The organism is Polynucleobacter parvulilacunae, from assembly GCF_018881715.1.
Lineage (GTDB): Bacteria > Pseudomonadota > Gammaproteobacteria > Burkholderiales > Burkholderiaceae > Polynucleobacter > Polynucleobacter parvulilacunae.
In genome coordinates, this window is record NZ_JACVPW010000004.1 from 1 (window position 1) to 41,653 (window position 41,653).

18 protein-coding genes and 1 tRNA gene are annotated in these 41,653 nt (G+C 44.1%); 16 read left to right on the top strand and 3 right to left on the bottom strand.

All coding sequences use genetic code 11. The annotated features are described in order from the left end of the window. The 14 genes from ICN18_RS08285 to ICN18_RS08350 all read left to right on the top strand — a co-directional run. Positions 1-5,346: beta strand repeat-containing protein (locus tag ICN18_RS08285; RefSeq protein ID WP_216190044.1), on the top strand; the 5,346-nt coding region annotated here is incomplete at its 5' end. A 31-nt stretch (positions 5,347-5,377) separates the two neighbouring features. Further along, on the top strand, positions 5,378-7,222 hold the full coding sequence (locus tag ICN18_RS08290) for a peptide transporter (protein ID WP_216190045.1): 1,845 nt from the start codon (positions 5,378-5,380) through the stop codon (positions 7,220-7,222). Continuing rightward, complete coding sequence (locus ICN18_RS08295; RefSeq protein ID WP_216190046.1) at positions 7,219-8,028, top strand: peptidylprolyl isomerase; 810 nt, start codon at positions 7,219-7,221, stop codon at positions 8,026-8,028. Before ICN18_RS08290 ends, ICN18_RS08295 begins: the two co-directional genes overlap by 4 nt. Before the next feature lie 104 nt (positions 8,029-8,132). Then, positions 8,133-8,633, top strand: a complete 501-nt coding sequence (locus ICN18_RS08300) for a hypothetical protein (protein ID WP_216190047.1) — start codon at positions 8,133-8,135, stop codon at positions 8,631-8,633. A gap of 45 nt (positions 8,634-8,678) precedes the next feature. Continuing rightward, a complete protein-coding gene (locus tag ICN18_RS08305) occupies positions 8,679-13,856 on the top strand; it encodes a sulfotransferase (protein WP_216190048.1) in 5,178 nt (1,725 codons plus the stop codon). Positions 13,857-13,864: 8 nt separating this feature from the next. Further along, positions 13,865-14,722, top strand: coding sequence for an alpha/beta fold hydrolase (locus ICN18_RS08310; protein WP_216190049.1), 858 nt, complete (start codon positions 13,865-13,867; stop codon positions 14,720-14,722). A gap of 7 nt (positions 14,723-14,729) precedes the next feature. Beyond that, a complete protein-coding gene (cysC, locus tag ICN18_RS08315) occupies positions 14,730-15,350 on the top strand; it encodes an adenylyl-sulfate kinase (protein WP_216190061.1) in 621 nt (206 codons plus the stop codon). Beyond that, entirely contained in the window at positions 15,343-16,143 is an 801-nt protein-coding gene (locus ICN18_RS08320; RefSeq protein ID WP_216190050.1) for a glycosyltransferase family 2 protein, read from the top strand. Before cysC ends, ICN18_RS08320 begins: the two co-directional genes overlap by 8 nt. After that, positions 16,140-17,186, top strand: coding sequence for a glycosyltransferase family 4 protein (locus ICN18_RS08325; protein WP_216190051.1), 1,047 nt, complete (start codon positions 16,140-16,142; stop codon positions 17,184-17,186). The genes ICN18_RS08320 and ICN18_RS08325 overlap by 4 nt, the downstream gene beginning before the upstream one ends. Continuing rightward, on the top strand, positions 17,183-17,797 hold the full coding sequence (locus tag ICN18_RS08330; protein ID WP_216190052.1) for a glycosyltransferase family 2 protein: 615 nt from the start codon (positions 17,183-17,185) through the stop codon (positions 17,795-17,797). The genes ICN18_RS08325 and ICN18_RS08330 overlap by 4 nt, the downstream gene beginning before the upstream one ends. Positions 17,798-17,966: 169 nt before the next feature. Further along, complete coding sequence (locus ICN18_RS08335) at positions 17,967-34,589, top strand: ESPR-type extended signal peptide-containing protein (protein ID WP_216190053.1); 16,623 nt, start codon at positions 17,967-17,969, stop codon at positions 34,587-34,589. A gap of 16 nt (positions 34,590-34,605) precedes the next feature. Next, positions 34,606-35,058 carry a hypothetical protein gene (locus ICN18_RS08340; protein WP_216190054.1) on the top strand — a complete coding sequence of 151 codons (453 nt, stop codon included), beginning with the start codon at positions 34,606-34,608 and terminating at the stop codon, positions 35,056-35,058. Positions 35,059-35,091: 33 nt separating this feature from the next. After that, the gene (locus ICN18_RS08345; RefSeq protein WP_216190055.1) at positions 35,092-36,258 is read left to right on the top strand and encodes a cytochrome P450; all 1,167 of its coding nucleotides are present in this window, start codon (positions 35,092-35,094) and stop codon (positions 36,256-36,258) included. Between the two features lie 21 nt (positions 36,259-36,279). After that, positions 36,280-36,840: a hypothetical protein gene (locus ICN18_RS08350; RefSeq protein WP_216190056.1), complete on the top strand. Its 561-nt coding sequence runs from the start codon at positions 36,280-36,282 to the stop codon at positions 36,838-36,840. Here ICN18_RS08350 and ICN18_RS08355 read toward each other — a convergent pair whose 3' ends face one another. After that, positions 36,841-38,226 carry a phosphomannomutase/phosphoglucomutase gene (locus ICN18_RS08355; RefSeq protein ID WP_216190057.1) on the bottom strand — a complete coding sequence of 462 codons (1,386 nt, stop codon included), beginning with the start codon at positions 38,224-38,226 and terminating at the stop codon, positions 36,841-36,843. Between the two features lie 64 nt (positions 38,227-38,290). Next, positions 38,291-39,781 carry a glucose-6-phosphate isomerase gene (gene pgi, locus ICN18_RS08360; protein ID WP_216190058.1) on the bottom strand — a complete coding sequence of 497 codons (1,491 nt, stop codon included), beginning with the start codon at positions 39,779-39,781 and terminating at the stop codon, positions 38,291-38,293. Positions 39,782-39,881: 100 nt separating this feature from the next. Here pgi and ICN18_RS08365 point away from each other — a divergent pair, with 100 nt between their 5' ends. After that, complete coding sequence (locus tag ICN18_RS08365; RefSeq protein ID WP_216190059.1) at positions 39,882-41,018, top strand: NAD(P)/FAD-dependent oxidoreductase; 1,137 nt, start codon at positions 39,882-39,884, stop codon at positions 41,016-41,018. Between the two features lie 33 nt (positions 41,019-41,051). Next, positions 41,052-41,141 (top strand) — tRNA-Ser (locus tag ICN18_RS08370). A 129-nt stretch (positions 41,142-41,270) separates the two neighbouring features. Here the strand turns inward: ICN18_RS08370 and ICN18_RS08375 are convergent. Continuing rightward, positions 41,271-41,653 (bottom strand): helix-turn-helix transcriptional regulator (locus ICN18_RS08375; protein ID WP_216190060.1); only part of this gene is annotated, 383 nt, incomplete at its 5' end.

The window sequence follows — 41,653 nt, forward strand, 5'->3', positions numbered from 1 at the left end:
GGTAATAGCGCCAGCGCGACGACTGACTACAACTTGCAAACTACCAACCTCACTTGGGGTAGTGGCGGTCAAGCGGGTACTAACGCCAATATCACCGCAGCAACCGTGACCTTGAGCGCCACCGGCAACATCAGTAAGGTCTATGACGGCAATGCAAACGCCACTGTTGGTTTAGGAAACATCACTATCACCGGACTGGTAGCTGGGGATACGCTCACGCTCAGCAATCTCAGTACTGCCGCCTATAACAATGCTAATGTTGTTAATGCAAGCAGTATTTCTACAACGAATTTGACTATTTCAACTGTTGGTGGAAATCACACTAGCACCTTGAGTGACTATGCACTGCAAACAACCGAACTCAATTGGGGTGCAGGTGGTCAGCCTGGAACATCCGCATCAATTACTCCAGCTAATCTGACGATTACAGCAAACAGCGCGCTAACCCAGTACGGTTTAGGCACAAACTTGACTTCAACAGGATACGTAACATCTGGCTTGGTGAATAACCAGTCAATCGGCGGTGTCACTTTAAGTAGCAATGGAAGTGTGGTAACTACGAACGTAGGTAACTACAGTATTACTGCAAGCAATGTAACTAATAATGCTAGCTTTAGCACTTCAAACTACAACATTAGCTATATAGATGGTAATTTACAGGTCACACCGGCTAACATTACTGTGGTCGCTGACAATCAAAGCCGCACCTATGGTGGGGCAAACCCAACTACGGGCACTGTCACTTTAAATACTGGTAGTACTCTGTATAACGGTGACACCTTGGGCAATGCCACAGTTACTAGCGCAGCGAATGCTAGTAGCAACGTAGGCAGTTACAGTTTGACAGCAAGTAACCAAACCTTGAACACCGGCTCGGTTGGTAACTACAACATTACTTATGCGGCCGGCAACCTCACAATCAATCCAGCCAACCTGACCGTTACTGCTAATAGCGCAAACCTGACTTACAACGGTAGTCAGCAGAGCGTAACAGGCTTTACCGGTAGCGGTTTTGTCAATAACGAAACGATAGCCGTATTAACCAATGTGAGCGCTGGTGGTTCCGGTACAAATGCTGGTACCTATGTGACTCAGGCGAATGGTACTGCTACTAACTACAACCTCAATTTTGTCAATGGCACATTGACCATTGCCAAAGCTGCTCTATCGGTGACTGGTAATGGTGCCAATACTACTTATACCGGAGTAACACAAAATATTTCAGGGTTTAATGTCTCTGGCTTGCAGGGTACTGATACGGTTGCTAATTTAAGCAGTATCAGTGCAACCGGAGCTAATGGCACCAATGCTGGTATCTATATCAATGCCGTTACCGTTGGCACAGAAACTAACTATGTATTGACTGGTACTAATGGCACGCTCAATATCGCCAAGGCATTAGTAACTGTTTCCGCGGACAATCAAACCCGCTTGTATGGTCAGTCCAATCCAACCTTAACGCAATCAATGACCGGTTTTGTGAACGGGGAGACTGCTCTTACCGCCAATGTTGCTGGTTCTAGTGCAGCAAGCACTACAGCAACAAATCTGACAGGGGTAGGTAATTACACGATTGCAAGTAGCGTTGGCAATTTAAGTGCAGCTAACTATAACTTTACTGCTGCCAACGGTACATTGACGATTAATAAAGCGCATCTCACCGTAACCGCAGATGATCAATCTCGTGTATATGGTTCTGCTAACCCTACATTTACCCAAACGATTACTGGTTTTGTAAATGGTGAAAATTCAACAACTGCGGCTATTGCTGGTTCTGCGCTTGGGTCTAATGCAGCAAATGCTACAACCAACGTAGGTAACTACAGCATCGCAGGTAATACAGGTAACTTAGCGGCAGCCAATTATGACTTTTTGGCGGCTAATGGCACATTAACGATTACCAAAGCACAACTTTCTGCCCTGGGTTATAAAGTTTACGATGGCTCAAGCGCTATTGTTGGCTCAAATCTAACCGTTAGCGGCGTCAATGGTGAGACATTTGCAGCTACTGGTGCTGCAACGATGACGACAAAGAACGTACAGGCAAATCAAACCTTGTCCAGTCTGAATGGCTTGAGTCTATCTGGGGTTAATGGCTCTAGCCTTGGAAATTATGAGATATTAAATACAGCCAATACAAGTGTGACTGTGGTGCCATTGAATATCACTATTGTTGCGCCTAATGCAACCAAGGCCTACGATGGCGCCACGATTCAGCTAGCCACAGCCTCTGACTTGACTGCCTTGTCGGCACAGTTGGTTGGTGGCGACCGAGTAAGCTCTGCCGCAATCACCTATAGCGATAAAAATGCAGGCGCAAATAAGACGGTCACCCTAAACTCAGTGGTTATTAGCGATGACAATGCTGGTGCAAACTACCGTGTGAGCGTTGCTGATGCCACAGGTGGTGTGATTACTAAAGCGAATTTAACAGTTGGGGTTGTAAATGACCTTAAATTTGTGACTCAAAGTGATCAAGCTGGGTATGGTGGTGTTATTTACAACGGATTCGTTGCTGGCGAGACTGCCTCTGTATTAACTACCGGCGCCATCACCAGAACTAATGCAGGAGTTAATTTAGCCGGCAATTACACAGGAGTGCTGGTTGCCTCAAACTGGTCTGCAAGCAACTACAACATTAACTACCAGGCCGGTAACTACACGATTGTTCCTGCCGATGTATTGGCTATTAAGGCAACCAATGTCACTGCGACCTATGGAACTACACCTACTTACAATTTGACGGCGCAGTATTTACATAATGGAACTATTGTTACTGGATTGGCATCATCCTTTAATGGCACAGTTTCAGTCATTGATGGTGCAGGGGGAGCAGCTTACTTTAACTTGAGCGCTATAAATGGTTCATTCAGTTCATCAAATAACTTGCAGGTAGGTGGTTACAACCTAAATGCCTCTAACTTAACTATTGTCGGCAATAACTTTAATAATTTGGCTGTAGCCGGTGCGATCACAATTACACCTAAATCTTTAAATAATAATTTAGGTGTTCAATCGATCACCAAGGTGTATGACGGTAGCACCAGTATTACAGCCGCGAATCTATCCTTCAATCAGACTCTCGCTGGCGTGCTGACCAATGATGCTGTAGGTTTGATTGGTTCCGGTAGTTATGCAGACCGAAACGTTGGCGCCAATAAATCAGTGACCTTGAGTATGGGTCTGATTGGTGCTGATGCGCGTAACTATGCATTAACTATTAACACTTTGACAGATAACGTCGGCACTATTACCCAGCTTTCTTGCGTTACCTATATTGGCGGTAATACTAGCGGTAATTGGTCTTCGGCCTCTAACTGGGCTGGTGGAGCCATTCCGGATGGCAATAACGTAGCGCGCGTCATTATTCCGACAAATGCATCGGTTGTATATAACAGTGATCAGGTTGGCATCACTGGAAGCAATATTAGCAATAGCGGTAACATTATTTTTGCTTCAGCCAATCCATTTAACTTGACCAATAACGTGTCAGGTGGAGGTGTTATTACGCAACGTGGTGCTGGAAACTTAACAATTTCTGGCAATAACTCCATTACTGGAGCCGTAGATATTGGCGCTTATAACTTAACCCTTGCAAGTGCCAATGCAATGGGTAATGCAACCTTGGTTTCTGCTGGCGGTAATCTTTCGTTTGCTTCAGGGGTAGCAGTATCAAGCTTGACTACTAGCGGTAATGTGACCTTATCGAATAATGCCAATATTGCCAATACATTTACCGCTAATGGTTATGTAACTGCCTTGGGTAATATTAATGCTGGCGGTAATTTAATTGCTAATAATGGCATCTCAGTAACAGGTAGCGCTAGTGTTGGTGGTAATGTGGTTGTAACAGGTGCTGCTAACTTTGCAAGCAATGTAACAACCGGTGGTGACATGACGGTGAATGGAGCCTCCATATTTGGCGGCATTGTAAATACAACTGGCAACCAAACCTACAACGGCGACTTAACATTCTTAAGTTCTGGAACACCATCAACAGCTAATAATTCCGCTATCTCGAACTTCTATAGTAGTGCCGGCAATATTAGCTTTAACGGCGCCATCAGTGCTGGTCTGGATTCAGCGGCTGCTCAACGCGATTTAGTCATTTCTGCTGCGAACGGTACAGTACTATTTAATAATCAGGTTGGACAAAATATTGCGAGCGTCCAAAATGGCTCAACCCAGTACATTCCATATGCAAACTATAGTCGTGCCAGCTTTAGTCCATATGAAATGGAAGTTAAAGCACAAAATATCCAATTAAATGCTGATGTGAGTACATTTGGTGCCCAGCAATATACTGGCTCCGTTGTGATTGGCGGCAATGGCAGTAACGGAAACATCCGTCTCTTGCTATCGATGGATCCGTCGATCATCGTTAAAGGTGACATTAACGGCGCTACTGCCGGGCAAGATTCTTTGGTATTGGCGGCCGTAAACTTGCCTGGCGAGTCTGTCGCTCCAGTAATTAGCACTGGTAATATCGGCTTGCTCGTTCCATTGGCTAATGTGAAGACTATTCAAGGTCAGCAAAATACCAACACCACGGGTAACAGCAATCCACTGGTTGCTGACATTAGCTTCCCTACGGGTCAGCTCAATTTAAATGGCTCGGTAAATACGATTGGCAATCAAACCTATACGGCTAATAATATTTCCTTAAATGGCGCCAACACATTGACTAGCCAAAATGGCACCATTGAAATGATTACAGGATCCAATGGATCTTTAGGCGGTCTATCGAATACTACTTTTGCTTTGGCCTCAGGGGCAAATTTAGGAAGCAATTTAGCCAATTTACATCCAGCAAATATTTATCATATCCCTGATCCGCCACCACCTGCTCCACCACAAGTTCAGAATATTACCCCTCAAATCACCCAAAGCAACTTGGTTGAGACAAGCCAGACTAAGGTGACTTTGCTTGCACAGAATAATTCGGGTATTGCTCAATACGCCTTGAATATGAACCAGGCACAGCAGGCTATTCAGTATATGAAGACAACGGCCAGTGATGTTGCCATGAGCACTGGCGGGGTTTCTGTATCGATGGGCGATACAGTGACAAGGCCAGGCAGTTCGCCGATGAGTGACTTGGGTGTAAAGGTAGATAGCTCGCCTGTAGGCGGTTTGCCTATGAGTGAATTGCTAACCAAAGCAGGTATTTCAGCAATGGGAGATGGAGCGGCAAAAGTGGATGGACCGTCAGCGAATGAGGGCACATCAAAATCGGGTGGCGCATCATCTAGTCAAGGTACTAAGAAAGGCTCAAACACTTTGGTTAGTGATGCGTCTGATATAAGTTGCACCCCGTCAGATTCTAATTCCTGCTCAAGTAAATAAGATGCGCTTGAGCTGCTTATGAAAGTATTAAATGGTTTTTAAGCTCGAAGATTTTGAACATGCGGCCTATAGTCGTCAGCATGAAGAAGCAGCCAGGATGCTTGTCAACTTACTATCTATTTTGGATAGTAGTTATGGTGTCCCGGGAATGCAGTTTCAGGCTCAACCTTTAGCTGGGATTTCTGAGGCTGAGCGCGAGGCCCACGTCGGCGTACGTTTGGCATCTGCCATCTCTTGCTTATTCTCTGATAAAGATTTCCACTTTGCGCCACAAAGCTTAACCTCACTATTTACTCTGCAGCGTTGGTTTGCAACGATCTTTGGCTCTACCTTATTTCTGAATGCGGATCATGTAGTACGCGCATTGAACTTAGCCGGGAAGGGGAACCTAGGTCACCTAGAAGTCACTGCGCAAGATTTACCCAAGTTTGCTTTGCTCTATCTGCCAGAATCTGAGATTATTTTAGAGATAGATAAATTATGGGATGCCAATAAATACCTGGCAGCCTCATTAGGCATGGCACTCTTATCACCACGCTTTTTGGGTTCCCCGCAGGCACACAACAAGCGCGAAGTACTTCTACCTTGGTTGACAGAAAAGCTTCCTGAGATTGAAACCCTAGAAGCCTTACCATTTGGCATCATGCACGACGTCTATATGCATTGCAGCTATGCGGACAGGCCAGATAAGCATGACATCAAAGGCGCAATTAATACCTTAATTGAACGTTGGCTAGAGACCTACAAGCTTTTGCCTTTAGAAACCCAGGTATTGCCAGTTAAAAAAGATCAAAAGCCAACGATGTTGGTAGTGATGGAATGGTTTAATGCGGGCCACTCTATATATCGTACGCACTCTAGAACTCTTGAAGCCGCAAAGGAGTTATTCCACATCGTCGGTATGGGCCTTGCCAATGCTACAGATGCTGTGGGTCATGCGGTATTTGATGAGTGGATTGAGATTAAGCAAGGATCCTTACAAGAGCAGATTTCTCAAATACGTGGTGCGGCAGAGGAGCGCCAAGCCCAAGTCTTTTATATGCCGAGCGTTGGTATGTTCCCCCTCACTATGATGCTTGCCAATATTCGTTTGGCGCCAGTGATGGCAATGGCCTTAGGTCATCCAGCAACATCACATTCAGCTTCAATGGATTATGTGGTGGTAGAAGAGGATTACGTGGGTGATCCCGATTGCTTTAGCGAAGAGCTCTTAATCTTACCTAATGATGGCATGCCATACCGCCCATCAGGATTAGCAAGTCAAAACCCTGAGCCGCCGATTATTCGCGAAAATCCCGAAGTGGTGGATATTGTGGTGGCAGCTTCTGCTATGAAGATCAATCCAGAGTTTCTCAATGCTTGTAAAGAGATTGCTCTGCGCAGCAAAGTGCCAGTGCGATTCCATTTCGCGGTAGCTTTTGCTCAAGGTATGGTTTACGAACAAGTTAAACGCGTAGTGCGTAATGTTCTTGGCGACTATGCCATTGTGTATGCTCACCGCGGCTATACCGAATACATGGATATTGTGCGCAAATGCGATATGTATATCAATCCATTCCCATTTGGTAATACCAACGGGATTATTGATACTGTAACCGCTGGATTGATTGGTGTTTGCAAGACGGGTAGGGAGGTCAATGAGCATATCGACCAAGGCCTATTTGAGCGCTTTGGTATGCCCAACTGGTTAGTCGCCACCACTACAGAGGATTACATTAAAGCAGTGGTCAAGCTTGCTGAAAATCATGAGTTGCGCAATGAACTCAGACGCAAACATGCTGGACCAGATAAAGTACAGCGTATTTTTGAAGGTCGCCCTGAGATCATGGGGCAAATGTTGATGGACCGTCTTAAAAAGGCCAAGAGTAAGTCATGAAATCTAAATTAATCCCAATCCTATTTGCAGCAACAGCCTTTTTCCTGAACCCCGCTCAGGCGCAGACTTCAAAAACCCTGCTGACCGTTAATGGCACAAAAATTACTAGTGCCCAAGTAGATCAATGGGTTTTGGTGTCTGTATCTGAGGGCGCTAAAGATACGCCGGAGCTGCGTCAATCGATTGTGAATGATCTCGTTTTGCGTGAAGCTGTTGCGCAAGATACTAAGAAGACGGGTCTTCTGACTAAAGGCAACAATGCTTTCAAGATCAAGATGGCAGAACAAAATGCCATGATGGATATTTGGTTTGCACAATACTTTGCCAGTCATCCGGTAACCAATGATGATGTGCGTGCCGTCTACGACAAGCAAGTAGAGCTCAGCAAGGATCCCAAGAACTCAAAAGAGTATTTGGTCTCACAAATCGTAGTGGCTAATGAGGCGGAAGGGGTTGAGCTGATCAAGCAAATCAATAATGGCGCTTCGTTTGCAGACCTAGCCAAAGTGAAGTCCTTAGATCAAAGCTCTGGTCAGCAGGGTGGCATCGTTGGATGGGCACTTCCAACGCAATTAACGCCTCCGATCAGTGATTTGGTTCCAAATCTGACCAAGGGAAAGATCACGCAAACCCCAGTAAGAACATCCAATGGCTGGCACATCATCAAAGTGGATGATGTAAGGCCTTTCGTGATGCCTACCTATGATCAGGCAAAAAATACTATTGCTCAGTCCCTTATTCAGCAAAAGCGTCAAGAAGCGGTAAATGCATTAATGCAAAGCACTAAGATTTCTAAAGGTAATTGATCTATCTAGGACTGGGTAAACCAGGCTTTCTTATCGATGCAGTGTGATTAAAGGCAGTTTTGATAAATTTTTCAAAATCTATTCTATTGGTGCTTCTAGTGGTGATGAGTCCTCAGCTTCTTGCCCAACAAAGTCTCAAATTTGATGATTGGCAAGTCCAGTACACTCCAAACTCTATTGAAGCTTTTACAGTAGGCGGCCCCAACTCTTCGTTCGGAATGTATTGCAGCGGTGAGCAATGCCTGTTTTATTTGCATGATGCGTTGCTTTGTCAGCCTGGATCAAAATCTCCGGTATTGATGAGTGGTATTAACTCGACTGCTGCAATCGGTCTTCAATGTGCTCAAGTCGGTGGAGTACTCTTTCAAATTCTCGAGCCCTTCAATTCAGTTTTAGATGTTTTAAAGGTAGGTGGTTTTGTAGGATTTGCTGTTCCTCTGCAAAATGGCTCCTTTGGGTTTTCAAGGTTTAGCTTAAGAGGCGCTCCTGAGGCTATTAAAAAGACGCTCCAAGAAAGTATTAATAATAAAAAGCCTCCGATGCCGGAAGTTACGCCTCCAAAATCTATTCCAGGCACTCAGAGGTTAAAAGAAATTCTGATTTAATCACTTAATGCTATCCTGAAACTATGTCCTTTAAGCAATTCTTGTATGGCCCAAAACATTAATAATCAAATACTTCAAGCGCAGGAATGTGAGCGCAGGGGGGATGCCGTAGGCGCATCAAGGATCTATCAAGAAGTTTTATCTCATGAGCCCAGAAATGCTGCTGCTCTTCATGCGCTTGGCGTATTGTTGTACCAGGCAAATCAGCTGGAAAAAGCATTTGAATTATTCAGTTCAGCAGTTCAAAGCGAGCCATTAAATCCACTATATCAGCGTAATTTAGGGGAGTTATGTCGACGAATTGGTAGGATTGAGCAGTCTATTCTATGTGGAAAGGCTGCAAGTAAGTTAGATCCAAAAAATGCAGAGCCACAATATAACCTTGGTTTAGCTTATAACGACGCTGGCGATATCCCAAAGGCGATTACTGCATATCGCAAAGCTGTTAAATTAAATCCGCAGCATGGATTTTCCTGGAATAACTTAGGTTCAGCATTAGAGTCACAGGGCAATAAGAAATCCGCCCTGGCAGCATATGAAAAAGCAGTGGCCCTCAATGCGATGCATGCAGAAGCTCAGAATAATCAAGGCGCCATTTACAGTGAAATGGGTAGACTAGACGAGGCGCGCACTAGTTTTAATGCAGCCATTTCCGCGAATCCTGGATTTGTTGAATCCCATTACAACCTATCTTCCTTGAAGACGTATGAAGTCAATGATCCTCATCTGAGTTTTTTAGAGAAGATTTATGCTCGCCGTAATGAATTAGCAATACCCGCTCGAATACGTTATTCATTTGCTATTGGCAAAGCGCTAGATGACGTTGGGCGTTATGACCAAGCGTTTGCTGCTTATGAAGAGGGCAATCGTTTGCAGCGCACTTTACTTCCCGTCAATGAAGAAAGTGCAGATCGTTTACTTGAATCGGTCATGCAGGTTTTTAACTCAAAGTTCTTTGAGGAAAGAAAGAATTGGGTCGGGGAAGTTAACCAGAAGAGAGCCCCCATCTTTATCGTCGGCATGCCTAGATCTGGCACGACCCTATTAGAGCAGATCCTTTCAAGTCATAGCTCGGTGTATGGTGCAGGTGAATTGGTAGATTTAAATAGCGCTATTTATGCTGCTACAGGACAACAAGATGCTGAACCGTACGCTAATAAAATTCTGAGTCTAAGCGAAGAGCAGGTTAGAAAAATTGGAGAGGACTATTTATCCAGGGTATGGAAGCTCTCTCCAAAGAGTAAATTTATTACCGATAAAATGCCTGCTAATTTTTTCTATTTGGGCATAATCCATCTAGCTCTACCGAACGCAAAAGTCATACATGCTATGAGGGATCCTATGGATTCCTGTTTCTCCTGCTATTCCAGATTATTTAATGACACCATGGAATTTGCATATGACTTAGATTCATTAGGAAAGTATTACAGACGTTACATCACTTTGATGAAGCATTGGCATAAAGTCTTACCAAAAAATACTATCCTTGATTTGTCTTATGAAGAGTTAGTTACGGATACCGAAAAACAGGCGCGTCGTATCCTGGAGTTTGTGGGGCTTCCATGGGATGAAAAATGTCTAGATTTCCATAAAAATGAACGGCTAGTTAAAACAGCGAGTGTAGCTCAGGTTCGAAAGCCTATTTATAAGACCTCGGTAGCGCGTTGGAAGCATTTCAAAAGTTATTTACAACCCCTGCTAGAGCAAGTTCGTGAGTTTCGGGTGAATGCTGAAGATGATGAAGTAATTACTTCTATCGCTGGAAGTTTATCTATTGGGGATCCCAATCAATCTCGATCCCTCATAGAGCGGATACTTCATCTTCAGGGACAAGGGCAGCATCAAGCAGTAATTGACCAGCTTTCAATAGATATACTCAATCTGGGTTCTGATCCAAATATTGCGATCATGCTCCACTTACTGGGAATTTCCTTTTACCGCTTAAACCGTTTTTCCGAATCTAGGAAGGCTTATGAGCGCGCACTTCAGATCCAACCTAATTTCCCTTCTGCATTAAACAGCTTGGGCTTTCTATTGCAGGATTTAGGACTTTTAGATCAAGCAAAAGTCGCTTTTGAGAGAGCCTTAGAGCTTGCACCAGAAATGGCGATGGCACGCTTAAATTTAGGAATGGTTCAGTTAAAACTCGGTGATTTTGAGAGCGGGTTAGAGAACTATGAGGCACGCTGGACGGGCTCAGCTGAGAGTGCCCAAGGCACATTCTCAAAACCTGAATGTCCATTGCCTTTGTGGAATGGTGAAGCTAACATAAAAAACAAATCTTTACTTGTTATTACAGAGCAGGGATTTGGAGATACGTTTCAGTTTTCTCGCTATTTAGAGCAAGTTGGCACGCAATTTAAAAAGGTGGGTTTTGTCTGCTCGGCACCTACTTTGCGTTTGATGGAATGGGCCTTTAACCATCAAATCACTTTGTTTACTTTTATGCCTCGAGATTATTCCACCTGGGATTATCAGTGTGCATTAATGTCATTGCCCCGATTGTGCAAAACACGTTTAGATTCAATTCCCAGGCAGACTCCGTACCTAAAAGTTCCGGAACCTGTTCGACTACATTGGCAGGATCGACTTGCAAAGGCCTCTCCTGGTCGATTGCGTATTGGTATTGCTTGGGCTGGCCGCCCCGTTCATCAGTATGACTCTCGTAGAAGTCTGCGATTTGAGCAAATTTTGCCGCTATTACAAATTCCGGCAATTACATGGGTGAGTTTGCAAAAATGGACGCCACAAGATGTGCGTCCGGCTATTCCCGCGAATGTAGATTGGATTGACTGGACGGATGAGTTGCAGGATTTTGGCGATACCGCAGGTTTAGTTGAAAACCTAGACCTCATTGTTTCCATTGATTCGTCAATGATTCATTTGGCTGGCGCTCTTAATAAACCAGTTTGGATGCTCAATCGCTTTGATTCTGAATGGCGATGGTTAAATCAACGTGAGGATAGCCCTTGGTATCCTAGCTTGCGTATTTTTAATCAACCTACCTTTGGTGATTGGCAAAGCGTTATTCAGACGGTTGGAGCACTTTTAATTGGTTTGCCTAGGGCAAATATTCCTGCGACCTTGAGGCCGCCGACCACGCCAATTGAGCAAGTCACTAAGCCTAATGTAGTCCAAACAAAAAATATTTCAACTATTGAGCAAGCCTTACAGTTGGCAAATCAGTTGCAATTATCAGGCCGCCTTACTGAAGCAGAGCAAACTCTAAGGGGAATATTGCAGGCTGATCCGCGTCAGGCTCATGCATTGCATTTGTTGGGTGTTGTTACCTATCAAGCGGGTCAACCATTATTAGCGCTAGATTTAGTAAGGCAAGCCATTGCAGTCATGCCAAATGCTGCGCTATTTGAAAGTAATCTTGCAGAGATGTCTCGTCAACAGGGTCGTATTCAAGATGCGATTACACATGGTAAGAGGGCGGTTGAGGTTGACCCTACGATGGCTTCTGCACATAGTAATTTAGGCATAGCATTATTTGATGCTAAAAATTATGATGCTGCTGAAGTTGCCCACCAAAATGCGCTTTCCTTGGCTCCTAACTTGCTTCAGTCCTTAAATAATATGGGTAGTATTGAGAGGGCTAGACAAAATAAAGCTAAGGCACTTGAGTGGTATAGAAAAGCATTAGCAATCAATCCAGAGTTTCTGGAAGCGCTTACTAATATTGGTGCAGTTCTTGTGGAAGAGGAGCGGCCTGAGGAAGCTGTACAACCTTTGTTAAAGGTGCTGAATAGTTATTCAAACTCGCCTGAGGCGCTATGTAATTTAGGTTTGGCATATTTTAAGTTGGAGGACTATGAAAAAGCAGAGGACTTGCTGAGGCGTTCCTTGGTAAGCCGTCCTGGATATGCAGAAGCTTCTATCGGTTTAGCGCGGGTTTTGAACGAAGTTGAAAAATCGCAAGAGGCTATACAGCTATTAGAGGATACCTTACAAAAAAATCCAGACAAGCTTGATGCCTGGTGTTTATTAGGGGTGATCTATACGGAAGCATTTAATGCAGAAAAAGCCGAGCACGCTTATTTAAAGGCTTTGGAGATGGATACTGGTAATGCCGATGCGCTTACAGGACTTGCGAATTTGCGCTTAGAAGCGGGCCTGATTGACGAATCAGAAGTGCTTCTTAATCAGGCCCTCGAAAAAGACCCCAAAAATTTAGGTGCGCGCTTTCATTTAAGTCAAACCAAAAAAGTGCTCAAGGGGGATACTAATTTAGCCGCATTAGAGGCCATGGCTATTGATATCAATTCCTTGCCTCATGATAAGAAAATTTCTTTGCACTATGCTTTAGGTAAATCATATGACGATCTTGGCGACTTTGATAAAGCATTTACTCAGTTTTCTGCTGGCGCTCAATTAAAGCGTAATAAGCTTTCCTATAGCGCAGAAGCTGATGCGGCTCGCACCGATATGATTATCGAGACTTTTACGCCGGAATACTTTTCTCGGCTACAGGGCTCAGGAAATCTTAGTAAATCACCAATATTTGTTTTGGGCATGCCTCGCTCAGGAACTACATTAACAGAGCAGATTGTTGCAAGTCATTCAAAGGTGCATGGAGCTGGTGAGCTGCATGATTTTTTAGAGATTGCTCACAATATACCCAGCCCAACCAAATCCTTTGGTTATCCGGACAATATAAGTTCTTTAGACGCAGATAGTCTTAATACATGGGGTGATGCATATATAGAACGTACACACAAGCTCGGTGATAAACCCTTCATAACCGATAAGATGCCGGCAAATTACATGGCGCTTGGGTTTATTCCATTGACCTTACCCAATGCCAAAATTATTCATGTGAAGCGCAATCCAGTGGATACCTGCTTATCTTGCTACACCCGTTTATTCAATCGGCATCAAGATCCGACATATGATCTCATCGAGTTAGGTAAGCACTATATGAATTACGTCCGCATCATGGAGCATTGGAAGGCTGTACTTCCGGCGGATAGTTTTATTGAGGTGCAGTATGAAGATATTGTGCGCGATATGGAAGGTGAGGCGAAGCGTTTAATCCATTCTTTAGGTCTAAAGTGGGAAGCGGCGTGTTTGGACTTCTATAAAAATAAAAGAATTATTAGAACTGCGAGCGTGACTCAGGTTCGTCAGCCCATTTACTCAAGTTCGGTAGAAAGATGGCGTCATTATGAGAAGCACTTGGGCCCCTTGCTAAAAGAGCTCGAGTCAATTCTTCCATAAGAAGTTCAATGCATATACTTAAAAACATTACCCGTTTTTGTTCATTCCTATTAATAGCATTTATGCTGGGGTCTTGCTCCTCCTCTGGGGTGAGTAGAGTAACAAACTCTTCCTTATTGCAAGCAAGTAATGAGCGCTGGGTAGAGCAAATTATTCCTGCGCCTCAAAAAGGGGGATTCGAGCTATTTTCTCTTAGAAATACAGCCCCTCCGATTGGCGGAGTGCTATCGGTATACATTGAAGGTGATGGGAATATTTGGAGTGGTGAGTTTCCTTCGCATGATCCGACTCCTCGCAGAGCCATGAGTTTAGATTTAGCCCTACATCAGCCTCATGGTGCTGCCGCATATCTAGCAAGACCTTGTCAATATCTTGGTGTTCTAAATAATCCCCAATGCAAGACTAGAACCTGGACCCATGAGCGATATTCAGAAGAGGTTGTAAAAACACTGGACCATGGAATCGATGTATTAAAAGGATTGGTGGGAGCTCAAAAAATAGTGCTTGTCGGGTACTCCGGTGGCGGTGCTTTGGCTGTACTTATAGCAGGTCGAAGGAATGACATTGTTGAGATAATTACCGTCGCTGGTAATTTGGACACTAATGAGTGGACTGATTATCATCAGTTAAGACCGCTTTCTGGGTCTCTAAATCCAACAGACTTCCTCGTTCAAGCCCAGTTGATTCGTCAGGTTCACTACGTAGGTGGTCAAGATGAAATAGTTCCACCGTTTCTGACCCAGAATTTAGCAAAGTATTATCCTGTCAGCATGCAATTTAAAGTTATTCCTATTCAAGAAAATGGCCATACCTGCTGTTGGGTCGAGCAATGGCCTGAGTTATGGAATCGGGCCATTTCACAATAGTATGCACATGAAGATAGCAGCCGCAAATCTTGTTTGGCAAAAAGGCGATGTTCAGCCCGAGGAGCGCTTTGCAATGATGCGGCAGCGTCCGCTAACCATTTGGCTTACTGGCCTTAGTGCTTCTGGAAAATCTACACTCGCATTCGCATTGGAAAGATCATTATTGGAGGCGGGGCATCCTTGCTATGTTCTTGATGGTGACAATGTGCGCCATGGTCTTTGTCAAGATCTTGGTTTTAAAGCAAGCGATCGATCAGAAAATATTCGTCGAATAGCTGAGGTTGCTAAATTAATGAATGATGCTGGATTGATTGTTATTACTGCATTTATTTCACCGTTTAGAGAAGATCGATTAAAGGCGCGAAACATCATTGGTGAAGGCTTATTTCAGGAGGTCCATATAGCAGCTGATTTAGCTGCTTGTGAAAGCCGTGATCCTAAGGGTTTGTATGCCAAAGCCCGCACCGGCGAACTCAGGGACTTCACGGGAATATCCTCTCCTTATGAGCCGCCCTTAAATCCTGAGTTGAGTATTGATAACTCTAGCGAGATTCTGCAAGCATCTATCGAAAAACTATTGCAATTCGTACAAGAAAAAATCAAAGATATTGGCGCCCCACATGTCTAAGCCGATACCTGTCGTTATTCCATATTTTCGAGCTCCAGATGCTATAAAACTGACGCTGAAGCATCTAGAGTCCCAGCGCGGCATCAAAACGGTGCCATATATTCGGGATAACTCGGAAGATAATGTTTTATTTACTAAGGCAATAAACGAAGGAATACAACAATTTTCCAAAAGTGAAGAATATGATTACATCCTGGTCTTAAACCAAGATGCTCTATTGCATGAAGAGTGTTTGGAGCAGTTAGTGTTGGCCATGGACCACTATCCTCATGCTGGTATCTGCGCTCCTATCGCGTTATCCAGAAATAAGTCAGTTAACTGGGCAGGATCAGCAGCTGCTTTCCCTTGGGGGAGTCATATTTCCTATGATTTAACTAGATTACCAAAAGCACCTTTTGAAACCTATTGGATAAATGGCGCTTGTATGCTTATCCGTGTTTCTATGATTCAGCAAATTGGTTTATTTGATGAGAATATGAAGTTCATTTGCTCGGATGCGGATTATTCATTTACAGCACGCTCAAGAGGATGGACTTGTTTGGTGGTGCCCAGTGCTTTTGTAGAGCATGAACCAAGTGGAAGTGGCAAAGACAGCAATCTTTTTATTACCAAGATAAAGCTTGAGGATCAACTTTATTTTTCCCGTAAATGGGTCAGTAGCGATCTGTATAAGTTCCTTTCTCTTGAGGGTCCGCAATTGAGCCCTGAATTTATCAAAGCTCAAATGGAAAAAACTCAACTGGAGTTGGCCGTTTGCAATCGGCTTATTACAGAGCAGGGTGGCGAGCAATGAAAATCCTAGTGATATCAGATGCACAGGGTATGGACGGAGCCCAAGGCTCTCTGAGGTTTGCAACGGGCTATTGGAAGAAGCAGCTTGGGTGGGAGGTTGATGTTTTCCAACCAAGAGGTCAAAGTGAGCAACGGGATATCCTGATTGAGTCCGGCATGAATCCCATTGCAGAGATCTTGCCTTCGACACCCTATAACGTAGTGCTAGTAAACTCGTTTCTCAATATTGACTACTTAGCTAAAATTTCTAATGTGCCAATAGTTTTTTGGGTGCATGAAGCAGATACCGTCCTATGGGGTAGCCCTTTGCCAGTACAGGCAGTAAAGCAATTATTTGCACGTCCGCAAAAGATTATTTTTTCTACTGTATATCAGCCAAATATTGTTTTTAAAAGTTTCACCTACCAATTGCCCTTAGAACGTTTATCCGTTATTCCTTATGGCATAGAACCGGTTGAAGTTCATATTAAATCCAAAGTCGATAATGGCACACTAAAAGTGTCTTGGCTAGGCAATGTTATTGCCAGAAAGCGACCTACTGATTTGGTAAATGTAGTTATTGGCCTAAGTAAGGAGTTTCCTATTCAGGCGGAATTTATCGGTTCGCTTGGAGATTCCAGCAGTCTTGGTGCAGATTTCCAAAATTTTACCCAGGCATCACCAGACTTTATTTCTTGGAGTGGGGCAATGCCTCGCTCTAAGGCCTTGGGATCTGTAGCAAGCTCTGATATTTATTGCCATACTTCTGGAGACGAGTCTTTTGCCTTGGCTCCACTCGAAGCGGCAGCCATGGGCATTCCGGTAATCTTAGCTAATCTTCCGGTGTACCAGTTTGTAGGCTGGAAACATGGTGAAAATTGCTTGCTTTACCCCGTGGGGGATGTGTCTGCTCTAGCTCAATGTCTTCGGGAGCTTCGCAACAACCCTGGTTTGCGAGCAACCCTTGCTTCAAGAGGGAAAGCTCTTGCAGATTTGTATAGCGGCAATCTCTTCTTGCAACGCATCACTCAGTTAATGAGAACGTTTGAGTCTATTCAGTCATGACTCAAGTCGCAGAAATTACGATCGTCTGTGTTGCCTATAAGCGCTATCAAAATATTCCAGTGCTCATACATAGTTTCTTGGCGCAAACATTGCAAAACTTTAAATTACTGATTTTGCATGATGGCTATGACGAGGCGATGGATATCCTACTTTCAGAATACAAAACAAAGTATCCCAACAAAATCAATTTTGCCTTTACCCCTGAAAGACATAATGACTTCGGGCATTCGTTGCGTGAGATTGGTATAGGGCTAGCAGATACTCCCTTTTTGTTACTAACGAATGATGACAATTACTATTGCCCGATTTTTTTAGAAAATATGTTTCAAGCTCTGCATGCTCATCAAGCAGATATTGTTATGTGTGACATGATTCACAGTCACAATAATCCAGGCGGTCATTTGCAGCCACCGTATTCTTTGCTTAAGACCGCACCTTCCCCCGGGTCGGTAGATATCGGCTGTTTTATTGTCAAAACGGATCTAGCAAAACAGGTCAGTTTCAGAGATAAAAGCCATGATGGCGATGCCACTTTTTTTGGTGATTTACTGCAAAAAAACCCTCAAATACGGATTGCAAAGGTCAATCAAGTCCTTTTTGTCCATAATTAAGTCAAAAGTGTCCTTTTAAGCACTTAAAAAGGGCGTTTTTATTACTTTTTACCCTGTTTTTCCTTAAAATACAGACACTTACTAAAGTTTTGGCTTAAGTCAAATAGCCTGAACCAATTTCGAACGTACTTTTAATGATTTCTGCCTTCTCATAGTAAAAAAATAGAACATGAATAAGGCTTACCGAATCGTCTGGAACAAAGCACGCAAGTGCTTGATGGTCGTCGGTGAAAACGTAAAGTCGCGCGGTAAAGGTAGCGACAGAAAAAAATCTATTCTCAATGCAGTAACTGCTGCATTGCTTGCTCTGAGCGGGGCAAATGTTGCGCTTGGTCAATCTGACGTATATATCGACACTCCCGTATATCAAGCTACACCAATCGGAATTCCCAATGGTGGCGCCCTGATTGTTGATGCTACGGGAACCAATACCGGTGCAATTGTGATGACGGGGCCGACAAGTACTGCCGTTTATGAGTCCGGTGGAATGGTTTCAAGAATTGTCAACAATGGCGGTGTCATAGCAAACATGACTCCTAATTATCTTGGCGGCGGCACCGGTGGCTTCATGATTGGAAGTTCTCATATTGTTTCTGGTATCACCAATAGTGGATCTATTGCGGGTATAGGCTATGGCATTCTCCTCTCGCAAACAAAGCTCGATGGCGGTATTAATAATTTAGCGCAAGGCACTATTTCAAGTAATTTGAATGGCATTGCCATTGAGTATGGAACAACTACCGTTACAGGTGGCATTAATAATGCTGGGTTAATCAGTGGTGCTAATGTTGCCATTGGCATTCAGGGTGGATATTTAGGTAATGTTCTGCTCTCTGGTGGCATTAATAACGCTGGGACGATTTCTAGTAATGCAACTGCAATCGATGTAAATCAAACCTACCTTTTGGATGGAATCAATAATTCTGGTTCTATCAGTGGTAATAAAGCAATTTTGATTGAAAGTGCCTCCACTCTATCTGGCGGCATTTATAACATCGGCTCCATAGTTGGTATTGAGGCTGGCATTAATTTGCTTGGCTCAACACTTACAGGCGGCATCAACAATAGTGGTTTGATTCAGTCGGGTTCGATTGGTAGGTTCTTTGATGGTGCAATTGAAGTTAACGATTCCAGGATTGATAGTGGCATTTTCAATAAAGGCACTATCTATAGCGGTATCGATATTAATAATTGGAGTGCTGGCGGGCCTTTAGCTAGTGGTCAGGGCTTATTGGTAAAAAACTCAACCATTACAGGCGGCATCGGTAATGCGGGGTTGATACAGAGTGACTCTTATAACGGGATTCAGATTTCTCGCTCTAATATTGCAGGTGGGGTTAGTAACAGCGGAACCATCTATGGCTGGACTGCAGGTATTTATGCCGAGCGATCTACTATTTCTGGCGGCATTATTAATTCAGGTTGGATTCAAGGGCGTGGCGTGGCCCCGATTTCCCAGTCTATTGGGTTAGCAGTTAGAACTTCGCAAATTACTGGCGGCCTAATTAATAGTGGAACGATTCAGGGTATAGGGAGTGCTGGTCTCCAAATCTCTGTCAGCAACGTCGATAGTATTACCAATTCTGGCGCCATCATTGGTGGTCCTACTGGTATTTCAGTAAGCAACTCAACCGTCGCTGGTGGTATTCATAACTCAGGCACGATTAGTGGTTCCAACACAATTATCGTCAGTAGAAGTTCTGTTTCTGGCGGTATCAACAATAGTGGTGCGATTATTTCGAGTAATGGAACTAGAGCAATCCTCATCCAAGGATCAACTATTTCTGGCGGCATTAAGAACTCAGGTGAGATCTACGGTGCAATTTATGGTATTCAGATTGGAGCCTCGTCTATCTCCGGTGGTTTAACCAATTCTGGGGTAATTGCCGGCATGATCAACTCTATTAATGTTGATGCTAGCTCCTCATTAAACGGCATCGCTATCGCTGGCCGTAATACCGCAATATTTTCTGGCGATGTCTATGCGCCCAACACGCCTGTAACAGTTACGGGTAATTCGGTTTATACCTTAGGTGCAAACTTTAGCGTAAGTGGATTTAATAACGGTGGCATTTTAAGTATTTCCCCGAGTAATTACATGGGTGCTGTCTTTACTATCTCAGGTAATGGCTCATCTCCAACATATTCACAAAGCACTGATGGTATTTATCGCACAGATATTCATGGAACCACTGCAGGTGAATTCGGTACAGCCAATATTATTGGTAATGCCGCTTTTGCTAACGCATCGGGTATAGATGTTCGTCTAGCTGGTGCCAGCACTGGTGTTGGTATTGGTAGTGTTATCAGTGGAATCTTTAGCACTACCGGTAGCATCACTTCTTCTGTATTTTCGGTGACTGATAACAGTGTACTTTTAGACTTCACTGCATTAAATACCGGCTCGCAGATTGATATAACTGCAACTGCTGCCGCTTCAGTGTGTGCTGGCACAGCATCAGGGCTTGTTGGCGGACCTTGTCTCGTTGGCTTTGATTCGCCATCGATGTATGTTGATCCAACGGGATCAATTAGTGGTGGTTCAGCGGGTATACAGGTGCTGGCAGGTTATAGCGATGGTGCAGGCACATCTGGTTTTGGTATTAATAACCAAGGCTCTGTAATCGGAAATGTCTATGGCATTCAAATGCTTTCGGGATCCACTCTAAGTGGAGGTATTACAAACTCCGGCATGATATCGGGCCAGCAATTTGGTATTAGCCTCAATAGCGCGATGCTTAGTGGAGGTATCACCAATAATCCTGGCGCATCTATTGTAGGTGCTATTGGTCAGGGCATTGTGATTGATGCAGCATCCACTGTGTATGGCGGTATTACAAATAATGGGGGCTATATCAGTGGCATTTCAAACGCCGGTTTGATTGCAGGCGCTTCTGCAGGAATGTATGTCACTACCAGTGGGAACGGCAGCATGATTGATGGCAGCATCTACAACAGTGGCGTTATTGCTGGCGGTAGGACTGGTATCGGTATTAATAACGGATTTATAACGGGTAATATTGTTAACTCTGGTCTTGTAGTGGGTGGAGGCTCACCTGGCGCTTCAGGTGTTGGCATTGGCTTAAATTCATCATTCATATTGGGTGGTGTAATCAATAGTTCAGGAGCAACTATTGCCGGAAATTTTATTGGCTTAAGTGTTGGTCATGGCAAGGTTGGTGGTGGTATTGCCAACCAAGGCATGATTATTGGCAATTCTTTTGCTGGAGTGGGTCTTTCTAATGCTTACATTCAAGGTGGAATTACAAACTCAGGAACAATCTCTTCGCAAGGCTTTGGTTTAGTCTCTTTTGGAAGCACAATCACCGGAGGTATTTATAACAGCGGTTCAATTCAAGGATCTGGAAAATTAGGTAATAGCGGCCCACCCAAGGCTGGATTATCTTTATCTCAAAGCGCTGTCGAGGGCGGCATTACTAATACAGGTCTAATTGCAGGTAACTCGAATGGGGTGGGCATCTTTGCTTCCACTGTTAACGGCGGAATTTTTAACTCTGGAACTATTGTTGCCTTAACGGGCCGAAGTACCGGATACTACGCTGCATTAGGTCTTAATTTCTCCAGCGTATCTGGCGACATTGTCAACACAGGATTAATCGGCTCTCTAAACCAAGGAATCAACCTTCAATCATCCATCCTTTCTGGATCAATCAATAACTCTGGCACGATTATTTCTGGTACGTGGGCCGGCATTAACCTCAACCAAAGTCTTGTCACTGGCAATGTTGTCAATAGTGGTTCGATCTCGGGCTATACCGGAATAGGGGTATTCAATCATTCGGAAATTAGTGGTGCCATAGTAAATACTGGTACTGTGACGGCATTTTCTGCGCCAGGTATTATCATTGGCCAATCCAAGGTTGGAAATGGTATCGTCAACTCTGGGTCGATTGCAGGGCCCTATACTGGCATTGCAATTAATAATTCATCCATTGTGTCTGGAGGTCTAACAAACTCCGGCGTGATTTATGGGGGCACTTACTCTATAAATGTAGATCCAACTAACTCCTACTTAAGTGGTATTGCTATTGCTGGTCGCAATACCGCTCAGTTTATTGGTGATATTTACGCCCCAAATACCCCTGTAACTATTACCGGCAATTCGGTATATACCTTGGGTGCTAACTTTAGTGTCAGCGGTTTTAATAACGGCGGCATCCTGGCAACCACGCCAGGAGCGGTTTACACAATTTCAGGTAATGGCACCTCGCCAACTTATACGCAACCAACCGAAGGTATTTATCGAGTTGGCGTTAATGGCACAACATCGGGTTCCTATGGCACGCTCTTAGTTGCTGGCGATGCAAATTTTGATGCAGGCTCGGGTATAGATGTTCGTCTATCTGGTGCAAATGCAGGAGTAGGGATTGGTAGCGTTATCGGCGGAATCTTTAGTGCTACAGGCGCCATCAGTTCCGTTGGGTATACCAACTTCAATGTTACTGATAATAGTGTGTTGATGGATTTCAGAGCATTTAATACTGGCACACAAATTGATCTCACAGCGACTGGATCGAATGCTTGTTACGGAATCATTTATCAAAATCAACAAGGACCTTGCTTAGTTGGCTTTGATTCACCTTCAATGCAAGTTTATAACGGCATCATTATTAGTGGTGGTACAGCTGGAATACAGGTATTGGCTGGCTATAGCAATGGTTCACTTATTTCTGGCTATGGTATTGATAACCAAGGTTCCGTTATAGGGGATGTCTATGGCATTCAAATGCTTTCTGGGGCAACCTTAGCTGGTGGCATCACAAACTCTGGCTTGATTGTTGGCTTGCAATATGGCGCTAGTCTCAATAGTGCAGTCTTGACCGGCGGTATAAATAACGTGGGTACAATCGGCGGTCAAACGGCTGGCATCAGCTTGGTTCGATCAACGCTGACAGGTGGAATCAATAACTACGGATATATTCAATCGGGCACTATCGAAAACTCGAGCATTGGTGCAATTCAAATAAAAAACTCCAGAGTGGATGGAGGTATATTTAACTCAGGCACCATCTATAGCGGTGTTGATATTAATAATTGGAATGTTGGAGGCACTTTATCTAGTGGTCAGGGCATCATCGTTTCACAATCAACCATTGCTGGGGCAATTGGAAACGCCGGACTAATACAAAGTGATTCCTGGAATGGTATTCAGATTGTTCGCTCTAATATTTCAGGCGGCATTAACAATAGCGGAACTATCTTAGGCTGGACCGCTGGCATTGCGATTAATCAATCAACCATATCTGGGGGTGTGATTAATTCAGGATGGATTGAAGGTCGAGGCCCCAATCCATCGAGTCCTGGAATGGCTGGTTTGATGGTAGGTAGTTCGTATATTACGGGTGGTATTAATAACAACGGCACGATTCGAGGCGCAGGAAAAGTCGGCCTGCAGATTGAATCAAGCAAAGTCGATAACATTACCAATTCAGGCGCCATTATTGGCGGCCAGAATGGCTTGTTAGTCAGCAACTCTACCATTGCAGGTGGAATTTATAACTCCGGTTTAATTGCGGCTACCAATGGAAACGCCGTTACTGTTAGCGGCGGGGCAATTCTGAATATTGCCAATGATGTCACTGGAACTATCATTGGCGCGCTGATTGGCAACTTAAATGTTACCAATACCGGTTTAATTGCCCTACAAAATTATTCTTCAATAAGCGGCGGCACTCTAACGGGTAGCGTTGTTAACTCTGCCATTACTGGAAATTATTATCAGGCTGCTGGTGGTACATTGCAAATCGGCGTTAACGGCAGCAATGGTAGCGGCACTAATCCCGGTAATTACAGCACGCTCTTTGTTGGCGGGAATGCGATCTTTGAAAGTGGTTCCACTATCAGCGTGAATATGAGTAGTGATACCGCCGTTCAAACGGGCGGTATTCTATCTAACGTCATTAGCTCTAATAACTCTATAAGTAGTAATGGTTTTAATGTTATCGATAACAGTGTGCTGGTTAATTTCACAGCCTTTAATAGTGGAAATGCAATTAATTTAGCAGCCATTTCTTCTAATGCCTGTGGTGGAATTGTTTCCGCAAGCACTACTGGACCCTGTCAAGTTGGCTACGACTCCCCATCTCTTCAGGTGAATAGTGGCGTCACTATTGGTGGAGGTTTTGCTGGAATTCAAGTTCTACCAGGTTTTAGTAATGGCGCTGGAGCAGCTGGTTATGGCATCAATAACTTGGGTGATGTCTATGGTAGTAGCTACGGAATACAGATGTTGGCGGGCGCAACTCTCACTGGTGGTATTACCAATACAGGATTTATTTCAGCCGGCACTGGTATCGGCATTCTGTATTCCTCTTTGAGTGGTGGATTGAATAATAGCGGAGCAATATACGGCGCTGCAGCAGCAGTCGCACTTAACGGGGCTGTAGTTGATCAAATATCCAATAAGCCTACTGGTTACATCAATGGTATCAATCAAGGTATATATATTGGCTCTGGATCTACTATTACTAGTGGTATTAATAACACTGGAACTATTGCTGGTGGAAGCGCAGGCATCTACTTAGCTGGTAACTCAAATGTTGTCGGCGGCCTTACTAACGCCGGAATGATTGGAGGTAACATCTACTCAATCTTTGTTGATGGCTCCTCTTCTTTAGACAATATCGCCATCTCCGGTCGCAATACTGCACAGTTTATTGGTAAGGTCGACGCCATTAATACCCCAGTAACCATTACTGGTAACTCTATTTACACCTTAGGCACTAACTTTAGTGTCAGCAGCTTTAATAACTCTGGCATTCTGGTCTCAACCCCAAGCAATGTCGCTGGTGCTGCTTATACCATCTCTGGTAGCGGATCTTCGCCGGCTTTCACCCAGTCTAGCGAAGGTGTTTATCGCATAGGTGTTAATGGAGTTGTTGCGGGTGACTATGGCGCCATCAAAGTTCTCGGTAATGCTAGCTTTGCTACTGGCTCTGGAATTGATGTACGTTTATCGGGGGTTAATGCGGGAGTAGGGGTTGGCACAGTATTAGGCAATATCTTTAATACTACGGGCGTGATTAGTTCAAGCGGATTTACTGTTACTGACAACAGTGTGTTGATAGATTTTGTGGCCAATAATATTGGCAATCAAATTGATCTCACGGCGACCGGTTCGAATGCTTGTCATGGTGATGTAGATGGTCGTATTAATCCAAATCCTGCAGGCCCATGTCAAGTTGGTTTTGATGCCCCTAACATTCAGGTTTATAACGGTGCCATTATTAGCGGTGGATCAGCTGGCATACAGGCTCTAGCAGGAAACTACAATGGCACCATTCTCAACTTTGCCACTGTCACCGGAAGCCTCTATGGCGTCCAGATGCTCTCAGGTTCAGCTCTAAACGGCAGCATTAATAATGTCGGCTCTATCTCGGGTGGCGTAGCCGGTATCTATTTAAATAGTGCGGCAGTTAACGGCAGTGGAATTATGAATAACCTAGGCGCCACCATTGTTGGTGCTCCCGGCCAAGGAATATTGATTGATTCAAAATCTTACGTTAATGGAATTCTCAATGGGGGCGGTTACATCAGCGGAATTTCTAACGCTGGCATGATTTCTGGGGGCGCCGCTGGAATTATGGTGACCCAAGGCGGCCTGATTGATGGCGGCATTTATAACACTGGCACCATTACCGGCTTTAGGTCTATCCACTTAATTAACTCCACCGTTACCAGGGACGTCACAAATCGTGGATTAATGGCGGCATCACAAGTAATCATGCTCGATAGCAGCACGATTACTGGGGCGCTGATGAATTCAGGCACGATATCGGGTGGTAATGCGGGTATTAATATAGGTAATGGCGGTCCAAGTCAAGTTCACGACCTGATCAACACTGGATTTATTTCTGGCTACAACGCCGTTTATATTACAAGTGCTTCTAGGGTAGATCGCAACTTCAATAATAGTGGCGTTATAAATGGCAGTGCTGCAGGTATTGTGATGTATAACGGCTCAACTATTGGTGGTGGAGTTATCAATAGCGGAACGATCACCGCTTCCTATGGTCGAGGCCTAATAATTGCGCGCGACTATAGTGGCGGCTCTCAGCTTCCTAGTTCCCTTGTGCTTGGCGGAATCAATAATAGCGGCCTGATTCAAGCTCAAGGGATGGGTGTTTATATTTCTGGCTCCACTATCTCCGGCGGCATTCATAACGATGGCACTATTTCTGGTATGGGGTCTCCATCCAATGCTGCTTACGGTCTTGGGATTTGGCAATCAAGTGTTTCTGGTGGCATCACTAATTCTGGGGTGATTGCAGCTTATGGTTATGGAGGTTCAGGTGGGTACGGTGTACGTATTGGCTCATCACTGATTTCCGGCAGTATTGTAAATATAGGAACTATTGCCGGCACCAATCAAGGTATCGTATTAGAAAGTACGATACTTCTTGGTGGCATTACTAATGCTGGCCAAATCAGTGAAGCTGGTTACGTAGGTTTTAGGCTTTCAAATAGCTTCGTCAGTGAAGGTATCTTCAATAATTCAATTGGAACTATTGCCGGATCCTTTTCGGGTGCAGTCATTGAGAGCTCCACGGTTGGTGGCACCATTCAAAATAATGGTTTGATTTCTGCACAGGTAACAACTGCTTTACGCCTTAGTCATAACGCCATCGGTGGAAGCATCATCAACACAGGAACAATATCCTCGTTAGATCATGGAGTCTCTTCTGAATACAACCAAATTAATGGCAGCATTTACAACAGTGGATCTATACAGGGCGCGGGCAAGGTCGGAAGCGGTGGCGGTTACGGTCTTCGGAGTCTCTCTGATGTAATACAAGGCGGCATTACAAATGCTGGCGTAATTGTAGGTAATACTGCCGGTTTGGTTGTCTACCAATCAACAATATCTGGAGGTATTTCTAATGATGGCTTTATCTCTGGTGCAACTGCCTTGGTTATTGGATCCGCCAGCATAGCGGGCGGCATACGAAATTCTGGAACTATTTCAGGTGTTAATACTGGAATCTTGCTCTCTAGAAATGTAATTATTGGTGGGGTTGTATCCAATACGGGATCTATAAGCGCAGCCAATGGTATTGCTGTAAGAGGTCGTGCATATGCATCAACCGGTACTTCGCCTGGGGCCAGCGCATTTAATGCTGCTGTTGTTGCAAGCATTACAAATAGTGGAACCATTATTGGTAGCACTGGTAGTGGCATAGTCATTAGCGGGCAAATTACTACAGCCGGCGCTTTTAGTGCAACTGCCAGCGCCTTTTTAGATGGTTCAATCTTTAATAGTGCCTTGATCAGTGGGGCTGTTGGCGGTATATCTATCAGTACCAATGCAACCGTTACAGGCGTAATTAATAACTCAGGAACAATTATTGGTGGTAACTATGGAGTTGGAATCCTTGCTGCCAGCTCGCTAGGGGGAGGAATAAATAACTCTGGCTTAATTGTTGGTGGGAATATTGGTCTTAATATTGCAAGTTCAATAGTTACTGGCGGGTTTACTAATTCAGGAACCATTATTGGTGGTTCTGGTTTTAATATTCCCGGAATGTTAATTTCCAACTCAACCCTCACTGATGGCTTCGTTAATTCAGGCTCTATATCTGCTAACAGTCTTAGCCTCTTGATAGATCAATCTACGATCACAGGTGGAATTAATAACTCCGCATTTATCTTAAGCAATAGTGTAGGTATCCAGATTTCAAAGTCACAGATCAATGGAGGCATTGCTAACTCTGGCTCCATTGCGGGTGCCACCATAGCGATGGTCATCAACTCTTCCACAATCTCTGGCGGATTTACGAATAGCGGCACCATCAGTGGAAGTAACGGCCTGGTTATCAGATACGGTACATTGGTTTCAGGTAGCCTCATTAATAACGGTCTAATCCAAGGTGGAAATGCATTGACTTTCCAACAGGCAGTTATTACAGATAATCTAGTGAATGGTGGAACCATCTCTTCTGGCGGACATGGTTTAATTTTGAATTCATCGCAAGTCCAGGGTCAGTTCAATAACTCTGGCAGCATTAGTGGACCGCTTGGAGCGGTAACTATTAGTAATTCAGTTATCTCTAATGGCATTATTAATAGCGGAACTATTTCAGCTATTGTTGGCAATGGAGTATTGATACAAGGAAATTCAGAAGTCTTTGGCGGGTTTATAAACTCAGGAAGTATTGATGGTGGCGAGGGTATGAGACTTCAGGGCTCATTAATCACTGGATCATTCAATAATTCTGGGACGATCCTTGGTTCCGGATATAGCGCCAACGGTCTCGTTATTGGATACGGCTCCGTATCAGGAGGTATCACTAACTCTGGATTCATTGGTGGTGGTGATGCTGGTGTATATATTTACAACTCCTCAATTGGAGGCGGCCTCACGAATTTAGGGACCATTGTTGGCGTCTCCCATGGTACTGGCCCTAGTTTAGGTCTATTTAATTCTGCGCTCGGTAGCCTTGTAAATTCTGGCTCTATTGCCGGTGGTAATGTCGCCGTATTAATTCAGTCATCAACGATTGCTGGGATATTTGATAACGCAGGAACCATTAATGGCAGGGGCTTTGGTATTAGTATTGGCAGCTCGATCATGTCTGGCGGTCTTATTAATTCGGGATCTATTGCCAGTGGCAATACCGCAATCGTGGTTGCAAATAGTCAAATTTCTGGGGGGCTTACAAACTCCGGGACTATTTCAGCCGCAAGTATTGGTCTCAGACTTAGAATAAATTCTTTAATTAACGGTGACGTTAAAAACTCTGGTTTGATTTCTGCTGCCACTGGAGGATTATTTTTATCTACGCAATCATCCATTTCTGGCGGCATTCTTAACATAGGAAATATACAGGCCTCAGGATATGGTGTAGCAGTTTTGAGCGGGTCTTATATAGGCGGTAGCATTTCTAACGCCGGCATGATTACAGGTAATACAGCTATTTTCCTTAACAACTCTAGTGTTGCTGCGGGTATAACTAACTCAGGCTTGATTGCGGGCCTAGGTGCTAATGCGATCGCTATCACCGGAGGGCCAATACTCGGTATTAACAACTTAACTACTGGCACTATCACAGGTGGATTGAATGTCACAGCTAACGTTACTAATAGTGGACTCTTAGCCCTACAACAAGTATCCGGAATTGGTGGATCTTTTATCAGCGGCAGCCATGTTAACGCCAGCATCAGCGGTGATTACTATCAAGCTACTAGCGGCACTCTACAAATTGGTGTTACTGGTATCAATGGCAGCGGTACATCTACTGGCAACTACAGTACTTTAGTGGTTGGCGGTACGGCCACCTTTGATCCGGGTTCAAATATTTATGTGAATATGGATAACACCTCCTCTGTAGGTATTGGAGGAATATTGGTTGATGTGGTGACTGCGGGCACTACTGTAAGTAGCACTGCTTTAAATGTGTCAGATAACAGCGCATTGGTTAACTTCAATGCTTTTAATACTGGCAATGGAATTAATTTGTTTGCGAATTCAGCCAATGCTTGTGTTGGTACAGTTTCATCAAGTACAACCGGTCCCTGTTTGGTTGCTTTTGATTCTCCATCATTGCAAGTAAATAGTGGTGTGACTATTAGCGGTGGTTCAGCAGGCATTCAAGTTCAGCAAGGCTTTAGTGACGGCGCCTCTATCTCGGGCTTTGGTATCAATAACCAGGGTACGGTCTACGGTAATTTGTACGGTATAGAGTTTCTTGCTGGTGCTACCTTGACCGGCGGCATTAATAATTCTGGCTCTATTATTGGTTATAAGTCGGGTATTAATCTCATTGGATCGAATTTAGCTGGCGGTATCGCTAATACGGGCTGGATTTCTGGTGGAACTGAATTTGGTATTCGCGTTAATCAAGCTACATTAACGGGCGGTATTTTAAATATTGGGTCGATTGCTGGCAGCGTTGCAGGCATTCTGTTGAGTAGCTCGCGAGTCGATGGGGGCATTACGAATGCTGGCTTCATTGGGGCTAATTCAAACATAATTGGCCAGGCAAAGATGGGTGTTGGTGTTGGGTATAGCACCATTAATGATGACTTTATAAATCAAAATGCTGGAACAATCGTTGGCAGTGTTGCTGGCCTAATAATGATTTCGAATACTGTTAATGGAAATATTGTTAATAGTGGATTGATTTCTGGGAACTCCTATTTTGGTGTCGCTATAGTCGGAAATAGTATTAGCGGTAGCATTATTAATTCCGGAACAATCTCTTCCCAGGCATTTGGATTTCTTTCTGAGAGCAACACTATTGGTGGAAGTATCTACAATAGTGGCTCAATTCAAGGATCAGGAAAGTTGGGGGGAGCGCCTAACTATGGCCTGGCGTCTGCTTCAGATCTCATTTATGGCGGCATCACCAACTCAGGTGTAATTTCTGGCGCCGATGTCGGAATATTCGTTGTTGGCTCAACAATCTCGAGCGGTATTGCAAATAGCGGTTTAATCACTGGTGCTACAGCCTTAAATTTACAAGGTGTCAGTATTTCAGGCGGCCTGAATAATTCAGGAACTATCTCAGGAAGTGCTATTGGTATATATATCCTTGGCAATTCTATGTTGACCGGTGGCATTTCTAATAGTGCAGGCGCATCAATTGTCGGTGCGGTCGGCCAAGGTATTGTGATTGATGCTGGCTCTTTTGTTGAAGGCATTAACAATAGCGGCGGTTATATCAGCGGTATCTCCAATAGCGGAACCATCTCATCTGCTATTGCCTCAATCATGAATGACTATGGCGGCACCATTTCAGGGGGTATTAATAACTCTGGTTCGATCAGTCAAGGTTTGGCTGGTATTAATATTGGACATGGATCATCGCTTTTCGGTGGCTTAACTAATTCAGGTCTGATAGCAGGCACGCTATATGGTGTTGGGGTCTCTGGTGGTTCTCAATTATCCGATGGTATCTATAACGCAGGAACCATTGTTGGCTCAAACAGTGCAGCCATTGGTGTTTATACAAATGCGGCAATTAGTGGTGGAATTAATAACACTGGACTAATTAGTAGTCTTAATTATGGAATTGCCCTTGGCGGTTCTAATATATCCGAAGGGGTTACGAACTCCGGAACCATATCTGCTGCAACTGGAATATATCTTGGCGGATCTTACATTTCTGGTGGCATCAGTAATGCTGGATTAATTACTGGCAACCAAGCTGGCATCGCATCTTTTTATTCCAATATATTTGGTGATATCACCAATTATGGAACCATTCAGGGAACGGCCCAGAACACAAGCTCTATCGGTGGACTTGTATCAGGGATAGTAATTTCTAGCAATAGCTTGCTTTCAGGAAATATTTATAACTCAGGTCGTATCTATGGTGGTAATACCGGTATTAGTATTATGGAGTCATCCGTAGTTACCGGCGATATTACCAACAGTGGATATATAGGCGGCGGTGATATAACAAGCTGGTTTAGTCGGGGCATTAACTTAGGTAATGGCTCTACAATTTCAGGCAACATTCTTAACAATGCCACAGGCACTATTGTTGGTGGAACCGGCGGTATTAATCTGTACGGAGCTTCCACAATAGGGGGAAGCATTATCAATTACGGGCTAATCCAGGGAACAAGCTCCTTGCGCTATAACGGTTCTGGCATATGGATTGGCGATCACAGTCTAGTTGCTGGCGATATTGTTAATGCTGGACTAGTTTCGGGTGTTTCAAGAGGCATCTCTCTGATGACTGGCTCTCAGCTTACCGGAGCGCTTAATAATTCAGGAAAAATTATTGGTGCAACTGGTGTAGCTGTGCTCAGCTCTACGATTGTCAGTGGAATATCTAACTCAGGGTTGATAGCGGGTCTATCTGGGAATGCGATTGTTTCATCCGGAGGTCCTGTACTGGCTATAAACAACTTAGCTTCCGGCACGATAGTAGGTGCTATTAACGGTAATGCAAATGTAAGTAATAGCGGCCTATATGTTTTACAAATGCTTTCCAGCGTCAGTGGTGCCATTCAAGCTGGAACTCATGCACACTCTAGCATCAGCGGAGATTACTACCAGGCAACTAGTGGTACCTTGCAAATTGGCATCACTGGTGCCGGCGGTAGCGGTACGGTTTCTGGACAATACAGCACCTTGATTGTTGGTGGTGCAGCTAGCTTTGATCCCAACTCCAGTATTGCCATCAATATGGATAGCAGCTCTGCCGTACAGGCAGGCGGAACCTTGGTTGGCGTTATTACAGCGGGGGCAACAGTTAGCAGTACTACTTTTAATGTATTGGATAACAGTGCACTAGTGAACTTTAATGCTTTTAATACTGGCAATGGATTAGATCTGATCGCAACTACATCAGGCGCTTGTCTTGGAGTTGTATCTGCTAGCACAGTAGGACCATGTTTGGTTGCATTTGATTCCCCATCCTTGCAGGTTAATAGTGGCGTGACTATTAGCGGTAGTTCAGCAGGCATTCAAGTCCAGCAAGGCTTTAGTGATGGCGCAGCCATCTCTGGCTTTGGTGTTAATAACCAGGGCGCTGTCTATGGCAATGCTTACGGTATTGAGTTTGTAGCGGGCGCAACCTTAACGGGTGGCATCACCAATAGTGGCTATATCAGTGGCGGTGCTACAGGTATCGCATTGGTCAATGCATCACTCGCAGGTGGAATCCAAAATGGCGGAACCATTATTGGCGGAACTAATGCATTAGCAGTCAACAGTTCAATTATCTCCGGTGATTTGGTAAATAGCAGCGCCATTAATGGCGCTGCTGGCATCTCCTTCACCGGCGGATCACAACTATTGGGCGATCTGAAGAATTCTGGAGGCATCAATGGATCCGCTGGTAATGGAATCACCATCTTGAATGGCTCATCTGTTTCTGGCGGCATTATTAATTACACTTCTGGAACTATCAGCGGGCAAATTGCTGGTATTCAAATAGCTCAGTCTGTGGTTGGCAAAGGTATTACCAATAGTGGCTATATCAGCGGCGGTGCTACTGGTATAAAACTGAGCAATGCATCTCTTTTGGGTGGAATTAATAATTCTGGTGTGATTGGTGGAGGCAGTTACTCAATTTATGTTGATAGCTTAAGCAGGGTCACTGGTGGAATTAATATCTCTGGAAGCTCTCCTGTATTAAAAGGGGATATTTACGCACCTTCAGTTGATATGAGCATTACCAGTGGCGCAAGTTTTACCAATAACAATGCCATCAGCGTTAATACATTGAATATTCAAAGTGGGGCAACCTTTAATTTAACGAATGGGGCGAGCTCAAGCAATGGTGTTGCCGGTGGAATTACTTTATCCAATGGCAATGCTCTTACCAATGCGGGCATATTAAATATTGGAACTTATACCCCCACAATCTCTGGTAATTTTGTTCAGACTAATACTGGTACCTTTAGCTCAACAATTGCAACTCAAGCAACTTATGGTCGCCTCAATGTTACTGGCTCTGCTGCTTTAGCTGGTAATGCCTATGTCAATGTTTTAAGTCCAGCAACAGCTATTGCCAATGGCACTACCTTGGTTGGTGTCATTGGTGCTAATACTGTGACTGGTTCATTTGATAAAGTGAGCACGAATAGTTCGGACTATTCCATCACTGGTGTTTATACCAATAACCAATTTAATTTAGTTATTGGTTCAAGAAATGCTAATAGTAATGATCAGTATGTTCAGTCGGTTATTGATAACAATAATCCTGCAGCTTTAAATGCGGCGAAAACCTTGCAAGCTATTGCAAATAATCCGCTGATGGCTCCAAGCATGGCTCCGATCATCGATCAATTGGATTTAATTAATAAGAAGTCGGGTAGTGCAGCACAGTCAACTGCGATATCACAGACTTTACCCGCATTGATTGGTGCCGCATCACAATCTACCGCTCGCGCGCAACAGACCTTCAATCAGATCATGCAAGGGCGTCAGAATCAATTAAGCGGCCTCTCAAGCGGCGAGGAATATCTTGGCACTAGAGACGCATGGTTAAAACCTTTTGGTAGCTGGGCAACCCAAGATGCAGTCAACAATGTCTCAGGGTACAAGTTAAATACTGGTGGAGTAGCCATTGGCGTTGACAGAGCTTTATCACTAAAAACCAATGTCGGTGCAGTGTTTGCATTTGGAAACAGCGGTTTGACTGGTAATGCCGCGGGCGTATCTAGTGGAATGACTATTAACAGCTATCAATTAGGCGTCTACGGGGATTCCTATTTGACTCCTAGCGTGCAAGCAAACTATCAATTGGATGGCGCTCTCAATAACAATCGAGAAAACAGGTCCCTATCTAACTTTAATGGTGTAACTGGTGGTGGAACCAGTGCGAATGCAAACTACAACAGCATTGCCTCCCATTCTGGCGCTGGCCTGAAGAAATTCTTTGTTCTCGGCGAGAGCACTACATTAATTCCATCAGTTAGGGCTGACTACACAACTGTACGTAGTCAGGGCTATACAGAAACTGGAGCTGGTGTACTGAATTTGACAGTTAATTCGCAGGTCTACAACATGCTGGTTACCTCGGCAGACCTGAGGGTAGATCAAATGATAGGTGATAAGCTTAAGCTGTCATTGAATGTCGGTGCTGGCTACAATGTCCTTAACAACCAAGTTCAAGCAACTAGTGCTTATCAAGGTGGTGGGGCAGTCTTTACTACCAATGGATTACAAGTCTCTCCTTGGTTGTATGGTGGCGGCGTCGGCTTAAGCGGACGCATTAGTAAAGATGTGGAATTGAATGTTCGATATGACAACCAATTCAGCACAACTGGATACAATAATCAGATGGTTTCTGGAAAAGTTAAATTTTTCTATTAATGCTTATTAATAATCTATGTCAGCAAACGCAAAGATTGAGACCAGCCAGCTGAATGATCAGAATTTGATCTCTATCGCATGGCTCGTGTCTCGCTATCAACCTTTCTATACCTATTCATTTGGATTAATGATGGATAAATTGAGTGATCAGCTAAGGCATAAAACAAATATTACTATTACCGTTAATAATAAGTTAGTAGCATACGCTGGATGGTTTGAAACAGATCTTCAGGCGGCACAAGATTGGCAAAAGAATGATTTGGAAGCGCTTCCATTGCCCAACAAAGGTGGTGAAGCAATTATTGTCACAATCGTAGTTTCTCAAAAGCCCGAATATTTAAGGCCGTTAATAAAGGCCATCTCGCATGTATGCGCTGGAAAAAAGGGTTTCCGCAAGAGGTCTTTTGGTAATCAGCGTGCGGATATGATTAGACCTCCTATAACAGGCCGCCCCCAGAAAAATATATAGGCAAATTTTTTATATTTTGTTTCGAAATTCTCTATGGTTGATAAAGGCAATTTTCTCAGTAGGTTTGTAGTCGATTTGTATCGACGTGCAGCCGGAAACCAGTCATCACTTGACTTGCCCATAAGAGTGATTGACTCGCCTATTGTGGCGGATGAAATATTTAAAAACTTAGAAAAATTCATTAAGAACTATGCATTTTTTGAAAAATTATCTAAAGGAAGGCTCTCTACCAGTGGTGACATGTGGGAGAAGCGCGCTAGATTAACGCAAGCTTTTTATCACCAATCAACTCATAAAATTACTGATGAAGAAATTATTGCTATTTATAGACGAAATCTAAGAAAACCCTTCGATGGTGAGCTAGGTTCTTTAAGAAAGGCATTGATTCAATCTGCTACAGAAGTAATATTTTTAAGTTATGGATTTAGGCCTTCATTTCCCTGGAGCGAGAAGATAGCGCAAGAAATGATTGGATTGCTTCGTGATGAGCAAATTGAGGCTTGGATAAACCCTCTTTATGGACTGGACTCAAAAAATACTCAACTTCAAGAAGGTTATTTAAAAATTAAAGAACTGTGGCAGCAGGATTTGGAAGCTAAAGAATTCTTAGGTAAGCTTACATTGGCTGCCTATGATATCCCTGGTTTTGATGCTGTTGGCGAGTTGATTCAAAATGTATTTGCTGCTATTGAAACCACTGCTTCAGCAGTAATGTGGTCTATTGATGTTCTGGGTAGAAATCCAGATTATTTGAACGCATTAATAAAAGACGTTGATGGATTATTGGATGTATTTTTGGATGAAGTGCTGCGTTTATATCCGCCGCTCCCTTTTGTGACGAGAGTTGCAATTAGCGATTGCACTGTCCGTGGAGTGGAATTTAAAAAAGGGGAGCATATCGTTATTTCTATTGTTGGCATAAATTGCCATCGTGATTATTGGTCGGACCCACTTCAATTTAAATTTCCCCGAGATGAATTTGTTAACGGTACTTACGACAATATTGCCTATAGGCCTTTTATTAGCGGCCCACGAGTATGTGCGGGTATGAAATTGGCTAAGCGAGAGTTAAAGTCTGCGCTATTAGTGGCATTGCAACTTTTTAATATTAAAGAAATTAAAGTTGCACTTAGTCTCGATCACGGCTTAACTTGCATGCCTAGAACGCCTCTTGAAAATTATCTTGAACGAATTAGCTAGCAATATAGAATGGACCAATAAATGACTATTCAACAATTTAATGCTAATTATCTAGTGCACGATGACCGTTTATTATTTCGCATTAATACCATTAATGATGAGGAGTATCGCTTTTGGTTTACTCGAAGGGTAACTGTCTTTATTTTGACAGCCACAAGACATCTTCTTTCTAAGAATCTTGAAAAGCAGCATACACCTGAGGCCGCAAAGGAGATCGTTCAATTTGGTCAAGAGGCGGCAAAGGTTGGCCAGACAGGCTCTGATGGTAAATTATCTGCGTTACCCTTTAAGCCCGCTAGTATTTATCCGGTTGGTACTGATCCTATACTAGTGATGGATGTAAAGTGTTCGATGGCGAAGGAGGGTGCTGAAGATGTATTGCTTTTGGATCTTATGCTTCCAGCCGGAGGTGCCCTGAATTTAAAGATGGCTGGTAATACACTTCATGCAATGTGCGCTCTTCTTACTCAGTTGGCTGAACATGCTCAATGGCTTTTGGCAGCGCCTGAAGGTAGCCAGGATATGACTACAGGATCAGAGCCTAAAAACGTAGGTAATGACGATAAGTCATCCCTGCATTAATTAAAAGGGTAGCTTGGCTTCAGGCTTGGCAGCTAACAACACAGCCTTAAATTCTGCCTGAATACGGGCAATCGCCGCTTCACTATCTGCTTCAAAGCGCATTACTACTACTGGAGTTGTGTTTGACGGGCGAGCCAAGCCAAAACCGTCGGCATATTCCACGCGCACACCATCAATGGTGTTGATAGATTCTGAAGTAGGGAACTTGGCATTCGCTTTGATGGTTTCTAGCAAGGCAAATGGTTCACCTTCAGCGCAAGCCAGTTGCAATTCTGGTGTACAGATCGCATTTGGTAAATTATTGAGTGTCTGATTAGGGTCTTTCTCTTTTGAGAGGATTTCTAATAGACGAGCACCGGTGTATAGGCCATCATCAAAACCAAACCAACGGTCTTTAAAGAAGATATGACCAGACATTTCACCGGCAAGTGGTGCGCCAGTTTCTTTAAGCTTGGCTTTAACTAAAGAGTGACCCGTTTTCCACATTAAAGGCACACCACCATGCTGTTTCACATAAGTTGCAAGGTTACGCGTGCATTTAACGTCATAAATAATCTGGCCACCAGGATTGCGTGAGAGCACATCTTTAGCAAATAGCATCATTTGACGGTCTGGGAAAATTACTTGACCATCTTTAGTGACTACACCTAAACGATCAGCATCACCATCAAAGGCAAGGCCCAATTCATTATCGGTAGTTTGTAAGTTCTTAATAAGATCTTGCAAGTTCTCAATATGCGCTGGATCTGGATGGTGGTTCGGAAAATGACCATCAACTTCGCAAAAGAGTTCTTGTACTTCGCAGCCTAAGGCCCTGAAGAGCTTGCCTGCAAAAGCGCCACCAACACCATTACCGCAATCCACCACAATCTTCATAGGACGAGCTAGCTTAACGTCGCTCACAATGCGCTCTAAGTACATTGGGAAAATATCAAAGGTGCTTCTCGTCCCTTGACCACTAGCAAATTGCTTAGCTTCAATGCGCTTACGCAATGCCTGAATTTGATCGCCATAGATTGCAGCACCACCCAGAACCATTTTGAAGCCGTTGTAATTCGGTGGGTTATGGCTACCGGTAATCATGATGCCGGACTTTGGTTTCTTGCCATTGAGTACCTGGTTGGCGCCAAAGTAGACCATGGGTGTAGCAACCATCCCTAGATCAATCACATTGATGCCCGTGGAAAGCAATCCTTCAGTTAAAGCCTCAATCAAGCTAGGGCCTGATAAACGACCATCGCGTCCGATCACAATTTCGGTTTCACCAAGTTCGCGCATCTCAGTACCAAATGCTTGACCAATGAGTTTGGCAATCGATGGATCTAAAGTCTCATCAATAATGCCGCGGATATCATAAGCTTTGAAAATGGAAGGAGAGAGTTGCATGAGTGTTCTTTCGATGTCTGGGCTACTGCTGGATCTATATAGCTATTGATAAGCTATTGATAAGCTATTGATTAAATAAGTTAATACGAGCGGCTGTCACTTCATCAATTCCGGCATCAGCTTGTACCGTGCCATCATTCTTTAAGGCGGCCTCAATCGGCTTTGCTAGTACCTTGCCAAGCTCAACACCTGGTTGATCAAAGCTATTGATATTCCACAGAGCACCAAGTGCAGCAGTGCGATTCTCATACAGAGCCAGCAAGGCGCCTAGATAGAAGGCGTTGAGCTTAGGCAGAATGAGTAGGTTGCTAGGGCGTTTGCCTGGATAAGTATTGTTCGGGTTTTGAGTCTTTTTGCCATTGGCTAAGGCTTGTGCTTGAGCCAGGCAGTTAGACAGCAGAATACGGTGATGCGCTTTTGCCTCAGGCAAATTGCTCATCGGTTCACGTACTGCGATGAAATCAATCGGAATGATTTCTGTACCTTGATGCAATAACTGGAAGTAAGAATGCTGTGCATTGCTACCAGAGCTACCAAAGACTACTGGGCATGAGAACTTGACTGGCTTGCCATCACGATCGACGCTCTTGCCATTACTTTCCATATCAAGTTGCTGCAACCACTTCGGAAACCAATCCAATGCATCCGCATACGGAATAACAGCATATGACTTGATGTGATGTTTCTCTTGCTGATAAAGAAGGCTTAGCGCCATGATCACCGGAAGATTATCTTCAAGAGGAGCAGACTTAAAGTGCTGGTCCATTGCTTGAGCGCCAGCTAGGAACTGCTTAAAAGTATCAAAGCCATACTGCAGGGCAATTGGTAGACCTACGGCAGACCATACAGAGTAACGGCCGCCGACCCAATCCCAAAACGGATAGATATGGTCTTGATTAATGCCAAATTCTTCAGCTGCCGGAACGTTTGCCGTTACAGCAAAGAGTGACTTGCTTACTTGGCTATCGGTAAGGCCATTATTTTTAAGCCATTTCACTACCGCTTTGGCGTTCATGCTGGTCTCAAGCGTCGTAAATGACTTCGAAACAATAATGACTTTAGTGCTATGCGGTAAAGCGCGTTGCAATATGCGGGCTAAATCAGCGGTATCGATATTCGCCAAGAAATGCATGCGCATCCCGCGGCTCTCAATATCGGGTACATGGGCTAAGGCTTCAATAGCAAGGCGCGGACCAAAATCAGATCCACCAATACCAATGTGAATGACGTCAGTGACGCCAACCCACTTATTGCATAGAGCTTCAATACGATGCCAAACTTGAGCAACGTCTGGCATGACATCTTTGCCATTTACCAATACGGGAGATTGGTCAAGGTTGCGCAGGGCAGAGTGAAGCGCAGGGCGGTTTTCAGAGTTATTCACTGGCTTGCCAGCGAAAAGATCGGCAATAAACTGCTCTAAATGAGCTGCTTTAGCCTGCTTAAAGAGGGATTTCCAGCTGGCAGCATCAATGCCTTGATACGCGCTATCTAAAACGATATCTTGGGCGCTAAATAGGGTTTTCAGTTTATCTGCAGCTGGTTTTGAAGACATCTATAGATTTTATCAAGAAGTACCCCAAAACCCACTAAAACACTGAAAATGTTACGATTTCAGGATGCAAATAACAATAATTCAGGGCTTGGGCAGATAAATGGATCAAGTCGACTGTGTCGTCATCGGTGCCGGGGTCGTCGGCCTGGCCGTTGCGAGAGAAATGGCCCTGCAGGGCAGAGAAACAATTTTGCTTGAGCGGGAAAGCGCTTTTGGCACGATCAGCAGCGCCCGTAATAGCGAAGTAATTCATGCTGGCATTTATTACCCCAAGGATTCCCTCAAGGCCAAGCTCTGTGTTGAGGGCAATCGCATGCTCTACGAGTATTGCCGCACTCACCATGTTGCCACCCAACCTTACGGAAAACTGATCGTAGCTAGTGATGACTCTCAATTAGATGATCTCCAGGCAATTCTGTACAAAGCACAGCAAAACCAAGTGCCAGAAATCAAAATGATTACTGGTGATCAGGCTAAAGCAATGGAACCGGAGCTTAATTGTGCGGCAGCAGTTCTCTCGGCTTCAACAGGCATTGTTGATAGTCATGGATTCATGTTGTCCTTGCTCGGTGGGTTCGAGGATGCTGGCGGCATGATTGCCTATCAATCGCCGCTCATCAGTGCAAAGCCTCTTGGTGAAAATGCTAAAGATGGATTTGAATTAGAAATCGGCGGCGCAGATGGTATGAAGATTCAAGCGAAGCTTCTGATCAACTGTGCTGGCATAAGTGCACCAGCGATTGCGAGAAAAATTCAATCCTTAAGCGAAGCGCAAATTCCGAAAGCGTATTTTGCTAAAGGCAATTACTTTTCACTTTCTGGAAAATCGCCGTTCAAACATTTGATTTATCCCATTCCAGAACCTGGTGGTCTGGGCGTTCATCTGACTTTAGATATGGGCGGGCAGGCTAAGTTTGGACCTGATGTTGAATGGCTCGAAATCGATGAAGAAAGCCAAATCGATTACACCGTAAATCCAAAGCGGGGCGAAGGCTTTTATGAGGCCGTAAGACGCTATTGGCCAGGCCTTAAGGACAACGCACTGCAGCCTGATTACTCAGGTGTGAGGGCGAAAATAGTTCCACCAAATGCGCCCGCAGGAGACTTTTGCTTTAATGCGCCCAAGGATCACGGCCTAGAAGGACTCTTTAATCTATATGGCTTTGAGTCCCCAGGATTAACCTCCAGCCTAGCTATTGCCAAGTATTTAGAGGGGCAAATCAAAAGTTCTCTATAATCTAGGGCTTGAATCAAATAGATTCAAGCAAATGGAAGAGTGGCAGAGCGGTTGAATGCACCAGTCTTGAAAACTGGCGAGGATGAAAGTCCTCCGTGAGTTCGAATCTCACCTCTTCCGCCAAGTCAATAGGTATTACAAGGCTTTGTGGCAATACAACAGCCTTGTTACCAAAATCGTTACCAAAGCCATCCTACGGGGTGGCTTTTCTTTTGGCGGTGAGGGTCTGCTTTCGGCCAATAGGCATCACTTCTACTTTCTCAGGCTCCCGGGCGCATAACCAAACTTCTTCTTAAATGCGGCGCTGAAGTGGTTCACGTGGGCGTATCCAAGCCTCTTGGCCAAATGCTTAAGGGCAACATTGGATTGTGCAATTACTTTATGCGCTGTGTTGAGTCTGTGATTGACTACAAAATTAAAGATGGATTCTCCGTACTCTTGTTGAAACTCATCATTTAGCAAGCGAGGGGATCTATCAAACTGAGCCGCTAGAGAATTCAGGGTGGGCAGCTTGCCCTCTAGTTCCATAAGGTATTTTTTAATATCTTTTAAACGCTTTTTAGCTTGCCTACTTGTTAGGTCTTTTTTATCAGGGTTTTCGCACAAGTATTTTGTTAGTTCAGATAAAAACTCTA

Excerpts from the sequence above, each read along its gene's own strand:
- ICN18_RS08290 (WP_216190045.1), top strand. The coding sequence starts at position 5,378 with ATGGTTTTTAAGCTCGAAGATTTTGAACATGCGGCCTATAGTCGTCAG.
- ICN18_RS08320 (WP_216190050.1), top strand. The coding sequence starts at position 15,343 with ATGTCTAAGCCGATACCTGTCGTTATTCCATATTTTCGAGCTCCAGAT.
- ICN18_RS08305 (WP_216190048.1), top strand. The coding sequence starts at position 8,679 with ATGGCCCAAAACATTAATAATCAAATACTTCAAGCGCAGGAATGTGAG.
- ICN18_RS08345 (WP_216190055.1), top strand. The coding sequence starts at position 35,092 with ATGGTTGATAAAGGCAATTTTCTCAGTAGGTTTGTAGTCGATTTGTAT.
- ICN18_RS08310 (WP_216190049.1), top strand. The coding sequence starts at position 13,865 with ATGCATATACTTAAAAACATTACCCGTTTTTGTTCATTCCTATTAATA.
- ICN18_RS08330 (WP_216190052.1), top strand. The coding sequence starts at position 17,183 with ATGACTCAAGTCGCAGAAATTACGATCGTCTGTGTTGCCTATAAGCGC.
- ICN18_RS08350 (WP_216190056.1), top strand. The coding sequence starts at position 36,280 with ATGACTATTCAACAATTTAATGCTAATTATCTAGTGCACGATGACCGT.
- ICN18_RS08365 (WP_216190059.1), top strand. The coding sequence starts at position 39,882 with ATGGATCAAGTCGACTGTGTCGTCATCGGTGCCGGGGTCGTCGGCCTG.
- pgi (WP_216190058.1), bottom strand. The coding sequence starts at position 39,781 with ATGTCTTCAAAACCAGCTGCAGATAAACTGAAAACCCTATTTAGCGCC.
- ICN18_RS08300 (WP_216190047.1), top strand. The coding sequence starts at position 8,133 with ATGAGTCCTCAGCTTCTTGCCCAACAAAGTCTCAAATTTGATGATTGG.
- ICN18_RS08295 (WP_216190046.1), top strand. The coding sequence starts at position 7,219 with ATGAAATCTAAATTAATCCCAATCCTATTTGCAGCAACAGCCTTTTTC.
- cysC (WP_216190061.1), top strand. The coding sequence starts at position 14,730 with ATGAAGATAGCAGCCGCAAATCTTGTTTGGCAAAAAGGCGATGTTCAG.
- ICN18_RS08340 (WP_216190054.1), top strand. The coding sequence starts at position 34,606 with ATGTCAGCAAACGCAAAGATTGAGACCAGCCAGCTGAATGATCAGAAT.
- ICN18_RS08325 (WP_216190051.1), top strand. The coding sequence starts at position 16,140 with ATGAAAATCCTAGTGATATCAGATGCACAGGGTATGGACGGAGCCCAA.
- ICN18_RS08335 (WP_216190053.1), top strand. The coding sequence starts at position 17,967 with ATGAATAAGGCTTACCGAATCGTCTGGAACAAAGCACGCAAGTGCTTG.
- ICN18_RS08355 (WP_216190057.1), bottom strand. The coding sequence starts at position 38,226 with ATGCAACTCTCTCCTTCCATTTTCAAAGCTTATGATATCCGCGGCATT.